The sequence below is a fragment of the Rossellomorea sp. ABR4_004 genome (assembly GCF_056159585.1).
The window spans coordinates 399,712-457,382 of the sequence record NZ_JBSWVM010000001.1 but is presented as its reverse complement, the minus strand read 5'-3'; the positions used below and the strand labels follow the sequence as shown (position 1 = coordinate 457,382).

General features: G+C 40.5%; 61 protein-coding genes and 1 other RNA gene (2 of these 62 only partly in view). 47 read left to right on the top strand and 15 right to left on the bottom strand.

Annotated elements, in window-relative coordinates; all coding sequences use genetic code 11:
* The 6 genes from rnpB to ACXAF2_RS02530 all read left to right on the top strand — a co-directional run.
* Window positions 1-385, top strand: an RNA gene (gene rnpB, locus ACXAF2_RS02555) — RNase P RNA component class B (it extends 1 nt beyond the left edge of the window).
* A 152-nt stretch (window positions 386-537) separates the two neighbouring features.
* The gene (locus ACXAF2_RS02550; RefSeq protein ID WP_475137245.1) at window positions 538-1,677 is read left to right on the top strand and encodes a THUMP domain-containing class I SAM-dependent RNA methyltransferase; all 1,140 of its coding nucleotides are present in this window, start codon (window positions 538-540) and stop codon (window positions 1,675-1,677) included.
* Window positions 1,678-1,773: 96 nt separating this feature from the next.
* Window positions 1,774-1,947, top strand: a complete 174-nt coding sequence (locus tag ACXAF2_RS02545; RefSeq protein WP_475137244.1) for a hypothetical protein — start codon at window positions 1,774-1,776, stop codon at window positions 1,945-1,947.
* Window positions 1,948-2,115: 168 nt separating this feature from the next.
* Complete coding sequence (locus ACXAF2_RS02540) at window positions 2,116-4,041, top strand: ATP-dependent DNA helicase (protein ID WP_475137243.1); 1,926 nt, start codon at window positions 2,116-2,118, stop codon at window positions 4,039-4,041.
* Between the two features lie 170 nt (window positions 4,042-4,211).
* On the top strand, window positions 4,212-5,726 hold the full coding sequence (locus tag ACXAF2_RS02535) for a carboxypeptidase M32 (protein WP_475137242.1): 1,515 nt from the start codon (window positions 4,212-4,214) through the stop codon (window positions 5,724-5,726).
* A gap of 22 nt (window positions 5,727-5,748) precedes the next feature.
* Window positions 5,749-6,222 carry a GyrI-like domain-containing protein gene (locus ACXAF2_RS02530; protein ID WP_475137241.1) on the top strand — a complete coding sequence of 158 codons (474 nt, stop codon included), beginning with the start codon at window positions 5,749-5,751 and terminating at the stop codon, window positions 6,220-6,222.
* A 589-nt stretch (window positions 6,223-6,811) separates the two neighbouring features.
* Here the strand turns inward: ACXAF2_RS02530 and ACXAF2_RS02525 are convergent.
* On the bottom strand, window positions 6,812-8,458 hold the full coding sequence (locus tag ACXAF2_RS02525; protein ID WP_475137240.1) for a b(o/a)3-type cytochrome-c oxidase subunit 1: 1,647 nt from the start codon (window positions 8,456-8,458) through the stop codon (window positions 6,812-6,814).
* Window position 8,459: 1 nt separating this feature from the next.
* Window positions 8,460-8,936, bottom strand: a complete 477-nt coding sequence (locus ACXAF2_RS02520; protein WP_475137239.1) for a cytochrome c oxidase subunit II — start codon at window positions 8,934-8,936, stop codon at window positions 8,460-8,462.
* A 380-nt stretch (window positions 8,937-9,316) separates the two neighbouring features.
* On the opposite strand from ACXAF2_RS02520, the gene ACXAF2_RS02515 reads away from it, so the two are divergent.
* Window positions 9,317-9,451 (top strand): hypothetical protein, encoded by a 135-nt coding sequence (locus tag ACXAF2_RS02515; RefSeq protein WP_262371776.1) that lies wholly within the window; start codon window positions 9,317-9,319, stop codon window positions 9,449-9,451.
* Between the two features lie 67 nt (window positions 9,452-9,518).
* Window positions 9,519-10,289: an SDR family NAD(P)-dependent oxidoreductase gene (locus tag ACXAF2_RS02510; protein ID WP_475137238.1), complete on the top strand. Its 771-nt coding sequence runs from the start codon at window positions 9,519-9,521 to the stop codon at window positions 10,287-10,289.
* A gap of 56 nt (window positions 10,290-10,345) precedes the next feature.
* On the opposite strand, the gene ACXAF2_RS02505 is transcribed toward ACXAF2_RS02510, so the two are convergent.
* Complete coding sequence (locus tag ACXAF2_RS02505; protein ID WP_475137237.1) at window positions 10,346-10,795, bottom strand: chemotaxis protein CheX; 450 nt, start codon at window positions 10,793-10,795, stop codon at window positions 10,346-10,348.
* A gap of 201 nt (window positions 10,796-10,996) precedes the next feature.
* On the opposite strand from ACXAF2_RS02505, the gene ACXAF2_RS02500 reads away from it, so the two are divergent.
* The 5 genes from ACXAF2_RS02500 (at window position 10,997) to ACXAF2_RS02480 (ending at window position 18,742) form a co-directional block, all read left to right on the top strand.
* Window positions 10,997-12,067, top strand: a complete 1,071-nt coding sequence (locus tag ACXAF2_RS02500; protein WP_475137236.1) for a type III polyketide synthase — start codon at window positions 10,997-10,999, stop codon at window positions 12,065-12,067.
* Window positions 12,067-12,633: an isoprenylcysteine carboxyl methyltransferase family protein gene (locus tag ACXAF2_RS02495; protein WP_475137235.1), complete on the top strand. Its 567-nt coding sequence runs from the start codon at window positions 12,067-12,069 to the stop codon at window positions 12,631-12,633. Before ACXAF2_RS02500 ends, ACXAF2_RS02495 begins: the two co-directional genes overlap by 1 nt.
* A gap of 446 nt (window positions 12,634-13,079) precedes the next feature.
* Window positions 13,080-16,697, top strand: coding sequence for a dynamin family protein (locus ACXAF2_RS02490; RefSeq protein WP_475137234.1), 3,618 nt, complete (start codon window positions 13,080-13,082; stop codon window positions 16,695-16,697).
* A gap of 199 nt (window positions 16,698-16,896) precedes the next feature.
* Complete coding sequence (locus ACXAF2_RS02485; RefSeq protein WP_475137233.1) at window positions 16,897-17,727, top strand: sulfurtransferase; 831 nt, start codon at window positions 16,897-16,899, stop codon at window positions 17,725-17,727.
* A 115-nt stretch (window positions 17,728-17,842) separates the two neighbouring features.
* The gene (locus tag ACXAF2_RS02480; protein ID WP_475137232.1) at window positions 17,843-18,742 is read left to right on the top strand and encodes a 5'-3' exonuclease; all 900 of its coding nucleotides are present in this window, start codon (window positions 17,843-17,845) and stop codon (window positions 18,740-18,742) included.
* A gap of 59 nt (window positions 18,743-18,801) precedes the next feature.
* Here ACXAF2_RS02480 and sspL read toward each other — a convergent pair whose 3' ends face one another.
* A complete protein-coding gene (sspL, locus tag ACXAF2_RS02475; protein ID WP_427596752.1) occupies window positions 18,802-18,939 on the bottom strand; it encodes a small, acid-soluble spore protein L in 138 nt (45 codons plus the stop codon).
* A gap of 107 nt (window positions 18,940-19,046) precedes the next feature.
* On the opposite strand from sspL, the gene ACXAF2_RS02470 reads away from it, so the two are divergent.
* Window positions 19,047-19,535, top strand: coding sequence for a divergent PAP2 family protein (locus tag ACXAF2_RS02470; RefSeq protein WP_475137231.1), 489 nt, complete (start codon window positions 19,047-19,049; stop codon window positions 19,533-19,535).
* A 34-nt stretch (window positions 19,536-19,569) separates the two neighbouring features.
* Window positions 19,570-19,836 carry a DUF6123 family protein gene (locus ACXAF2_RS02465; RefSeq protein ID WP_475137230.1) on the top strand — a complete coding sequence of 89 codons (267 nt, stop codon included), beginning with the start codon at window positions 19,570-19,572 and terminating at the stop codon, window positions 19,834-19,836.
* Window positions 19,837-19,939: 103 nt separating this feature from the next.
* On the opposite strand, the gene ACXAF2_RS02460 is transcribed toward ACXAF2_RS02465, so the two are convergent.
* Window positions 19,940-20,326, bottom strand: coding sequence for a reverse transcriptase-like protein (locus ACXAF2_RS02460; protein ID WP_475137229.1), 387 nt, complete (start codon window positions 20,324-20,326; stop codon window positions 19,940-19,942).
* 137 nt (window positions 20,327-20,463) lie between these two features.
* A complete protein-coding gene (locus ACXAF2_RS02455; protein ID WP_475137228.1) occupies window positions 20,464-21,141 on the bottom strand; it encodes a queuosine precursor transporter in 678 nt (225 codons plus the stop codon).
* 100 nt (window positions 21,142-21,241) lie between these two features.
* Between ACXAF2_RS02455 and ACXAF2_RS02450 the strand changes: the two genes are divergently transcribed.
* Window positions 21,242-21,898 (top strand): reverse transcriptase-like protein, encoded by a 657-nt coding sequence (locus ACXAF2_RS02450; protein ID WP_475137227.1) that lies wholly within the window; start codon window positions 21,242-21,244, stop codon window positions 21,896-21,898.
* Window positions 21,899-21,970: 72 nt separating this feature from the next.
* Window positions 21,971-22,147, top strand: coding sequence for a zinc-finger domain-containing protein (locus ACXAF2_RS02445; RefSeq protein WP_475137226.1), 177 nt, complete (start codon window positions 21,971-21,973; stop codon window positions 22,145-22,147).
* A 72-nt stretch (window positions 22,148-22,219) separates the two neighbouring features.
* On the opposite strand, the gene cspD is transcribed toward ACXAF2_RS02445, so the two are convergent.
* Window positions 22,220-22,420 carry a cold-shock protein CspD gene (cspD, locus tag ACXAF2_RS02440; RefSeq protein ID WP_034758543.1) on the bottom strand — a complete coding sequence of 67 codons (201 nt, stop codon included), beginning with the start codon at window positions 22,418-22,420 and terminating at the stop codon, window positions 22,220-22,222.
* 378 nt (window positions 22,421-22,798) lie between these two features.
* Between cspD and ACXAF2_RS02435 the strand changes: the two genes are divergently transcribed.
* The 5 genes from ACXAF2_RS02435 to mntR all read left to right on the top strand — a co-directional run bounded on the left by ACXAF2_RS02435 (window position 22,799) and on the right by mntR (window position 27,175).
* Window positions 22,799-23,734, top strand: a complete 936-nt coding sequence (locus ACXAF2_RS02435) for a metal ABC transporter solute-binding protein, Zn/Mn family (RefSeq protein ID WP_475137225.1) — start codon at window positions 22,799-22,801, stop codon at window positions 23,732-23,734.
* 18 nt (window positions 23,735-23,752) lie between these two features.
* Window positions 23,753-24,499 (top strand): metal ABC transporter ATP-binding protein, encoded by a 747-nt coding sequence (locus ACXAF2_RS02430; RefSeq protein ID WP_475137224.1) that lies wholly within the window; start codon window positions 23,753-23,755, stop codon window positions 24,497-24,499.
* Between the two features lie 15 nt (window positions 24,500-24,514).
* Window positions 24,515-25,813 (top strand): metal ABC transporter permease, encoded by a 1,299-nt coding sequence (locus ACXAF2_RS02425; RefSeq protein ID WP_475137223.1) that lies wholly within the window; start codon window positions 24,515-24,517, stop codon window positions 25,811-25,813.
* A complete protein-coding gene (locus ACXAF2_RS02420) occupies window positions 25,803-26,678 on the top strand; it encodes a metal ABC transporter permease (protein ID WP_475137222.1) in 876 nt (291 codons plus the stop codon). The genes ACXAF2_RS02425 and ACXAF2_RS02420 overlap by 11 nt, the downstream gene beginning before the upstream one ends.
* Before the next feature lie 80 nt (window positions 26,679-26,758).
* Window positions 26,759-27,175, top strand: coding sequence for a transcriptional regulator MntR (gene mntR, locus ACXAF2_RS02415; RefSeq protein ID WP_113970769.1), 417 nt, complete (start codon window positions 26,759-26,761; stop codon window positions 27,173-27,175).
* 112 nt (window positions 27,176-27,287) lie between these two features.
* Here the strand turns inward: mntR and ACXAF2_RS02410 are convergent, their stop codons facing one another.
* Window positions 27,288-27,506, bottom strand: coding sequence for a DUF3892 domain-containing protein (locus tag ACXAF2_RS02410; RefSeq protein ID WP_148969402.1), 219 nt, complete (start codon window positions 27,504-27,506; stop codon window positions 27,288-27,290).
* A gap of 215 nt (window positions 27,507-27,721) precedes the next feature.
* Between ACXAF2_RS02410 and ACXAF2_RS02405 the strand changes: the two genes are divergently transcribed.
* On the top strand, window positions 27,722-28,396 hold the full coding sequence (locus ACXAF2_RS02405) for a class I SAM-dependent methyltransferase (RefSeq protein WP_475137221.1): 675 nt from the start codon (window positions 27,722-27,724) through the stop codon (window positions 28,394-28,396).
* A 41-nt stretch (window positions 28,397-28,437) separates the two neighbouring features.
* Here the strand turns inward: ACXAF2_RS02405 and ACXAF2_RS02400 are convergent, their stop codons facing one another.
* Together ACXAF2_RS02400 and ACXAF2_RS02395 are read right to left on the bottom strand one after the other, a co-directional pair.
* Window positions 28,438-29,418, bottom strand: coding sequence for a metal-dependent hydrolase (locus ACXAF2_RS02400; RefSeq protein WP_475137220.1), 981 nt, complete (start codon window positions 29,416-29,418; stop codon window positions 28,438-28,440).
* Window position 29,419: 1 nt separating this feature from the next.
* The gene (locus ACXAF2_RS02395; protein WP_475137219.1) at window positions 29,420-30,550 is read right to left on the bottom strand and encodes an MGDG synthase family glycosyltransferase; all 1,131 of its coding nucleotides are present in this window, start codon (window positions 30,548-30,550) and stop codon (window positions 29,420-29,422) included.
* Between the two features lie 193 nt (window positions 30,551-30,743).
* Here ACXAF2_RS02395 and ACXAF2_RS02390 point away from each other — a divergent pair, with 193 nt between their 5' ends.
* The 12 genes from ACXAF2_RS02390 (at window position 30,744) to ACXAF2_RS02335 (ending at window position 42,746) form a co-directional block, all read left to right on the top strand.
* Window positions 30,744-32,429, top strand: a complete 1,686-nt coding sequence (locus ACXAF2_RS02390; protein ID WP_475137218.1) for a formate--tetrahydrofolate ligase — start codon at window positions 30,744-30,746, stop codon at window positions 32,427-32,429.
* A 28-nt stretch (window positions 32,430-32,457) separates the two neighbouring features.
* Window positions 32,458-32,955, top strand: a complete 498-nt coding sequence (locus tag ACXAF2_RS02385; RefSeq protein WP_475137217.1) for a hypothetical protein — start codon at window positions 32,458-32,460, stop codon at window positions 32,953-32,955.
* Window positions 32,956-32,999: 44 nt separating this feature from the next.
* Window positions 33,000-33,863 carry a DegV family protein gene (locus tag ACXAF2_RS02380; RefSeq protein ID WP_475137216.1) on the top strand — a complete coding sequence of 288 codons (864 nt, stop codon included), beginning with the start codon at window positions 33,000-33,002 and terminating at the stop codon, window positions 33,861-33,863.
* Window positions 33,864-33,954: 91 nt separating this feature from the next.
* On the top strand, window positions 33,955-34,599 hold the full coding sequence (locus ACXAF2_RS02375; RefSeq protein ID WP_475137215.1) for an HD domain-containing protein: 645 nt from the start codon (window positions 33,955-33,957) through the stop codon (window positions 34,597-34,599).
* A complete protein-coding gene (locus tag ACXAF2_RS02370) occupies window positions 34,596-36,482 on the top strand; it encodes an ABC-F family ATP-binding cassette domain-containing protein (protein ID WP_475137214.1) in 1,887 nt (628 codons plus the stop codon). Before ACXAF2_RS02375 ends, ACXAF2_RS02370 begins: the two co-directional genes overlap by 4 nt.
* Before the next feature lie 78 nt (window positions 36,483-36,560).
* Window positions 36,561-37,688: a conserved virulence factor C family protein gene (locus ACXAF2_RS02365; RefSeq protein WP_475137213.1), complete on the top strand. Its 1,128-nt coding sequence runs from the start codon at window positions 36,561-36,563 to the stop codon at window positions 37,686-37,688.
* Between the two features lie 23 nt (window positions 37,689-37,711).
* Window positions 37,712-38,146 carry a BrxA/BrxB family bacilliredoxin gene (locus tag ACXAF2_RS02360; RefSeq protein ID WP_148969395.1) on the top strand — a complete coding sequence of 145 codons (435 nt, stop codon included), beginning with the start codon at window positions 37,712-37,714 and terminating at the stop codon, window positions 38,144-38,146.
* A gap of 109 nt (window positions 38,147-38,255) precedes the next feature.
* On the top strand, window positions 38,256-39,032 hold the full coding sequence (locus ACXAF2_RS02355) for a class I SAM-dependent methyltransferase (RefSeq protein ID WP_475137212.1): 777 nt from the start codon (window positions 38,256-38,258) through the stop codon (window positions 39,030-39,032).
* A 287-nt stretch (window positions 39,033-39,319) separates the two neighbouring features.
* Window positions 39,320-39,910, top strand: coding sequence for a YpjP family protein (locus ACXAF2_RS02350; protein WP_475137211.1), 591 nt, complete (start codon window positions 39,320-39,322; stop codon window positions 39,908-39,910).
* Between the two features lie 847 nt (window positions 39,911-40,757).
* Window positions 40,758-41,447 (top strand): anthrax toxin lethal factor-related metalloendopeptidase, encoded by a 690-nt coding sequence (locus tag ACXAF2_RS02345; RefSeq protein ID WP_475137210.1) that lies wholly within the window; start codon window positions 40,758-40,760, stop codon window positions 41,445-41,447.
* A gap of 22 nt (window positions 41,448-41,469) precedes the next feature.
* Window positions 41,470-42,264, top strand: coding sequence for a thymidylate synthase (locus tag ACXAF2_RS02340; protein ID WP_475137209.1), 795 nt, complete (start codon window positions 41,470-41,472; stop codon window positions 42,262-42,264).
* Window positions 42,261-42,746, top strand: a complete 486-nt coding sequence (locus ACXAF2_RS02335; protein WP_475137208.1) for a dihydrofolate reductase — start codon at window positions 42,261-42,263, stop codon at window positions 42,744-42,746. The genes ACXAF2_RS02340 and ACXAF2_RS02335 overlap by 4 nt, the downstream gene beginning before the upstream one ends.
* 72 nt (window positions 42,747-42,818) lie before the next feature.
* Here the strand turns inward: ACXAF2_RS02335 and trhA are convergent, their stop codons facing one another.
* Window positions 42,819-43,457 carry a PAQR family membrane homeostasis protein TrhA gene (gene trhA, locus ACXAF2_RS02330; RefSeq protein ID WP_427596780.1) on the bottom strand — a complete coding sequence of 213 codons (639 nt, stop codon included), beginning with the start codon at window positions 43,455-43,457 and terminating at the stop codon, window positions 42,819-42,821.
* Between the two features lie 193 nt (window positions 43,458-43,650).
* Between trhA and ACXAF2_RS02325 the strand changes: the two genes are divergently transcribed.
* The 3 genes from ACXAF2_RS02325 to ACXAF2_RS02315 all read left to right on the top strand — a co-directional run bounded on the left by ACXAF2_RS02325 (window position 43,651) and on the right by ACXAF2_RS02315 (window position 45,718).
* Complete coding sequence (locus ACXAF2_RS02325; protein ID WP_475137207.1) at window positions 43,651-44,304, top strand: SOS response-associated peptidase; 654 nt, start codon at window positions 43,651-43,653, stop codon at window positions 44,302-44,304.
* Between the two features lie 85 nt (window positions 44,305-44,389).
* On the top strand, window positions 44,390-44,662 hold the full coding sequence (locus tag ACXAF2_RS02320) for a DUF2535 family protein (protein WP_262372432.1): 273 nt from the start codon (window positions 44,390-44,392) through the stop codon (window positions 44,660-44,662).
* 213 nt (window positions 44,663-44,875) lie between these two features.
* Complete coding sequence (locus tag ACXAF2_RS02315) at window positions 44,876-45,718, top strand: DegV family protein (protein WP_475137206.1); 843 nt, start codon at window positions 44,876-44,878, stop codon at window positions 45,716-45,718.
* 87 nt (window positions 45,719-45,805) lie between these two features.
* Here ACXAF2_RS02315 and ACXAF2_RS02310 read toward each other — a convergent pair whose 3' ends face one another.
* On the bottom strand, window positions 45,806-46,291 hold the full coding sequence (locus ACXAF2_RS02310; RefSeq protein WP_475137205.1) for a PCYCGC motif-containing (lipo)protein: 486 nt from the start codon (window positions 46,289-46,291) through the stop codon (window positions 45,806-45,808).
* 220 nt (window positions 46,292-46,511) lie between these two features.
* Between ACXAF2_RS02310 and ACXAF2_RS02305 the strand changes: the two genes are divergently transcribed.
* The 3 genes from ACXAF2_RS02305 to ACXAF2_RS02295 all read left to right on the top strand — a co-directional run bounded on the left by ACXAF2_RS02305 (window position 46,512) and on the right by ACXAF2_RS02295 (window position 49,012).
* Complete coding sequence (locus ACXAF2_RS02305) at window positions 46,512-47,489, top strand: nucleoside hydrolase (RefSeq protein WP_475137204.1); 978 nt, start codon at window positions 46,512-46,514, stop codon at window positions 47,487-47,489.
* 108 nt (window positions 47,490-47,597) lie between these two features.
* Complete coding sequence (locus ACXAF2_RS02300) at window positions 47,598-48,428, top strand: SGNH/GDSL hydrolase family protein (protein WP_475137203.1); 831 nt, start codon at window positions 47,598-47,600, stop codon at window positions 48,426-48,428.
* A complete protein-coding gene (locus ACXAF2_RS02295; protein ID WP_475137202.1) occupies window positions 48,425-49,012 on the top strand; it encodes a YpmS family protein in 588 nt (195 codons plus the stop codon). The genes ACXAF2_RS02300 and ACXAF2_RS02295 overlap by 4 nt, the downstream gene beginning before the upstream one ends.
* 77 nt (window positions 49,013-49,089) lie before the next feature.
* On the opposite strand, the gene ACXAF2_RS02290 is transcribed toward ACXAF2_RS02295, so the two are convergent.
* Window positions 49,090-49,830 carry a DUF4397 domain-containing protein gene (locus ACXAF2_RS02290; protein ID WP_475137201.1) on the bottom strand — a complete coding sequence of 247 codons (741 nt, stop codon included), beginning with the start codon at window positions 49,828-49,830 and terminating at the stop codon, window positions 49,090-49,092.
* A gap of 324 nt (window positions 49,831-50,154) precedes the next feature.
* Here ACXAF2_RS02290 and rsgA point away from each other — a divergent pair, with 324 nt between their 5' ends.
* The 4 genes from rsgA (at window position 50,155) to ACXAF2_RS02270 (ending at window position 52,909) form a co-directional block, all read left to right on the top strand.
* Entirely contained in the window at window positions 50,155-51,183 is a 1,029-nt protein-coding gene (gene rsgA, locus ACXAF2_RS02285) for a ribosome small subunit-dependent GTPase A (RefSeq protein ID WP_475137200.1), read from the top strand.
* Between the two features lie 155 nt (window positions 51,184-51,338).
* Entirely contained in the window at window positions 51,339-51,881 is a 543-nt protein-coding gene (gene msrA, locus ACXAF2_RS02280; protein WP_475137199.1) for a peptide-methionine (S)-S-oxide reductase MsrA, read from the top strand.
* Complete coding sequence (gene msrB, locus ACXAF2_RS02275) at window positions 51,878-52,300, top strand: peptide-methionine (R)-S-oxide reductase MsrB (protein WP_475137198.1); 423 nt, start codon at window positions 51,878-51,880, stop codon at window positions 52,298-52,300. Before msrA ends, msrB begins: the two co-directional genes overlap by 4 nt.
* Before the next feature lie 108 nt (window positions 52,301-52,408).
* Window positions 52,409-52,909, top strand: a complete 501-nt coding sequence (locus ACXAF2_RS02270) for a PTS sugar transporter subunit IIA (protein ID WP_475137197.1) — start codon at window positions 52,409-52,411, stop codon at window positions 52,907-52,909.
* Between the two features lie 102 nt (window positions 52,910-53,011).
* On the opposite strand, the gene ACXAF2_RS02265 is transcribed toward ACXAF2_RS02270, so the two are convergent.
* Window positions 53,012-53,593, bottom strand: coding sequence for a DUF502 domain-containing protein (locus ACXAF2_RS02265; RefSeq protein WP_475137196.1), 582 nt, complete (start codon window positions 53,591-53,593; stop codon window positions 53,012-53,014).
* Between the two features lie 164 nt (window positions 53,594-53,757).
* Here ACXAF2_RS02265 and ACXAF2_RS02260 point away from each other — a divergent pair, with 164 nt between their 5' ends.
* A complete protein-coding gene (locus tag ACXAF2_RS02260) occupies window positions 53,758-53,898 on the top strand; it encodes a YjcZ family sporulation protein (protein WP_113970745.1) in 141 nt (46 codons plus the stop codon).
* A gap of 64 nt (window positions 53,899-53,962) precedes the next feature.
* Here the strand turns inward: ACXAF2_RS02260 and ACXAF2_RS02255 are convergent, their stop codons facing one another.
* The gene (locus ACXAF2_RS02255; protein ID WP_475137195.1) at window positions 53,963-55,756 is read right to left on the bottom strand and encodes a methyl-accepting chemotaxis protein; all 1,794 of its coding nucleotides are present in this window, start codon (window positions 55,754-55,756) and stop codon (window positions 53,963-53,965) included.
* An 876-nt stretch (window positions 55,757-56,632) separates the two neighbouring features.
* Here ACXAF2_RS02255 and ACXAF2_RS02250 point away from each other — a divergent pair.
* A protein-coding gene (locus ACXAF2_RS02250; RefSeq protein WP_475137194.1) for an aspartate aminotransferase family protein crosses the window boundary here: on the top strand, window positions 56,633-57,671 show its 5' portion. It continues 269 nt past the right edge of the window; only the first 1,039 of its 1,308 coding nucleotides appear in the window; its start codon is at window positions 56,633-56,635; the stop codon falls past the right edge of the window.

Genomic DNA, 57,671 nt, shown 5'->3' with positions numbered 1-57,671 from the left:
TGTTCGGGTAATCGCTGCAACGTTAAGTTGTAGAGGAAAGTCCATGCTCGCACGGTGCTGAGATGCACGTAGTGATCGTGCCTAGCCAATTCATAAGCTAGGGCAGCTCAAGTTTTGAGTTGACGGCAGGGAAAACACCTAAGTCCTTTGGATATGGTGTGACTACCTTGAAAGTGCCACAGTGACGAAGTCCTGTTAGAAATGGCAGGAGTGGAACGAGGTAAACCCCACGAGCGAGAAACCCAAAATTAGGTAGGGGAACCCTCTCAGAGGAAACGAACGAAGAGAGGGACAAAGGAGCTTCCTTTGTAGATAGATGATTACCACCCGAGTACGAGACGAAAAGTCGTTTGTAGTACAACGGAACAAAACATGGCTTACAGAACACTATTACGGGATAAGAGCAATAAGGACTAAATAATGCAAGTGACTGATACATGCAGGTAATACACTGCTCTTTTGTATCAGTCCTTTTTATATTTAAGGAAACAAGACTATACTATTGGAATAAAGATAATGATTAACGGGGTGACGAATATGAGTACATATACATTAATTGCAACGGCAGCAATGGGGTTGGAAGCGATTGTTGCGAAAGAAGTAAAGGACCTGGGCTATGAATGTCAGGTAGAGAACGGGAAAGTCATCTTCAAAGGGGACGAAACGGCTATCGCAAGAGCCAATATGTGGCTAAGAACAGCTGACAGGATCAAGATTCTCGTCGGAGATTTTAAAGCGTACTCCTTTGATGAACTATTTGAAAATACAAAAAACCTGCCATGGGAAAACTTCCTCCCAGTAGACGCGGAATTTCCTGTTCAGGGGAAATCGGTCAAATCGAAGCTATACAGTGTTCCTGATTGCCAGGCGATCGTAAAAAAAGCAATCGTTGAGCGTTTACGTACAGCATACAGACGTACATCGTGGCTTGACGAAACCGGTCCCTTGTTTAAAATCGAGGTGGCGATCCATAAAGATGTGGCAAGCATCACCCTGGATACGAGTGGACAAGGTCTTCATAAGAGGGGTTATCGAATCGGACAAGGTGAGGCTCCTTTAAAGGAAACACTGGCAGCTGCCCTTATCCAATTAACGACATGGAACCCTGACCGTCCATTTGTAGATCCATTTTGCGGGTCTGGAACCATTCCGATTGAAGCGGCCTTGATCGGGCAAAATATTGCTCCAGGATTCAATCGTGAGTTTTTGTCAGAGAACTGGCCAATGATGCCTGCTGAGGTCTGGGAGAAAACACGTTTGGAAGCAGAGGATCTGGCTAACTACGATCAGCCTCTTGAAATACTGGGTACGGACATCGATCACAGAATGATCGAAGTTTCCAAAGAGAATGCAATGGAAGCAGGGCTTGGAGACTTGGTGAAATTTAAACAAATGCAAGTCAGAGACTTCACTTCAGAACTGGAATATGGCATCATCGTCGGAAACCCTCCTTATGGTGAACGTTTGGGAGAAAGGAAAGAAGTAGAAAGAATGTACCAGGAAATGGGGAGAGCTTTCGAGAAGCTCGATACTTGGTCTGTTTACATGATGACTTCCCATGAAAACTTTGAACAATGCTATGGTAAACAAGCGACGAAAAAACGAAAATTGTTTAACGGATTCATTCGAACAGATTATTATCAATACTTTGGCCCACGTCCGCCTAGAAAAGGATAATCATTTCAGGTTCTCGAAAAAAAGAAAAGAAGTTCAGAATATCCCTTTCACTTCCTGCGTATAATAGTTCTATCATTTTCAGAGGAGTGAAAGAGGATGGACCATTCCTTCATCGATTACCACAAAATCTATCAGGCATTACAAAGCTCTATTTCTTCCATTTCAGGAGAAGAAGGAGCAGCCATTCAAGCAGGCTTGGATGAAGCAGCGAAAAACCTTGATCAGGCTTTTCAATATGAATTGTTAAGAAAAAAGAGAATATACGACTGAGTGCATTCTCGGGAGACTAGGGACATCCATACAAGTGGTAGATCTACCCTTGTATGGAGCGTCTCTTTTCTTTTGTTAAGGCCTTCAATTAAATAAATTACGGTTATCCCTTTTCAATAAGAAAGAATTCTAGTAAATTAGAAATATTGTGTAACGCAGGAGGTCCTCATGAGAAGAAAATTACCATTTGAATTAACCAAGGAGCAATCATTTTATGAAGCATTATCCGACTGGGTCGGTGACGTGTTTTATGATCTATTGCCTGAAAAGGGATTTGATTTACGGGATGAACAGGTATTTATGGCCTTTCAGCTAAATCAAGCCTATAAAAATAAGCAGGTTATGTTTGCAGAGGCAGGTGTAGGTACGGGGAAAACCCTTGTCTACCTATTATATGCGTTATCATTTGCCAGATATACTGGCAAACCGGCTATCATTGCGTGTGCGGATGAAACGCTCATTGAGCAGATTGTGAAAAAAGAAGGGGATATACAGAAGCTTGAGAAAGCACTGGATCTTGATATAGATGTTCGATTGGCGAAGTCCAGAGAACAATATCTATGTATAAAAAAACTTGAAGAAAATACCCCCAAAAACGAGGGGTACCAGGACATATGGGAGGAATTACCGGGTTTTGTACACGATAATTCTTCCATGAGAAGTTTTAGTCATTATGGGGATAGAAAAGAATATGCTCATCTATCTGATGAAGAATGGAATCAAGTTGGCTGGGATTCTCTTCAGGACTGTATGTCTTGTTCTTATCGCCATCGCTGTGGCCTTACCCTTCATCGTGAACATTACCGGGGGGCATCAGACTTGATTATCTGTTCCCATGATTTTTATATGGAACATATTTGGACGAAAGACTCTCGCAAACGGGAAGGGCAACTGCCACTTCTGCCAGAAGCGAGTTCTGTTGTATTTGACGAAGGTCACTTATTGGAATTTGCTTCTCAAAAAGCGATGACTTACCGCATGAGGATGGAGACCCTTGAAGGCTTACTGGAGAAGCTTTCAGCGTCTGATATGAGGGAAGAAACGTTGTATGTCATTGAAGATATCATTCTGGATAATGAAAAGTGGTTCGAACTCCTGGAGAAAGAATCCAAAGGAGAGACTGGTTCTGAGAGACAATACATTTCGCGTTCCGAAGCCATATTACGGCAAGGAAGAGCGCTGACTGAGAAAATTGAAAATCTCTTAAATGAACTTGTCTTTGAATCTGAAATGTATGTCATGGATGATTATTTACTGAAGGTAATGGAAGAGTATCTTGAGCAGATTCAGTTTTCCTTGAAACTATTCATAGATGATGAAAAAGGAATCTATTGGTTGGAAACGTCAGAAGAAGAGCATACCTTTGTAGTGATGCCAAGATTGGTGGAAGAAATATTGAGAGAACAAGTTTTTTCTCAAAATATCCCATTTATTTTCTCTTCTGCCACCCTTTCTTATAGTGGAGACTTCTCTTATGTTTCTCAATCGCTGGGGATTGAAAAATATGAAAGGTTCTCGGTAGAGTCTCCTTATGAATACGAAGACATGATGAAAGCTTTTCTTCCTTCATTGGAAGAAGGCAGGGATTCTAAAAATCAGTATGCCTTTGACATGTTGAAGAAAAATCAAGGGAAGTCGTTGATTCTCTTCTCTACTAAGGAAGAAATGAATGTTTTTAGACAATATCAAAAGCAGCAGGGAAACCAGGGCTGGAATGTGATTTATGAAGGTGACAGGGAGATTAGTGAAACCGTACAGCAGTTCCAGCAGGAAACCTTTACAGTTCTTTGCTCCTATCATTTATGGGAAGGCTTGGACGTGCCTGGAGAGTCACTTTCCCAAGTCGTTATCTACTCCCTCCCATTCCCTCCTAAAGATCCTGTGTTTGATGCGAAACGAAATCATGCTGAAAACTCAGTGGAAGAAGTGGATATTCCCTACATGCTCCTTCGGCTGAGACAGGGAATTGGTCGATTGATTCGGACGAGCGAGGACAAAGGAAGCGTTCATGTTTTGGTTAACGGTCATGAAGCAGCACATAAACAGTTGGTAGAATCCGTATTACCAGTTGGAATTGAAGTGTTGAATTCATAAAGTGTTGAAAGAGCCGCCTGAATTGGGCGGTTTTTTTCTGTATGAAGAGACATCTCCTCTTCGACTACTATGACTTCTCTAATCGTCTCTCTATCAATCTTTCTAACCCAAGTTGCCAGAAAAATATGATAAAATAGATTGAATGTTAAAAAAAGGGGGCTATTTTTAGAATGAAAGAATCAGTAATAGAAATAAGAGATCGTTTCCATGATTATGTAAAAAAAATGTCTGCCTACAACGAAGCACTTGGTTTGATGTTCTGGGATTTACGGACAGGTGCTCCGAAAAATGGCGTTGAACAACGATCTGAAGTCATCGGGATGCTTTCATCTGAGCTTTTTGAAATGTCGACCTCAAATGAAATGGCTGCATACCTGACTAAACTGTCGCCAGAAATGGAAAAATTGGATAACATGACACAAAAGCTGTTAGAAGAGTGTCAAAAAGAGTATGATCGGAATAAAAAAATTCCCGCTTCTGAATATAGGGAATACGTGGTGTTACAATCGAAAGCTGAAGGTGTATGGGAAGAAGCCAAAGAAAAAGCGGATTTCTCTATGTTTCAGCCCTATTTAGAAAAACTGGTTGCATTTACGAAACGCTTTATTGATTATTGGGGCTACGAAGGTAACAAATATAATACGTTACTGGATATGTATGAGCCAGGTGTAACCGTTGAAGTGTTAGACAATGTATTTGGCGACCTTCGAGATCAAATTGTCCCGCTTGTACATAAGATTTCCGAATCGGAACATAAGCCACATACTGATTTCCTCTTTGAACACTTTCCAAAGGATAAGCAAAAGGATTTCAGCTTAAAGATCCTTGAGCAAATGGGGTATGATTTCAACTCAGGGAGATTGGATGAGACGGTCCATCCATTTGCGATTGGTTTAAACCCTGGTGATGTTAGGGTAACAACTAAATATGACGAGAAGGATTGGAGAACAGCCGTGTTCGGGACAATCCATGAAGGTGGACATGCTCTGTATGAGCAGAACATTTCCAAGGATTTGATTGGTACGCCACTATGCACTGGAACGTCTATGGGGATTCATGAATCTCAATCTCTGTTCTATGAAAACTTTGTAGGAAGAGATCATTCTTTCTGGAAGCATAATTATTCATTACTGAAGGATTTCTCTTCAGGACAGTTTGATTCCGTTGAACAGGACGATTTCTATCGGGCAATCAATGAATCGAAGCCATCCTTAATCCGAATCGAAGCGGATGAACTAACGTACGCGTTACATATTATCATCCGGTATGAAATAGAAAAGGGATTATTTAATGATGAGATTGACGTGAAGGATCTACCTGAAATCTGGAATCAGAAATATGAAGAGTACTTGGGTATCCGCCCTTCCCATAACGGTGAAGGTGTCCTTCAAGATGTTCATTGGGCCGGTGGGAGCTTCGGTTACTTTCCGTCTTATGCATTAGGATATATGTACGCTGCACAGTTTAAACGCGCTATGTTAAAAGATCTTCCTCATTACGAAGAGCTGTTGGAAGAGGGGAATCTTGCTCCCATCAGAGAATGGCTGACAACAAACGTCCATCAGTGGGGCAAGATGAAAAAACCGCTGGAAATCATCAGGGAAGTGACCGGAGAAGGGCTTAATGCAAAGTACTTGGCCGACTATTTAACGGAGAAGTATTCAAAGGTATATTCCTTGAATTAACGAATACATTGGAGGCAAAATCATGGAAGTTAACGTTGCATCATTAGAGGATAAATTGCTTGTTGGAATAGGCTGGACAGGTCCGTATGGAAGAGGGGCTGAGATCCCGAGACTATTCACTAAGTTTCTACAGATGATCCCATCCATTCACCATATCAATGGAGATGAAGATGAATGCATATACGCTCCTTTCCATGACAGAGCGACTGATTTTACGTATTATTGTACGGTAGAGGTTGATCGTGTGGAAAAGCTTCCACCAGGGTTAGTGGAACTGTCTCTCCCTGCAGGCGTCTATGCTCACGCTCTTTATGAAGGGCTGTCAACGGAAGTAGAACAAGCATACTTTTCGATCTTTCATTGGATTAAGGAAAATGGGTATGAAAAAGACTACTCCAGACTGAGTGTCGAGAAGTATCTATCTCAGGATAGAGAGATCAACGAAACGGAAGATAAGCGGAAATTAGAGTTGTTTGTTCCAATTAAAGAGAAATAGAAAAGAGGCTGCCCGAGGCAGCCTCTTTTCTATTAGTATACATTTAGTTATTTCGTTCCTGCCCAAGCCGCCTCCGCTTTTCGCGATGTCCAGCTCCAGGTCTTAGAGGCTCGAGGTCATAAGCCAAGTAACCCAAAAAGGCAAAGAGAGCCTTTCCGGGTTACTCGTCTTATGCTTGTCGCCCCAGGGCGAGCCGCCTCCGCTTTTCGCGATGTCCAGCTCCAGGGCTTAGAGGCTCGAGGTCATAAGTCAGCCCCACCAAAAAGGCAAAGAGCGCCTTTCCGGTGGGGCCGCCTTATGCTTGTCGCCTCTGGGCAAAGCCCTTCCGCTTTTCGCGATGTCCAGCTCCAGGGCTTAGAGGCTCGAGGTCATAAGTCAGCCCCACCAAAAAGGCAAAGAGCGCCTTTCCGGTGGGGCCGCCTTATGCTTGTCGCCTCTGGGCAAAGCCCTTCCGCTTTTCGCGATGTCCAGCTCCAGGGCTTAGAGGCTCGAGGTCATAAGCCAAGTAACCCAAAAAGGCAAAGAGCGCCTTTTTGGGTTACTCGTCTTATGCTTGTCGCCCCAGGGCGAGCCGCCTCCGCTTTTCTATTTACCACAAACGATATCCCTTAGATGCAGGAGGAGCATTTTGAATCATGTCTATGAATGGAACGGTATAGGCAACGAGAATGAGAGCTGCTAAGATGGTTAACCAAATCCTCCAGTTTTCAAGAGCCATTGGTGTTTTCTCAGCGGCTTCAGCTTTTTCACCGACCGGGAATTCTTCCTCTCCTTTAGGTGCGAAGAATGCCAGATTGATAAAGATGTATAGAACCAGAATGATACCTATAAAAAGGATCGTCCCCCCGATGGCTTGTGCGATTTGATATGGAATCCATTCAAGGGCTTGCGGTGCGTCCCCATAAGTTGAAAAGGAGGATCTTCTTGGGGCTCCGAGTAAGCCGGCAGCATGCATGGCACCTGACATGATGCCCATTCCTGCAGACCACACAATGGCTTGCACGATCGCCAGCTTATTCATTGCTTTCGTCAAGACGCGTCCTGTTAAATGAGGTACGAGCCAATAGGCAATACCGAAAAACGTTAACACAACAGAGGTAGCCAAGGTTAAGTGAAAGTGACCGGTCACCCAGATGGTGTTATGAACAACCTGGTTCATCTGGTTCGATGCATTGATTAATCCACCTGCTCCTGCAGGGATAAAGGCAACCATGCCGATAAATGGCACTGTAAAGCGTGCATCTCCCCATGGTAACTTTTTAAACCATCCAAACAATCCGGTTGCTCCTTTTGATCTGCCGTACATTTCAAAGGTTGCGAACAGAGAAAATGCAGTCATCAAGGAAGGGATGACAACCATAAAGGTAAGAACAACCTGTAAAAACTTCCAATACGCGTCGATTCCCGGTTCCACTAATTGGTGATGAAAACCAACCGGGATAGAGAATAGGAGGAACAATATAAAGGAAAGTCTGGCTAACGAATCTGAAAATATTTTTCCGCCAATGATTTTTGGAATGATGACATACCATGCCATATAGGCAGGCAGCAGCCAAAAATATACAAGGGGATGACCGAAATACCAGAATAATGTTCTGCTAACAAGTACATCTACCCGATCAACGAGACCAAGAGACCAAGGAAGTAGCTGGAATAAAACGGTTCCAGCCACACCAATGGTGGCGACAATCCATAAGACGGTATTGATGATGGCCATGAATGTTAACAGAGGGCTTGGTTGTCCAGGGTTTTCTTTTCGCCAGCTTACATATTTGATGATCATGCCGGCTCCGCCCAACCAGCTTCCAACAACGACGAAGGTCAACCCTAAGTAGAATATCCAGTGGGCCTGCAAAGGAGCATAGAAAGTGTAAAGTACAGTTGCTTCATTTAATAGAATCATAACAGCGGCCATGATTGTGCCGATAAGCATAACCCAGAAGCCTAACCAGCCAAACAAGCGGGATTTCCCGGAATAGGTGCCGGAAGTTCGCGAAATGGCAGCATGCTGGAATCCTAAGATGAAGAAAGTGGTCAATACTAATCCCAGTAATACACCGTGAACCGTTAACACCTGATAATAGCCGATCCCTGCAGGCAATGTGAACTTTCCTGACCTTACCAGCACTTGTAATAATCCTGCTAATCCTCCTAGAACCAAGGCAATAAATCCTACATAAATATGTGCCATCGCCAATGTAGCATCTCTTTTATCAATCCTTACAAATTGTTTCATTTTAGTCCACCACCTTAATCATAGATTTCATTGTGTGATGACCTACACCACAATATTCATTACAGACAACGAGAAATTCCCCTGACTTATCAAGGGTTGTAGTATATTCACTAACAAACCCTGGTTCAAGCATCATATTAATATTTGTTCCTGCAACTTCAAATCCGTGAACTACATCTTTTGTTGTGGCGATGACCTTAAGAGTAGATCCTTTTGGTATTTCGATTTCCCCGGGCGTGTAAAGAAAGGCAGATGCGACAAACACTAATTCGTAATCCCAAGCCTTTCCCTCTACTTTCTTCAACCCCGGCTCGTTAAAAGGCGAGGTTTTATCCACTTGCTCGGGATTGACGTATGCCTTCGCGCTTGGAGGTTGATGTCCTTGGTGAAAAGCACTGATGCCTAAAATAATTAAAAATAAAATAAGAGCCCCTGTTCCTAACGTTAACCACCATTTTTCATAACGATGCATGTGCATGTATACCACTCCTTCAGTATTAAAAACGATTTAAAAATAGGATGAATACCCCTAGCCATGTAAGCACTAAAAATCCGCCTAAAAACAGGACGGAAGTAAAAGTGCCTTTTAAAGAAGTAGACTCTTCGACCTTAACCTCTGTTTTTTGATGAAATTCCGGTTTCGGCATATATCTCATTCCTTCCATTCATTGGATGATTGATTTTGTTATCACTATCATAAAGGTGTAAACCGCTATGAATCTGTGATAAATGTCACAGGTTACTTGAAATATTGTGAAAAAAATGTGAAGTCATGAAGGGATTGGCCCCTCAACTGGTTCACATCTGTCAAGAATGTGCATAGAGTGTATGAGTGGGCAATTTATGGGAGGCTATTCGATGGAAAAATATTATTGTAAACAATGCTGTCAGATATATTCTGAGAAAACGGTTTGTCCTCAATGTCACATTGATGTCGAGGGGAAAATCAATATTCATGTTCAAAATGGACAAGGAAATAAGAAAAACGGTTAAAGTTTTATCAATAAAAGGACTGTGTTAATATATAGAAGATTCAAATAATGGGTAAGGTGGTGTGAGGATGTATTTACCTTCATTTTCATTAAACGATAAATTGGCAGTGGTCACCGGGGCAGGCCGTGGAATTGGACGAGCTCTCAGTATTGGTTTAGCAGAAGCAGGAGCGGATGTTGTCCTGCTATCTAGAACGCGGAATGATTTAGAAGATGTGGCAAGTGAAATAGATAAGCTGGGTAGAAAATCATATATCATCCCTACAGATATAACATCAAGGGAAGAAATTCGAAAAGCGATTGCTTACATAGAAGATCAAAAACGTTCCATTGATATTCTGATTAATAACGCAGGAATGAATATCCGTTCAACTGCCCTTGAGGTTACGGATCAAGAGTGGCAAACCATCATGGATACAAATTTAAAATCCGCTTTTATGATGAGTCAGGAAACAGGTAAACATATGAAGGAAAAGAAGCAGGGGAAAATCATTAACATAGCGTCTGTTGCTGGTCATGTTGCCTTACGTACGGGGGTTGTGTATGCTTCGACGAAAGCAGCCATGATTCAAATGACGAAGGTTTTAGCCATGGAATGGGGAAAATACAATATCAATGTGAATAGTATCGGGCCTTGGTATTTTAAAACACCATTAACGGCAGAATTATTGCAAAATGAAGAATATGTAAATGATATTTTGGCCGTAACACCTTTAAAAAGAATCGGTGAACTGGAAGAACTTGTGGGACCGGCTGTTTTCCTATCCTCGGATGCTTCGAATTATGTAACCGGTCAAACCATTTATGTAGATGGCGGCATGACGATTCAAGGTTTCTAAACATTAAAAGGCTAACCAACATACTTGAGGTTAGCCTTTTATCTATTTCAGGGCAATTATTCAATCATTAGAATCACTAAGAAATGTCCCACATTCTCAATGACTATGGGCAGCTTTAGGGCTTTTTCGAACCCGTACATTTTTGATTGACCAACAATGACGGTAGGGGGAGTGATGTCCAGGGTATGGCCGGCTTGAGCTAATAGAGTTGCAAGGTTGCCTGCAATCATATTTCCTAATTCACCTGCAAAAGATTCAAGCATTTCTCCTTCTAATGGCATACCGAACATTGAAGCCCCCAGGGAACGAAAGCACTCTTCTTCACCATCTAGAATCATTCGGCCCCTTACATCCCCGGTAATTCCAATGAGTACACCGATTTTATGCTGACTAAAGGGCTCAGTCAATAACGAGGGCTGTAAAACGTCAATGTATAAGGGGATCACCCCTTTAATGGCTTCAATTGAACTATTTAAAATATCTGTTACACTTCTCGTTAAAATCATGTCGTATCCTCCGCTATTTTGTCACTGTAATCATACCATAATACCCGGTACTAAAGATGTGTAATTTAGTATTATTTTCATAATAATGAACTTTTTGGAGGATTTAATCACTCCTTTTGTAAAAGAAGAGGAATCCAATACATGATTTTTGAGTGGATGGAAAAGCTATCCTTACATGGAAGTGTAAGGAGTGATTTGATTATGCCCAAAATTCTCTCAGTCGAAACCGAGATTCCCCCTGTGAAAATTACGCAAAAAGAAGCGGCAGAATTTGCGAAACAGTTGTTTTCCAAAAATTTTAAAGATATCGGACGTCTTCTCTCCGTGTTTGAAAATGGTGAAATAGACAGCCGTTATTTCGTAAAAGATATCGACTGGTTCTCAGAAGAGCATACCTTTCAAGAAAAAAATGATGAATTCATTCATCATGCAGTTGAATTAGGCAGCAAAGTTGTTAAGAAGAGCTTATCCCGACATCAACTTACATTAGAAAATATTGATGCGATTATTACGATATCAACCTCAGGGATAGCGACACCAAGTCTCGAAGCGAGAATCATGAATCATCTGCCATTCTCACCTCATGTAAAACGAATACCAATTTGGGGATTGGGGTGTGCAGGTGGAGCGAGTGGATTGTCACGTGCCTATGAATACTGTTTAGCATTTCCTAAAGCGAATGTCCTCGTCCTTTCCATTGAACTTTGTTCTCTCACCTTTCAGCATGGAGATCGGTCAAAGAGCAATCTGATTGGTACATCGTTATTTGCGGATGGGGTGGCTTGTGCCGTTATATGTGGTGATGATAGTCCAGTGCTTAAAGGCATTTCGCATCCTTTGCCAACCATATTTGCCACTCAGTCGACACTGCTCCGGGATTCCCTTGATGTGATGGGGTGGGAAGTAAAGAATAATGGACTGTATGTGGTGTTTTCAAAGGATATTCCAACACTTGTAAGGAACTGGCTCCGTCCGAATGTGGAGGGATTCATCAACGATAATGGTCTTAGGCTTGAAGACATTAACCATTTTGTAGCTCATCCCGGCGGCAGGAAAGTAATTGAAGCCTATCAGGAAGCTTTAGGGATTGATGAAAGTATGACCTCTGAATCTATGAAGGTATTGAAGGAATATGGGAATATGTCTTCTGTAACCATCTTGTATGTGCTGAAGGAATTTATGAATAAAGGCTGTGAGCGTGGAGATATAGGGTTAGGTACCGCTTTAGGACCTGGATTTAGTTCAGAGCTGCTTTTGATGAGGTGGGAATGATGCTCTATTTCATTCTGTTTTTTTTCGTACTGATGATTCAAAGGTTTGTGGAGCTATTCATTGCCAAGTCAAATGAAAAGTGGATGAAGGATCAGGGAGCTAAAGAATATGGAGAGTCCCATTATAAAATGATGGTTGCCATCCATATAGCGTTTTTTGTTTCTTTATTAATAGAAGGAGGGATCTTTCATAAAGGAGTTAATGCCTATTGGCCGCTCCTGTTGACTGGTTTTATCCTAACCCAGCTGGGAAGAATATGGGTGATTTCTTCCCTCGGGAAGTATTGGAATACGAAGATCATTGTGCTTCCGAACGCTGAAGTGGTCGCGAAAGGTCCTTATAAATATTTGAAACATCCTAATTATTTTATCGTTACATTGGAATTCTTAGTTGTGCCATTGCTCTTTAATGCTTATTGGACACTTTTTATCTTTGCACTATTGAATCAATTCATTCTCTCTATCAGGATTCCATTGGAGGAAAAAGCCCTCCGGATTGAAACCGATTACGAAAGGATTCATCTCCATACAAAAGGCTGGATTCCCCTATTCAAAAAAGAAAAATAATTTTCTTATTGAAAATGATTATCGTTTTTGATAAGATTCTAATTGAAGATGAAAATTATTCTCATTTATATATTAACAAAAGGGTGGGGACTAATATGGTATGGTTTCTGATCGTATTTACTGTAATAGTGTATGGCTTCATGATGAAGTATGTTTTATCAAATGTGATGAAGGATTCAGCAAATAAAAAGAAAATATCTTCATACCAGAAAAACTCAAAAACTTTTGTTCATTCAAACCTGATTGCAACCGACACAACGCGATAGATACATAGCCTTCTTCTCCGGAAGAGGGCTTTTTTGTTTTTTCACTCAATACAACATCTGCATATACTGATACCGTTATCATTATTTCCTTTGCTTGATATGATTTCATAGAGAAATTGAGATAAATACGATAAAATAAAACCGTTACCATTTTTCTGAAAACAGAAAGGAACTAGTATAATGAGTCAGATAAAGCATAAAAGTACACAATTACATAATACATTGCAACAACTTACAGCCTACCACGATCGGTTCCTTCAATCCGGAGACGACGAGCGGGCTGCAAAGGTAGAAAGATTAGCGGAGAAATTACACAACCATGAATTGATTCTAGCCTTTTGCGGCCATTTCTCTGCAGGGAAGTCAACGATGATCAATTACTTAATGGGAGAAGAAATCCTCCCGTCTAGTCCAATCCCTACCAGTGCAAATTTAGTAAAGGTGCACCATGCACCAACGGATTTCGCAAAAATTCATTATCATCATTCCCAAAACCTATACTTTCAGGCACCGTATGAGTTTGCCACCATTAAGGACTTTTGCAAAAACGGTGAGGAAGTATACTCTGTTGAAATAGGTCGTAGCAAAAGTGAGATGCCGGAGGGTGTCTCTATTTTAGATACACCGGGTGTAGACAGTACGGATGATGCCCACAGACTATCAACGGAATCGGCCATCCACCTCGCCGACGCCGTCTTTTATGTGATGGATTATAACCATGTTCAATCTCAGGTGAACTTCGAGTTCACAAAGGAAATGATCCGTCATGGAGTCAAGCTGTATCTCATTGTAAATCAGATTGATAAGCACCAGGAGGAAGAATTGTCATTCAGCGACTTTAAAGAAAGTGTAGAGAATTCCTTTGCATCTTGGGGTGTTGTACCCAATGGGATGTTTTTTACAAGTCTAAAAGCCCCACATCATCCTCATAATGATCTTGAGAAATTAGAATCATTGATTGAAGAGCAGGTGAAGAAGAAAAGTGAACTGATTGAAGCTTCTGCAGAATCGGCCATCTCCCAATTGAGGTCTGAGCATGAAAAGTGGTATGAGGAAGAACTCGGAAAAATCGAGGAAAAAGGAAGAAACATCTTGACACCTGAAGAATGGAATGACAAAGACTCCCTTCTTCTGACTGAGAAAAGCTTGATTGAAACATTAGCCAGAGGAAACGTAAAAGTGATAAAAGAGAATTTTGAGGAAGAAAGAAGGGAAATTCTCAAAAATGCGTATTTAATGCCGTTTGAAACGAGAGAATTAGCGAAGGATTTTCTGGAAAGCACACAATCAGACTTTAAAGTAGGATTTTTATTTTCAAAACAAAAAACAGAAGACGAAAAAGCTGTCAGGATCCGGAAGTTTAAAGAAGATATAAATACACGGATTGAATCTCAATTAGAATGGCATCTGAAGACATTGGGAAAAACCATGGAGAAAGAATACATTCCTTCATCAGACCAACGCTTGAAGTGGGATCAATTATCTCTTGAAGTGAATGAACAATTCCTCATCGATATGATCAAACCTGGTGCAGGAATAACGAGTGATTACGTTCTCCAATACTGTGATGATCTTTCTGAAGAGTTAAAGAGGAAAGCCAGGGCCTATACAAATGATTTGATTGAAGCAGCGTTGAATGAAATTAAAAGCACCTCTTCAGAAGAGAATTCAACTTTAGAGGAAGAACTTAAGGAACTCCAAAAGAAAACAGCATTCATCTATCAATGGAACGCATTGCATGAAGAGAAGGTCACTCAACTTGGAAAGTTAATGAGTGTTAAAGTCGAGCAAAGTCAGGCTGATCTTGTGATCAAACAATGGATAGAGAAATGGAAAGCAACAGCGGAAGATTATATTACTGCTCCTGACATGGAGACTGCGCAGAAAGAGAAAACAATTCGAACGAGGGAAGAGTTTTCGCCGAAGTCACAACAAGACCAACAAGCTTCTATTGAAGAGGTTATCGAACGTTTAGAAACGATGACCCGTGTATTCAGGAAATACAATGGTTTTGGAAAGACGGCAGATTTATTAGAAGGAAAGAAAGAGCGACTGTCCAATCAATCCTTTACCATCGCATTATTCGGTGCGTTTAGTGCGGGGAAATCATCATTTGCCAATGCACTATTAGGGAAGAAAATACTCCCGGTGAGTCCGAATCCGACAACGGCCTCCATCAATCGAATCAATCCCGTATCAGAAGTCGGTGAGCATGAGACCGCTCATGTCCAAATCAAGACGTACGACCAGCTATTTCAAGACATTGTTCATTCTCTATCCTATTTCAATCGCAGTGTTTCAACACTGGATGAAGCTATGGAGGTTGTCCCTGCTTTAACGAGTGAAGGCAGCGGTAAGGAAAATGTACACCTTTCATTCCTGCAGGCTTTTTATAATGGTTATCCGACCTTTAAAGAAAGTCTTGGAATGACAAAAATGGCCAACCTTGAAGAGTATAGAGGATTTGTAGCCAATGAAGCTCAAGCTTGTTTTGTGGAGTCCATCGATCTTTATTACGATTGTGAGATCACTAGGCAGGGAATCACACTCGTCGATACACCAGGAGCAGATTCAATTAACGCACGTCATACGGGAGTAGCATTTGAATATATCAAAAATGCCGATGCGATCCTATTTGTGACCTATTACAACCATGCTTTTGCCAAGGCAGACCGTGAATTCCTCATTCAATTGGGCCGGGTGAAGGACACGTTTGAATTAGATAAAATGTTCTTTGTCGTCAATGCCATCGATCTTGCAAGCGACGAGGAGGAAAAGAATGAAGTGATCGACTATGTGGAGACGCAGCTGATTCAATATGGAATCCGTTTTCCAAGGATCTTTGGGGTATCTTCTCTCCAGGCTCTAAGAGAATCAGATTCTGAGAAGTCAGGAATGGATCTATTTAAGAAGGAATTCAAAACATTTATACAGAATGAATTAGTAAGCATGAGTATTGAGTCCGCTCTCAGTGAGTGGGATAGAGGCCTGAAACGATTTAAACAATATATTCATACAGCTTCAAGTGATAAAGCGTATAAGGAAGTACGCAAACAGGAGCTGAACAGTGCAAAGGTTGAGGTTCGCTCACTTATCGATGCCAAATCCGTACACCCACTTGAAGTCGAAATGCAGCAAGAATCAAAGGAACTTGTCTATTACGTGAAGCAAAGGGTATTTTTCCGGGTATCCGATTTTTATAAGGAAGCCTTCCATTCAGGAATATTTCTGCAATACTCCAACCAATCCCAAGCGATAAAGGAAGGATTGAAGGAATTTCTTGTAAGTGTCGGATTTGATCTGGCGCAGGAAATGAGAGCAACTTCCCTTCGCATTCAGCAGTTCATTCAGAAAGTACTGAGTGAGCAGTGGCTGGTGCTTGAAGAAATGATTCAACAGGTGGAGAAAGAACTCGTATTTTCTCCTCAGGATTACAAAAACGAAAGTACCATTGAATTTGAGAACGCATTTAAACAAACAGAGCTGCGACTATTCAAAGAAGCCTTTTCTTCATTTAAGAATCCTAAGCATTTCTTTGAACAAGGCGGAAAAAAGCTTGTTCAGGAAAAATTGGAAGAATTACTTCAAGTGCCTGCAGATCGCTATTTAGAACAGGAGCAGGTACGGCTGGAAGATTGGGGAGTTTCGTATTTAAACAGAGAGTTTGATACGCTTAAAGAAGAAATGTTGATTCAGGTGATGGAGCAGATCAATTCAAATATAGATGCATTAGAGACCGTTCAGGACCTGAACAAGCTAAAGTGTGATTTGGAGCAACTCGAACAGATTCAAGCTTAAAGAAAAGAAGGAGGAAGGTCGTGGCGAATACTTATCATTGCTGTGCAACTTGTATTCACATTCGAGATGTCAAGACTGATCAGAAGACCTCCTATTTCTGTTCCCGCCTGGGCTATGAAACCAGAACCACTTATCAATTCTCTTGCTGGGAACCTAAGGAGGAAGTACTGGCATTAATGAAGAAGAGGGGGATAATATCATGAAGGCAATTATCGATAAGGATTGGCTAGAAGGTCATATTCATGATGAAAATCTAAGAATCATTGATTGTCGTTTTTCTCTGGGAAACCCGGCAGAGGGTAGGGAGAGGTACAAAGAAAGTCATATTCCGGGAGCCGTATTTTTCGATTTGGAAAAGGATCTATCAGGATATGTGAAAAAGCATGGGGGGCGCCATCCGCTTCCGAATATGAAGAATTTTTTGCGCAAGATTGAGGATGTCGGTATTGATAATGATACAACGGTAGTCATTTATGATGAAAAGGAAGCTGCCTTCGCTGGCCGGTGCTGGTGGCTGTTCCAATACATCGGACATGAGAAGGTATATATCTTAAATGGTGGTTTTGCAGGTTGGAAAAAGGCTCTGGGGAAAACAGAATCGACCGTCCCTGTGTACCCTTCAAAAAGTTATCGTCCAAGCTTTAATGAAACGATTGTGGCTTCTCTGGATGAGGTGAGGAGTATTGCAGATGGGGATCGAGCCACTTCTTTAATCGATTCCCGCAACAGGGAAAGATACTTAGGCAAAGAAGAACCGATTGACCGCATACCGGGTCATATTCCTGGAGCCACCAATCTTCCGTGGACCGAGGGTGTGAAGGATGGATATTTTATTCAAGGAGAACAGCAGAATGACCGCTTCGCTGATCTTAATAAAAATGAGCCAGTGATTGTCTATTGCGGTTCAGGTGTAACAGCGACTCCTAATTTCATTTCTCTTAAGGAAGCAGGCTTCAATCATGTGAAACTTTATGTTGGAAGCTACAGTGATTGGGTGTCCTATGAGAATCACAAGGTGGAGAAGGAATAAAATGCGAATAGCTAATTGGAAATGGTTCATCACTTTTCCAATTAGCTATTTATTCGTATATGTTATACTTTATAAAGTGAACAAAAACGAGAATGAGCGATGAGGAGTGTAAGAATTGAATAATAAAAATGAGCATTTATTACTTATAGATGGTATGGCACTATTATTTCGATCTTTTTTTGCAACAGCCGTAACGGGTCAATTCATGATGAACTCAAAAGGACTTCCCACTAATGGAGTTCAGGGGTTTATGAAGCATTTACTAATGGCGGCGGATCATGTAAAGCCGACACATATCATAGTATGCTGGGATATGGGGAGTCAGACATTTCGTAATGAAGTATTCAATGACTATAAATCGAATCGAAACGCACCACCTGTTGAACTGATTCCTCAATTTGATCTTGCAAAAGAGGTGGCAGAAGGATTCAACCTTTCGAATGTTGGTGTAGTTGGTTACGAAGCAGACGATTGCATTGGGACTCTTGCCAAAATTCATCAAACCGATCGAAAAGTATCCGTTCTGAGCGGTGACCAAGATCTCCTGCAGCTATTGGACGACAATATTGACATTATGCTTCTGAAAAAAGGCTTTGGTAACTATCAAACCTATACGAAAGAGATTTTTGTGGAAGAGAGGGGAATTACTCCTCAGCAGTTTATTGATGTGAAAGCATTAATGGGTGATACAAGTGATGGATATCCCGGGGTAAAAGGGATCGGAGAGAAAACGGCACTAAAGCTGATTCAACAATATAAGGATATCTCAGGTATTCTCGAGAACATGCACGAGTTAACCCCATCTCAACGGAAAAAGATTGAAGCCGACCTTGACATGCTTCATGTGTCAAGAAAGTTAGCCGAGATTCACTGTGGGGTGCCCCTATCTGTTTCGGTAGAGGACGCTCGGTGGAATAACGTAGCTCACGAAACTCTTTCCTTCGTGGACGAATTAGAATTAAAGGTGCTTAGAAGATATTTAGTAGGTTCTAATGTGATGGTTGCCACAAGCTAGCCATTTATAGGGGTGTCAGGGATCCGTTTGGCCCCTGACCTTTTTTTATGTGGAAATGCTTACTTTGTATTCGATTTCTTAGCCGCATTTTCCAATTGGCTCTTCGGCTCCATGGCAAATTCTGCATCCTGTGATATTCCTTGTGGATTCACGCTTTTGGCATTTTTACCTTTGTTTTTGTTATTCCCTTTTGTCATACCGAAACCCCTCCTTTTCTGTCATCATTATTATTTTGGCTATGTTCATAATAAATATCCTATGTGCAGAGAAATTTAGGACAAACTAATGACAGGGAGGTGTAAGGGTGAATAAAGGGATTGTTACAGCACTTATCAGTATAGCTCTCGCACAGGGTCTGAAGATACCACTGCACTTTTTGAAAAAGAAGGAATGGAAGCCTGAGCTGTTCTTCCAAACCGGGGGAATGCCAAGTTCTCATAGTGCAGGGGTTGCTTCGTTAACAACATTTATTGCTTTAAAGAGGGGGGTCAGAACCATTGACTTTGCTCTTTCATTTATCTTTGGTCTAATCGTCATGTACGATGCACAAGGAATTCGTAGACAAACAGGTGAACTGACCCTTAAAGTGAATAGTTTGGATGAGCTCGTTCGCAAAGCTCATGATAAAGAGGCGGTAGAATTCGAAGAGAAAAAGCCTAAACGGCTGAAAGAAATGCTGGGACATCAACCTCAAGAAGTAGTCGGAGGAGCACTACTCGGTTCATTTATGGGCTACATGGCCTTCCTGTTTTCTAAAAAGGATAGGCAAAAGAAAAAAAATTCTGTAAGATAAGAGAAGACAAAGTGGCGATAAGGTGAGGAGAAACGTGAAAAAGACAACAGAAGAATTTCTCATAGATCTTGAAAACAAAGGCTTCAAATTTCAAGAAGACGCAATTGGCTTCATCTATTTTGGTAAAAAATACACAGATGCCCCGGATGAACTGGTCAATAGCGCCATTGAAATCACATTAAAAGCTCAAAAACAATTCGATAGCAGTTTTTATATGTCTATATTAGAAAGACTTCATTCCCAAAACATCCCATCTCGAAAAGAAGCGCTCAGGTGGATGGAGAAACAGGGCTTGGCCTAAGACACTTGACCACCAAAAATGATTGTTTCTTTTTTGGTGGTCTTTCCTATTGTCTACTCATAAAAAAATAGGATAGCCACCAATCGGCCTCCCATTTCACTCTTTAGTTCAGATGAATGGCTTTTCGTGCCAGCTCATCTGCAGCTCTATTTTCCTTACTGGGTATCCACTTTACGAAGAAAAGATCGATTTGCTTGGTCAAGTCCAATATATCATCGAGCAACTGTTTATATTGAATATTCTTTACAAACTCTTTCTCAATCGCATGAACGACAGCTTGAGAATCACTTTTCAGCCAAACGGTATCAGCACGTTTTTCTAAACAGATCTCCAGAGCTTTCCTGCAGGCCATAAATTCAGCCTCATGATTATCCATGCTCCCTAAAGGAATGGAGTGTTTTTCCACTTTTCCGTTGTCTTTAATAAATATACCGGCTCCACTTGGCCCGGGGTTACCAGCACTTGCTCCATCAATATTCACTTCGATCATATGTGTTCACCTCAACGTACATCTTTAGAATAAGTTTATAGTAGCATATAAAATAGAGGCAGGGAGAACGAAACCATATTTCATCCCTCCAATAATAGAGCCTGGGGAAAACCAGTTCCCCAGGCCCCATTCAACTATCACATTTCTTTAGGGAATCGTTTTGCCACATAACCAAATGGGGTATCAATAATGGATATGACCCATTTGAGGAGATAAGTAGTAATGAATATTTCAAACCAGACTTCCATCGGATATTCTCCCAGGAAAGCAATGCTTGTGAAGACAAGAGTATCCAAAAGCTGACTTACCATGGTACTTCCGTTATTGCGAATCCAAAACTGTGAATCTGAAGGGAATTTCCTCTTTAAATACGTGAAGATATACACGTCTGTTAATTGACTCACGAGGTAAGCGACTAAGCTTCCAAGAGCAATTCTAGGAATGATCCCAAAGATTGTTGCCAGCGATTCTTGGGCGAAATCTTCAGGATGTGGTTGAAATACTAACACGAGCTGCATAATAATAGTCATAACGATTAAAGTGAAGAACCCCAGCCACACCGCTTTCTGGGCTTCTTTTTTTCCATATTTTTCGTTAAGGATGTCTGTTACTAAAAAAGCGGTTCCGTACATGGCATTCCCTAAAGTAGCGGTCAACCCGAAAATTTCAATCGTTTTAACGACCTGTAAGTTAGCAAGTATCGTGGATATCCCTATCCATACAAACAGTCCAGTTCGTCCAAACAGTCGATACATAATCAGAAGTAAAGAGAATGTAATGAGTACGAAGACTAATCCAAACCATATATTAAACATATAAAGTCCTCCTAATGAACGTGTAAATGAAACAATAGTCCTCATTATACAAATAAAAGTATAAATGAACAATCATATGAAGAAAAAGGAGCGAATGATTATGGAAATGAAACTAAAATTTAAATATGCAAGTAAAACACCGTCGAGTATATGGTTTGAATCCAACTACTTCCCAAGAAAAGAAACAATGATTCATATCGATGATCTGATGAAAACCGGAAGAGTCCATGATCTTGAAGTCATAGATGAAATGGGGAATTCGTGGTCAAGGAAGGAATTTATCAAACTGAATCAGGAATTAGACAAGGAACCAGAAAACATCGTTGTGTATTTCGACGGAGGGTTTGATAAGGAATCGCTCATTGCCGGTGCAGGTGTTGTCATCTATTACGATAAAGGTGGAGAATCATTTAGAATCAGAAAAAATGAGCTTCTCGAGGAAATTGAAAATAATAATGAAGCAGAATACGCAGCCTTACACATTGCCCTCGGGTTGCTTGTTGAAATCGGCGTGAAGAATGTTCCTTGTACGATTAATGGAGATTCCCAGGTGGTAATAAAACAGTTGGAAGGGGAATGGCCTTGTTATGAAGAGAGCTTGAGTCGGTGGCTCGATCGTATTGAAGCCCTCATCAAAAAGCTTCGATTAAAAATCAATTGGATCGTGCTGAATAGAAAAGATAATAAAGAAGCGGATAAGCTGGCCAATCAAGCTTTACAAGGGACAAAAGTCCACAGTAACAAACGAATAGAATAATTTCGTTCCCTATTATATACTCTATAAATAACGATACCCAGGAAGTCCTTGAACAAGCTTAGGAGTGATCACATGAATCGAAAAGAAGTGGTGGATAAAGTGGATGAGCTCATAGACACCTACTGTAACGACTGCTTACTCAAAGCTCACTTTCGCAAAGAGTATGGTAAAACCTATGCTCACCGCTTTTGTATAGAAAAATGCACCATCGGAGAACAAATTCGAAATTTCGGACAAAAATTGCATTGAATAATAAAGGGCAGCAATTCTTAGGTGAACCTAAGAATTGCTGCCCTTTGGTATGCTATATAGTTCGAACAATTATAATTTAACTACGTTTGCTGCTTGAGGTCCACGATTTCCTTCAACTACGTCGAAAGAAACTTCTTGACCTTCTTCTAATGATTTGAACCCTTCACCTTGAATCGCTGAGAAGTGAACGAATACATCGTCTCCACCTTCAACTTCGATGAATCCAAATCCTTTTTCATTGTTGAACCATTTTACTTTACCATTTTGCATCTTCGAATCCTCCTAAATCGTTCAAGCACGTTCGTGCCTCTGAAAAATATTTTTCACGAAATGATTGACTCTCATACATTGGAATAAGCATAAAAATCGTACACTTCAATGATGTCTTTACTATACAATATGACGATTTTCGAGTCAACATTCCTTCTTTTTTGCTGAAATGTTTAAACAATTTGGTTCATATGTATTGACAAGTATTGAGTAAGGAAATAAAATTTGCACTAAGGAAACTTTTATTGCACTAAGGAAACTTTTGTAGTCTTATAAAAAAGAAATTACTTGTGTAAAAAAAAGTGAACAAATATAAGTTTGATGAATAAGGTAGATGTAGTAGAAATCAAAAAAATTGGGTTGGAGAGGAGATCAAACATGAAAATAAGATTAATGGCTCTTATCGGGATGATCATTATTTTAGCGGCAGGACTTATCCTATCAGGCTGCGGAGCAACTACCACTGGTACTAAAAACGATAAAATAGTCGTTACGACAACAATAGGGCAAATAGGGGATGCGGTTAAGAATATTGGCGGAGAGCATGTAGAGGTTCAAAGTTTAATGGGCCCTGGTGTGGATCCTCATCTTTACAAAGCTAAACAGTCGGATATTGGTAAACTTCAGGAAGCAGATATTATTTTCTATAGCGGTCTCCATTTAGAAGGGAAAATGCTTGAGATCTTCGAAAAAATGAACAAAGAAAAACCGACTTATGCGATCGCTGATAGTATACCTAAAGATAAACTGCGTAAAGATCAGGCAGATAATACGGCAACTGACCCACATGTGTGGTTCGATATTGATTTATGGAAAATTGCATTGGAGCAAGTGCGGGACGGATTGATCGAGAAAGACCCTGAAAACAAAGAAGACTATATTCAAAATACTGAAAAGTACTTTGCGGAATTAGATGAACTGAAAGCATATGCTACGGAAGAAATGTCAAAGATTCCAGAAGAACAAAGAGTTCTTGTAACAGCTCACGATGCATTCAATTACTTCGGAGCAAAATACGATCTTCAAGTTATGGGATTACAAGGTCTGAGTACAGATGCTGAATATGGATTAGCAGACGTGCAGTCTCTTGTAAATACATTGGTAGACAGAAACATCAAAGCTGTGTTTGTAGAATCAAGTATCTCTGAAAAATCGATCAACGCCGTTATAGCAGGTGCGCAGGATAAAGGCCATGAAGTTGAAAAAGGCGGGGAATTATTCTCAGATGCCATGGGGAAAGAAGGAACAGAAGAAGGAACGTACATTGGTATGTATAAGCATAACGTTGATACGATTGTAGAGGGACTAAAGTAAGTCTTAGGAGGCAATACCATGAATTCAGTTGATATTAAGGGGTTAACCGTTGCTTATCATAGAAAACCGGTTTTGATGGACGTAGAGTTTTCTGTTCCAAAGGGTAAGTTAATTGGAATTGTCGGTCCTAATGGTGCAGGGAAATCGACATTAATTAAAGCCATTCTGGGGTTGGTTCCCCGCTCGTCCGGTGATATCAAAATCTTTGAAAAAGCCTATTCCCCTAAAAGCAAAGTAGTTGGGTACGTCCCCCAGCGTGGATCTGTAGATTGGGATTTCCCTACAAATGCATTGGATGTCGTATTAATGGGGAGATATGGTCATTTAGGATGGTTTAAGAGACCATCAAAAAAAGATGTTCAATTTGCAATGGAGTGTCTCGATAAGGTAGGAATGACTCAATTTGCATCAAGACAAATCAGTCAGCTATCAGGAGGGCAGCAGCAAAGGGTTTTTCTTGCGAGGGCACTGGCTCAGGAAGCGGAAGTGTATTTCATGGATGAACCATTTGTTGGTGTGGACGCTGCAACGGAAAAAGCAATCATTTCGTTATTGAATGAATTAAAGGAACAAGGAAAGACTGTACTTGTTGTTCATCATGATTTACAAACTGTTACAGAGTATTTCGATTGGACGCTGTTACTGAATAGAAAAACGATAGCCTACGGTCCAACAAAAGATGTGTTTAGTGTAGAGAATTTACAACTGACCTATGGAGGGAAACTATCTTTCCTGGAAAAGGATAAAATGCTGATTCATCCATAGAAAGAGGTGAGTATGATGAATCATTTATGGCAATCGATTTTAACGGACGGAAATACACAATGGGTATTATTGAGTACCTTGTTACTGGGTATTGCCAGCGGAGTTTTAGGCAGTTTTGCTTTACTAAGGAAACAAAGCTTAATAGGCGATGCGGTCGCCCATGCAGCATTGCCGGGAATCTGTTTTGCATTTATGTTCATGGGGGAGAAAAATTTCTTTGTACTATTGATTGGTGCTGCCGCCACGGGTCTACTTGCTGCTTACACGATACAACTCATTACGAACACAACGAGAATCAAGGAAGACACGGCTATTTGCTTAGTATTGTCTGTATTCTTTGGATTAGGCATCGTCCTTTTAACAAAAGTTGCTCAAATGCCTACGGGTAACCAAAGCGGCTTGGATGATTTCATCTTTGGGCAGGCAGCTTCCCTTGTGGGGAGAGATGTTCAGCTTATGGGCTTGACGGCAGCGGCTTTAATTATTATTACGTCCCTTTTATTCAAAGAATTTAAGGTGAGTACCTTTGATCCTCAATTCGCAAGGGGAATCGGGCTTCCTGTAGGATTCTTGAATTTCCTTTTTGTTTCCTTATTAGTTATTACGGTTGTCATCGGAATTCAAGCAGTAGGTGTCATCCTGATGGCGGCTATGCTGATCACTCCTGCCATATCAGCAAGATACTGGACGGATTCATTGCGGACAATGGTCTTTATATCTGGAATGGTCGGTGGCTTATCAGGGGCAGTCGGAACGCTGATCAGTACCCTTGGTAAAGGGTTATCGACCGGCCCATTCATTGTCTTGACGGCTACAATTATTTTCATCATATCCATGCTGTTCTCTCCGAAGCGCGGATTAATCTCAGTTATATTGAAAAGATTGAAAAATGATGATCGACTGGCTGTGCGCTTTATAATGAAAAAGATGTATGAATCCGGTAAGCAAACGATAGGTGTAGATCATTTATTTCAACAAAGCAATATTTCTAACTTAAGATTTAATCGGGTATTGAAGCATTTAATGAAAAAAGGTTACCTGAATCAAGAGGATGGAATATTGACGATTACAAAATCAGGGCTAATGAAAGCGGAGCAATTCAGCTTTGTTGATGAAATCATGGAACTGAAAGAAATGTACCCGAGTGAGTTGGGATCACTTGATATCCAGTGGATTGAAAAGGAAGAAAAAGAGGCGTTATCAAAAGAGCAACTCACAAAGCTGCAAATGAAAATGTCCGATATTTATATGCAATATCCTTTCTTAAACGTAAAGATGTCCAGCAGAAGAGGGGGGCAAGGATATGAGTTATGAATTATGGATTCTTCTGACTGGTAGTTTAGTAGGTTTATCCTGTGGAATCGTAGGATGCTTCTTAATCCTGAGAAAGATGTCGATGTTAGCAGATGCAATCAGCCATACCGTGCTCCTCGGATTGGTTATGGCCTTCATTGTCAGCCAAAGTATGAATGGATTTTATATGTTGATCGGTGCAGCAGTGGCTGGATTGTTGACTACCTTTATGGTTCAGTTATTGAATTCCAGCGGGATCCAGGAAGATGCTGCAATAGGTGTAGTGTTTACGTCCCTGTTTGCTGTAGGGGTCATCCTCATTTCATTATTTGCTAAGAATGTTCATTTGGATGTGGAGCATGCCTTAATGGGTGAAATTGCATTCGTCCCTTGGAACACCTTGTCATTGCCAATACTTGGGGACATTCCTAAATCAGTTGTGATGCTGGGATCTGTGTTGCTATTGGATATTCTCATCATTTTCCTTCTGTTCAAAGAGTTTAAACTAACTTCTTTTGATCCAAGTATGGCAGCGGCTATCGGTATCCCGGTACTTGCGGTTCATTATATATTAATGGGTCTGGTATCCGTTACGACCGTATCCGCATTTGATAGTGTAGGTGCGATTCTCGTGGTAGCGATGCTCATTGCCCCTGGAGCTACAGCATATTTACTTACTGACCGTTATAAAGTGATGCTTCTTCTAAGCGGGGGCATTGGAGTCTTTGATAGCATCATCGGATATTACGGGGCAAAGATGTTCGATGTGTCCATTTCAGGTGCAATGGCAGTGGCCGCGGGACTTGTTTTCTTCATCGTATGGATGTTATCACCGAAACACGGGTTGGTATCCAGGATCCTGAATCAACGGTTGACAGAGGAGTAATTTAAAGAGCTTGGGTTGTATTCATTCTGTAGTTATAGTAAACTTTTAATGATATTTATGGAAAATTTGGAGGGTACAGAATGCCTACACCAAGTATGGAAGATTATATAGAACAGATTTATATGTTAATTGAGAACAAAGGTTATGCCAGAGTATCAGATATAGCAGAAGCTTTATCTGTTCACCCCTCCTCGGTTACCAAAATGGTGCAGAAGTTAGATAAGGATGATTATCTCATTTACGAGAAATATCGCGGGCTTGTTCTGACTCCAAAAGGAAACAAAGTAGGAAAGCGTTTAGTATATAGACATGAACTATTAGAACAATTCCTTCGTGTAATTGGAGTGAAAGAAGAGCATATTTATGAAGACGTGGAAGGAATCGAACACCACTTAAGCTGGGATTCCATTGATCGTATTGGAGATCTTGTCCAATTCTTCGATGAAGAGAAGGACCGGGTAGAAGAACTTCGAACCATTCAAAATCGTAGTGAATAAAAATCATGACAACTGGAACAAAGAAAAAAGGACTTCATGCAACAGAGCATGAATGTCCTTTTTGTTGTTTTAAGTATTGTTTCTAAGTGCACAAATCAGGAAAAGGTCCCGTTCAAAAAATTGAAGGATAGTCATTGAAGCTTCCATCATCAACGGACATACTTGATAATTCTGTTTCTCCCCATTCATTCTCATTTAAAGTCACTCCTTGTAGTAATCCCTCTGAAGCTTCTAAAACAGCTTTTCGATAGGAGATTATACGGCCAGAAGAAGTTTGGAAGCTGATTATGTCTCCATGATAGTTCCGTTGAACTTTAGAAATCTCTTCCATACAACATCACCTTTCTTATTCTGATTTTAAGACTAGTATGGACAAAGAGGATGGAAAACATAATCGTTTACTAATGCGTCAATTAAGTTTACATAATAATATTATTGATTATTCTAAGTTCTCCAAGTCTTCACTCTTGGAAAGAAGGATTTTCGCTTATCGAATGAGAATATAGAACTAACGAGAAAAAAAGAAAATATTATTGAGGTGTACATATGAAAAATTCAGAATGGCATACAAGTGCGAAAACCCGCTGGGAAGACAATGCGGATTATTGGCACGAAAGAAGTGTTGAAATGTGGACGAGTGGAAGTAGGAAAGCGATCATTCCATTTTTCACTAAACATATTGATACTGGAAATCGTGTAGCTGATTTAGGATGTGGTGACGGATATGGTTCATACTTGTTATATAAGAAGGGGTATGAGGTCACAGGGATGGATTTTTCTGGGAAGATGGTTGAAATAGCGAAGAAGCAAGAAAAGGACCAACTATCATTTCTACAGGGTGATTTGCGATCCCTTCCATTTCAAGATGGACAATTTCATGCCGTCATGGCGATAAATTCAGTCGAATGGACTGAAAATCCCTTACATACTCTAAACGAAATCGAGCGGGTTGTAACTCCGAATGGGTACATATGTATTGGTTTACTAGGTCCCACTGCTCACCCAAGAGATAATGCCTTTCCACGTCTTCATGGAAAGGAAGCGATATGTAATACGATGATGCCATGGGAGTTAGAGAAACTGGCTGGTGAAAAAGGGTGGAAGAAGATCGATGAAGACTGGGTATATAAAAAAGGTGTGAAGTCGTCCTTAGCAGAGAATCTCACAAATGAATTAAAACAGGCTTTAACCTTTATGACATTGTTTATGTTCCGAAAATAATAAAACATGATCGATCCCATTTCAGGGGTCGATCATGTTTTTTATTTACTTACTTCATTGACAAGTTCTTTTTTGATGCGCTTATACTGAGTCGGATGATGGAACCACCCTACATAGCTTTTCTCCAGCGATTTGTGATGTGAGAAAACCCAGATCGCTTTAAATGGGAATCTCCTGCCTTTTCGAAAACGTAAATCAATCCATCTTACTTCAAGAGCTTCTTTTCTTTCAATCACTCTTGGATAAACAAAAATTGTACTGGTTATGAAGTTGGAGATATCCTTGTTTTGCTTTGAAAATTCTATCCACGAATGTGAAGTTTCTTTCTGGAGAACAGAGTCCACCACGAATTTCCCCCATGTGTACCTCCCAAGAATATAATCCTCTTCACCTTCTATGATCACCTGCCATGAATAAAGGTCCATATTAGGAAGGATCTTCATTCCCTTGGACTTTAGAAAGTGAGCAGTCAACTGATGATAAATATAAGAGCGGATTGCAAACCTTACTAATAAATAAATGAAGAGTAAGAGATATAGGGCGAGAAATGTTTTCCCGGGATGAAAGCCTGTGAGTGAAAGAATGATACCAGAAATGTGTAATAAGAAAATGAAATAGTCAAATAAAGGAATACAATCAAAGCTGAACCATTTTTCGGTAAAAGGGCGAAATACCTGAGTGCCGTGAAAATTGAGCAAATCTGTAAGGACGTGTACAATGACAGCTCCTAAATTCCATAAGAAAAGGTGTTGAAGGAATTCTGTTTCCGGATAGATTAAGGCAATTCCTGCTGTAATCAGAAAGGCCCAAAGAGGCAGCATAATAAGAGAATGGGAAAAACCTCTATGAAGTTTATAATATTCACTTTTCCCTTTTAACTTAAAAGCATAATCAAAGTCAGGTGCATTGGAAGCCAGAATACAGGAGACGTAGACAGGCAATGGAAATTCCTGAAGAATAGGATCCAAGGAAGCTAATGAAGCGATGCCGACACCAAATAGGATGTGTGTGGATGTTTCCAAGTCACATTCTCCCTTCAACAAGTATGTTTTTCTTGTGGTCGTGTCGAAGAATATCCTCTACGATTGTGGTACAGGCATTCTTGTTAAATAACGAGGATACATTTTTTGATAAAGAATCTATCGTATTTTTATTATAGAGGCATCGATAAATGCTATCCAGAAAGTCTGTTTGATTCGAATAGGTGAGTGCTGCAGTCTGTTTTAATAAATAATTGGCATTCTCATTCTCCTGGCCGGGTGCAGGCTTAAAAATGATGATGGGCAATTTAAAACAAGCGGCTTCTGTTAAGGATAAGGCACCCGACTTAGTGACCAGACAGTCGGTAAGGGAAAACAGTTTTTCCACTTTGGGTATATATCCGAAAATGTGGATGTTTTCGTTTGAGTTTTTTTCCAGTTGTTTATAAAGTTGATGGTTCCTCCCACACACAACGGCTACCTGAAGATTTTTATCTTTGGATAGAGAGCTTAAAAGGGGTTCGATATTTGGAAGCAAACCCAGACCGCCCCCCATAATGGTGATGGTTTTCCGTTGTGGTGAAAGTCCAAATTCTTTATAGTTTTTTTCGACAGTATGATGAAAGCTGGACCGGATGGGTAAACCGCTAACGAAGATTTTCCCTGTCTCTACTCCGTAAGAGATGAGAGTCCTCTTTACGTGATCTGTTGCTACATAGTATTTCTCGATCATCGGATGAATCCACAACGGATGGGCACAGTAGTCTGTAATGATGGTATATGTAGGTATAGTTAAGCTTGAGCGAAGTCGCAAGTATGGTGCTGCATGAAGCGGGAATGTCGTGACAATGCATGATGGTGAGTAAGTTTCAACCAGTTTCATAAGGCGCTTTTTTCCTAAATGCTGATAAAAGTAACTCAAACCTTTTGAGGAGAGTTTATCTGTTCCATAGTAGAATGCTTTATAGAAAGGTGTACCGAATTTGGAAAATCCTTTTTTTAATAAATTTTGGGCCAGGGAGTGCATGGCAGGGTAGGCTTCTCCATATAGATCACAGATGTGCACTCGTTCAAATCCCTTTCTCTTAAATGTATGAGCCAGAGTTTCAGCAGTTTGAATATGTCCTTCTCCAAAACGTGCGGTCAAAATGAGAATCGACTTTTCTTTCAGCAATCTTATTCCCCCCTATAAAAGGCAATAATGGTGGAGATATAAAACATAGTGTAAAATTAAGTTACACTTTAATTTAAGATTACAAATGGATTGTAAATGAAGTTTAAGAGTAAACATGAATTTTTGTAAAATTTATATTTATGGCTCAGACCCTATTTCAAATTACATAACTAGAAGGTGAATTCAGGTGACAATGACAAAGAAGATAGTGAAGTCAGATATTGATATTGCTCAACAAGCGACTATGAAACCGATACTGGATATTGCAGGGCAAATCGGCCTAACAGAAGATGATATTGAGCTTTATGGTAAATACAAAGGGAAATTATCCTATGAAGCGATACATAAACTCAAGGACCATGCCAATGGGAAATTAATCCTTGTAACCTCGATTAACCCGACTCCTGCAGGCGAGGGGAAATCAACGGTTACGGTTGGACTCGGTGATGCGTTAAATCAGTTAGATAAAAACACCATCATTGCCATGAGGGAACCATCACTTGGTCCAACGATGGGAATAAAAGGCGGAGCAACAGGAGGAGGGTATTCACAAGTCCTGCCCATGGAGGATATCAACCTTCATTTCACAGGTGATATCCACGCTATTTCGACTGCGAATAACGCTTTAGCCGCATTGGTAGATAATCATATCCATCAGGGAAATGAATTGAATATTGATCAAAGAAGGGTCGTATGGAAACGGGCTCTGGACATGAATGACCGTGCCCTCAGACAAATCATCGTTGGTTTAGGTGGACCGGTACAAGGTGTTCCCCGTGAAGACGGATTTGATATTACAGTGGCTTCTGAGATTATGGCTGTTCTCTGTTTATCTGAAAACCTTGAGGAATTAAGAAGAAGGCTTGGAAGAATGGTTGTCGCATACAACTTTTCAAAACAACCCGTGACCGTCGAAGATTTAGGAGTTGAAGGTGCGCTGACCTTATTGTTAAAGGATGCCTTAAAACCTAATCTCGTTCAAACGATCGAACATTCTCCTGCCCTTATTCATGGAGGGCCATTCGCAAACATTGCCCATGGGTGTAATAGTGTCATGGCGACCAAAACGGCTCTTAAACTGGCTGATTATGTTGTAACGGAATCTGGGTTCGGTGCTGATTTAGGAGCCGAGAAGTTTCTGAATATCAAATCTCGAGCTGCAGACATAGCACCGGATGCCATCGTGCTTGTTGCCACCATCCGTGCTCTGAAGATGCATGGAGGTCAAGGGAAAGGTGATCTTCAAACTGAAAATCTTCAGGCACTGCAAAAAGGATTATCTAATCTGAAGAAGCATATGGAAACGTTAGATCATTTCAACGTACCTTATGTGATTGCGGTTAATCGATTTGTGACGGATAGTGATGACGAAATCCAGACCCTTATTAATTGGTGTGAAAACCTGGGAGTACAAGTTTCACTAACCGATGTATGGGCAAAAGGTGGAAAGGGTGGAAGAGACTTAGCTGAAAAGGTATTGCATGAGATAGAAGGGAACACGAAAGAATTCTCTCGTCTATATGAACTTTCTGATTCACTCCAATCTAAAATCGAAACGATTGCGAAAAAGGTTTACGGAGCGAAAGAAGTAGATTATACGGTGAAAGCACGAAAGCAGCTCCAGCAGTTTGAAGATCAAGGGTGGGGGATACTGCCCGTTTGTATGGCTAAGACTCAATATTCCTTATCCGATGATCCATCTAAACTTGGGCGGCCTGAAGATTTTACGATCACAATCAGAGAGCTTAAGCCGAAAATTGGAGCGGGATTTATTGTTGCATTAACAGGAGAAGTAATGACCATGCCTGGCCTGCCAAAAAAACCCGCTGCATTCGGAATGAATGTAGATGATGAAGGCAGGGCTATAGGGTTATTTTAACCATCGAGGTTTGAAAGGAGAGGAGAACATGTTTGATCCAACAGCATTTGATAACTTAAAGGTAGTCTTTGAGGGAGCTGTTTATGATCTTGATTTGACAGGTGAAATCCAAATTCTTGACCGGAAGGATTTATTTGACTTTGCCCACTATGAACGTTGCTATCAAATTCACTATTCTTTACCTTACAAAAAATCCATTTCGATAAAGTTTCATTTGAAAGCTGATATGGGTCATCTTCTGGCAGAGAGAAAGATGATGACAGAAATGAATACGGCAGGAGCTGACATCCTCATTGTCTATGAGGGCGATGAGAAGTTGCGCCATTGCCGGTCGTTTCTTGAAGAAATATGGAGCAAGGATAAGAATTGGGAATGGAAAGAGATTACATCTTCTCTACAACCGACTGCCTACAAGGGGGTTCTGACTTTTAATAGAGTCATTACAGAAGAAATGGTGGATGATGTTCTTCAAATGATCTCATTTTCGGTTGATACATTACAACAGCTTGACCGAATAGACTTCTAGTACTAGAAAGAGTTTATCATTATATAGAAAAAGGGGATTTTACAATGAGAATAGCCTGGGTAACAGATAGCACAGCATTTGTTCCAATTCATTCAAATAGTAAAGAAAATCACATCTATATCGTTCCAATGATTATCCTTTTTGGTGAGCGGGAGTATCAAGACGGCGTAGACTTATCTCCGGAAGAATTGTTCTTGAAATTAAAAGAAGAAAAGGTAGAAGTGAAAACCTCACAACCTTCAATCGGGACGTTTAAAGAGTTGTTTGAAGAATTATCCAAGGACTATGATTATATCTTTTCGATCCATGTTTCTTCCCATTTCAGCGGCACATATTCATCTGCCCATCAAGCTGCAGAACTGTTAAAGGATACACTACCGAACATAATCTGTATAGATTCCAAAGTCATTTCCAATCCATTGACAGAATTGATCCTGTACGGTCAAAGACTGCTGCATGAAGGGAAAGACCCACTGCAGATAAAAGCAGCAATTGAAAAAAGAATCACTTCTTGTGAAACCTATGTAATGGTGGGCAGCTTAGAGCAACTACATAAAAGTGGACGAATGAGTGGGCTTTCTTTCTTCCTGGGGAGTGTTCTCAATGTAAAGCCTATGCTTGCCATAGAGAATGGAAAACTTGAAGTGAAGGACAAGGTAAGAAGTATTAAAAAAGGATTGACGAGCATGAGTGATCGCTTAAATCAAGCTCTATCTGTGAAAAACATTAAGAAAGTATCCGTATTACACGGGTTAAACCGGGAAGATGCATTAGAATGGATAGAACAATTGAAAAAAACGTACCCGGAGTTAGAATTCGGGGCGTATCCTTTGGGAGCTGTCATCGGAGTACATGCAGGCGCTAATACGATTGGAATAAGCTGGTTTGGAGATAACGAAGAGAATTAGTAGAGAAAGGAGGGATGTGAAGAATCATACATCCACTCCTTTTTATTCTGATTAGAGGATATTATTTGGTACAATAGAGGAGAAGGTGACCATGGAACGGAAAGAGCTGGACGGTATGATCGACTATTTGAAACGTGAGTACCTTGGTGAGTCAACAGGACATGATTGGTATCATTTGGATCGGGTACGAAAGCTGGCTAGGATCATTGCCAGGGAAGAAAAAGTACACCATACATTTATCATTGAGTTGGCTGCATTGCTGCATGATGTTCCGGATGATAAGTTTGTAGAAGAAGAAGAGGGGAAGAAAAGGCTGGATCACATCCTTTCCACTCTGTCTCTTACGGAAACTGAAACGAAATTACTGGAATCGATTATTTATTCCATATCATATAAAGGTGGACACGAAGCAGTATTAACTACTTTAGAAGCGAAAATCGTTCGGGATGCCGATCGCCTAGATGCCATTGGTGCCATAGGGATTGCAAGAACGTTTGCATATGGAGGAAAGAAAGGTCGACCACTTTATAACCCTGAATTTCAAGTCAGGACGGAGATGACCATAGAGGAGTATAGAAATGGGGATAGCTCAAGCATCCATCATTTTCATGAAAAGTTATTGAAGTTGAAAGACTTAATGTGTACGGAAACGGGAAGGAAGCTGGCAGAGGAGCGTCATGCTTTCATGCTGCGGTTTTTAGAGCAATTTAATAAAGAATGGACTGGTCAAGAATGAGAATGTTAACAGCTGAGAATCTTTCTAAAACGTATGGAGAGAAAACTCTATTTAAAGATATATCGTTTTCGATTACCGAGAAAGAAAGAGTAGGACTGATCGGGGTGAATGGAACGGGGAAATCAAGTCTGTTGAAACTCATTGCCGGGATGGAAGAATATGATACCGGAGAGCTTTCTAAGCCGGGCGATTATCATATTGCCTACCTTCAACAAGAGCCTGCTTTTGATGGGGATTTAACCGTGATACAACAAGTGTTTCGTGGTGAAGCAAAAATCATTCAGGCTATGCGCAATTATGAAATGGCCCTTATGGAAATGGAGAACAACTCAGAAAATCCTCGAATACAAGAAGATTTATTTGAAGCTCAAAAGCAAATGGATATCCTTCACGCCTGGGATGCAAGTGCAAATGCGAAATCCATCTTAACAAAATTGGGAATTCACGATTTTTCAAAGAAAATGAGGGAGTTGTCAGGTGGTCAAAAAAAGAGAGTGGCGCTGGCAGGCGTCCTGATTGAAACACCTGACTTATTAATCCTGGACGAACCGACCAACCATTTAGACTATCAGTCCATCAAATGGCTCGAAGATTATTTAGGGAAGTATAACGGGTCTGTGTTGCTCGTGACCCATGACCGATACTTCCTCGATAAGGTAACGAACAGAATCTTCGAATTGGATGGAGGAAACCTTTACTCCTACAAAGGAAATTATGCTTCATTTATCGAGGCGAAGGCTTCCAGGGAAGAAGTGGAGCGCCAATTATCCGAAAAACAGCAAAACCTTTATCGAAGAGAGCTTGCCTGGATGAGAAGGGGAGCAAAAGCCAGAACCACTAAACAAAAGGCTCGAATTCAACGATTTGAAAATTTAGAGGATACGATGTCTTCAGGTCCCTCAGGCGGCCAGGTTGACATGGCAATCGGAGGAAACCGTCTGGGTAAACAAGTGTTTGAGTTCAAGGATGCTTCAAAAATGTTTGATGACAAGCGAATTTTAGATGAGTTTTCTTTCCTTATTAAACCTAAAGACCGAATCGGAATCGTAGGTAAAAATGGGAGCGGAAAATCAACATTTCTTAACCTTCTTACTGGAACCGATGAGCTTACAAGTGGTGAATTACTCAAAGGCCAAACCGTAAAGGTCGCATACTATACTCAAGGTCATGAAGAACTTGATGAGAATATGCGTATGATCGAATATATAAGGGAAGCAGGAGAATATATAACGACGGATAAAGGCGAGCAAATCTCAGTTACTTCCATGTTGGAAAGATTCCTATTTCCAATGAGTACGCATGGTACATTGATCCGAAAGCTTTCCGGAGGAGAAAAACGAAGACTCTTTTTGCTTAAGCTATTGATGTCAAAACCGAATGTCCTTTTGCTTGATGAGCCGACGAATGATTTAGATACAGAAACCCTCACCGTTCTGGAGGATTATATAAATGAATTTTCAGGTGTCGTCATAACCGTTTCCCATGACCGCTACTTTCTAGATAAAACAGCTGAGCAATTACTGGTCTTTAATGGAGATGGACAAATCGACTTTTACTTTGGGGAATATACTGAGTACTTGGAAAAGAACGAAGCGAAAAGTAAGAAGCAGGATCCGGGTAAGAAGCAAGAATCTGCTCCCGTGAAGGAAGAAAAGGAAAAAGAGAAAAAGAGGCTTTCTTACATGGAAAAGAGGGAATGGGACGAAATTGAAGAAAAGATGGCCGACATCGAGCAGAGGATAGAAGAAGCAGATGCTGAGCTGCAAAAGGTAGGCAGTGATTTTGAAAAAGCACAACAGTTAATGAACGAAAGTGAAAATCTCAACGAGCAATTGGAAGGGCTCATTGAAAGATGGACATATCTTTCCGAATTTGCAGAATAAGTCTCTCCGTTTAAGGCATCATGGATACTGTGTTAGAATGGATGGTATAAGAACTGTTTATAGAAAGGGGTAACAAGCTTGAGGATAGTATCGATTGAACCTACTCCAAGTCCTAATACAATGAAGGTTCTTCTTGATCAGGAAATGAAAGCCGGGAAGAGCAATAATTATAAAAAAGATGAAGCGGAAGGGGCTCCTCCCGTCATTAAAGATATCCTTGCCATAAACGGCATTAAAGGGGTCTATCATGTTGCCGACTTCTTAGCCGTTGAGCGAAATGCGAAATTCGATTGGCAGGAGCTATTGCCACAGGTTAGAAAAGCTTTCGGTGAAGATACTTTGGACCAGGAAAATGAATCTCCCATGGAAGAACATTTTGGTGAAGTGAATGTTAGCGTGCAGATGTTCAAGGGAATTCCGATGCAAGTTAAGGTGACAGACGGAGAACAAGAGAAGCGATTTTCACTTCCCGCCCCATTTCTGGAGGCGATCGGTCAGGCACAAAAAGATGGGGATAATGTCGTCCTTCTCAGAAAGTGGAAAGATTACGGTATCAGGTACGGAGACTTAGATGAGATTGGTAACAACGTGACGGAAGAACTAGTTGCAGCCTATCCTTCTGAAAGGCTGGCAGCACTTGTAGAAGAAGCACAGGAAACAACCGATTCCAAAGGACCTCTCATTTACAAGAAAAAGCAAAAGGTAAGTGTCGCGGACTTTGAAGCCCCGGACTGGCAAACAAGGTATCAAAAGCTTGATGCGATGGAGGATCCGACTTTAGATGACCTGCCTCTGCTGGAGAAAGCCCTGGAGGACGAGAAAGTATCCATTCGCCGATTGGCTATTGTCTATTTGGGGATGATTGAAGATGAAAAAGTTCTTCCTATGTTGTATAAGGGTTTACGTGATAAGTCAGTCACAGTAAGGAGAACGGCTGGAGATTGCCTTTCGGACTTAGGTTTTGCAAAAGCCACTCCGGAAATGATTCAAGCCTTAAAGGATAAGAGTAAACTTGTGAGATGGCGTGCTGCCATGTTCCTTTATGAAGTAGGGGATGAATCTGCATTGCCTGGATTACGGGAAGCGGAAAATGACCCTGAATTCGAAGTGAAGCTTCAAGTGAATATGGCTATCGAACGAATAGAGGGCGGCGAAGAAGCGAAAGGATCTGTTTGGAAACAGATGACCGAAGCACGTAACCAATAATAGTGGGAAAGGGTTGATTATAAATGTCAATGGCTTACGAAGAGTATATGAGGCAGTTAGTTAAACCGATGAGACAAGAACTTACACAAGCAGGTTTCAAAGAATTGGGTACAGAAGAAGAAGTAGAGAATTATATGGATAATGCAGATGGAACAACCCTGGTCGTTATTAACTCAGTATGCGGGTGTGCAGCGGGACTTGCAAGACCCGCTGCAACGCAATCAGTCATGAATAATGAAAAAACACCGGATCACCTCGTTACTGTCTTTGCCGGGCAAGACAAAGAGGCAACCGCCAAAATGAGAGAGTACTTCGAAGGGTACGAACCTTCTTCCCCGTCAATGGCTTTACTTAAAGGAAAAAAAGTCGTTCATTTCATCCCAAGGGAAGAAATTGAAGATCATGACATTTCGTCTATCATTTCCAATTTATCCACAGCTTTTAACGAAAATTGTTAAAGACCAAAAAAACGGGTGACTCTGTCATCCGTTTCTTTTTATGGTAGGATAAATAAACATTAAAAAATTCGTACAAGCAAAATGGTACTATTAAAGGAGAATGTTTATCGTGTTTGTCACAACATGTGGGAGAGCGAACCAGGAAGTCATAGAAAAAGCATATAAAACAGCAGAGGTACTCGATATTCCCTATATCCCCAGAAAAAAGAGATCGATTTTACACCATATAAATCTGCACGAACAAGACTGTTTAGTGATCGGAAAAGAGAGATTAGAACTTCATACTAGAGAAGACAATGGCGAGCCATTCTTTTTCCACCCTAATTCCGCTTCCTTCCGAATCAAAAGAATCATTCGCGGAGAGACCGATCCTCTCGTAGAGGCCGCCGAACTTAAAGAGGGCATGAGTTTTCTGGACTGTACTCTAGGTCTTGCATCAGATAGTATCATCGCCAGCCATATCGTCGGCGAAAAGGGCAAAGTAGTCGGAATCGAAGCGAATAAGTATATCTCCCATATCCTTCATCACGGACTTAAGGACTGGGTATCTCCACTTCACGATCTGAATAGCGCCATGAATCGAATCGGTGTCATCAATGGACATTTTCAGGAAGAATTAAAGGGTATTCCGGATGATGCATTTGATGTCGTTTACCTTGATCCCATGTTTGAAGAGGCCTTAACAGATTCTCATGGAATCAACCCGATCCGCCATTGGGCAAGCTATACAGGCTTAACAAAAGAAGGAATAGAAGAAGCAAAAAGGGTGGCCAAAAAGCGGGTAGTATTAAAAGAACACTATCAGTCCTCATTATTCGAAGAACTGGGATTTGACGTAATCAAAAGGCCATCAGCCAAATTTCACTTTGGCATCCTGCGTGTGTAAAAGCCCTCATAAATTAAACAATAAAATAGACAGGCATCTTTTGCCTGTCTAATCATCTAAGTATTAATCAGTAAATCCTAGTACAATGAAATAACCTAATAGAAGTAAGTATCCGATATTGATCATAAGTCCTGTATCCATCTAGTTATCCTCCTTACAAAGTATCCTCTTTAATATACTACCACATAAATATTTTTATATCCTACAAAAAAATGAAACCTTTTTCACTTTTTAACCGTAAGAAATAGTATAATAATAGACGTAATACATAGGAAAGGACGTTATCTATGTCAATCTGGCTCAAAAAGTCGTTTTTTATCCTGCTATCCATTCTAACATTTGGACTTGTTTCCCCTTCACAAGCCTTCCTAAATGAACAAAATCATACCATGGCAAAAGGCAATGGAAAGCCTTCGTCGGTTGAATCTGTTCCAGAAGAAGTACTGGAAGAGGAGTCTTCCATTTCTCATGAGGATTTTATAGTGAATATGATGGTCCAAGCAGAGAAAAACGCTTATGAAAAGTTTGGGACTAAGATCAAGCCTGTCATTGAAGACGAATTCAAGTCTTTAATCCTTCCAAAGATCGAAAAGGCGATAGCTGATACAGCTGTTCAATTTCCAGAAGAAGACTTAACGTCACTTACTATTTCAGAAGTGCCCCAATATGCAAAAACAGAAAAGATTTTTCATATTTATGACCAACGCTCTGGTGAAGATGTCATACGATTTCATGTAAGAAAAGACCATCCGCCTAAAGATGGCTATTACTTCAACTTTCACTATCATACAGTGCATGATCAATTTCAAGCACATCATGATTTAGGAAGTATCTATTGGGATAAAAACACTCCGCCACAATGGATGAGTGTCTCCTGATTCCAACGTCCATATAAGAATAAAGGCAAGTGCGTGAGTTATGCGTGCTTGCTTTTTTGTGTCACTTTGCATGGCAGGTTCGTCTTATGCTTGTCGCCTCTGCCCAAGCCGCCTCCGCTTTAGTTATCATCCAGCTCCGGCGGCTAGAGGCTCGAGGTCATAAGACAAACCTGCCAAAAAGGCAAAGAGCGCCTTTCCGCCAGGTTCGCCTTATGCTTGTCGCCTCTGTACAAGCCGCCTCCGCTTTAGTTATCATCCAGCTCCGGCGGCTAGAGGCTCGAGGTCATAAGTCAAACCAGCCAAAAAGGCAAAGAGCGCCTTTCCGCCAGGTTCGCCTTATGCTTGTCGCCTCTGTACAAGCCGCCTCCGCTTTAGTGCCATCCAGCTCCGGCGGCTAGCCCCTCGAGGTCATAAGCTAAATCGGCCAAGAAGGCAAAGAACGCCTTCCCGGCCAATTCATCTTATGCTTGTCGGGGCTGTCCGAGCCGCCTCCGCTTTAGTTATCATCCAGCTCCGGCGGCTAGAGGCTCGAGGTCATAAGACAAACCTGCCAAAAAGGCAAAGAGCGCCTTTCCGCCAGGTTCGCCTTATGCTTGTCGCCTCTGTACGAGCCGCCTCCGCTTTAGTGCCATCCAGCTCCGGCGGCTAGCCCCTCGAGGTCATAAGCTAAATCGGCCAAGAAGGCAAAGAACGCCTTCCCGGCCAATTCATCTTATGCTTGTCGGGGCTGATCGAGCCGCCTCCGCTTTAGTTATTGGAAACAATCTCTCCTAATAACAACTCTATCATTATGTTAAAATAGTAAGAACATCATGATACTTTCCTTAGAAGAAAGGAGGGACAATAATTGAAGCGTATATTCATCATCCTTGCTATTTCGGTTACTCTGGTCATTCTGTGGACCAACTCAAAAGCCAACTACAGTGGAACCCTCTTAAAGCATTCTCCTCTTAAAACACAATTACAACTTCAATCCAGTAAACAGTTAGAAAATATGGTCCTGTTGCCACATGCGGCTTATGATAAAACAGCTGCTATGGAAATGATTGAAAGATTAGATCATATTCCGACCTCACTCTTAGAGTCTACGAATTCACAGGAAATCAAAATAAGGCTGTTTGAAAAAAAATTAACCGATTTTTCTACCACAAGTCACTTGAAAGGAGTAACCCCAAGAGGGTACACTAATAAAAGTATTACATGGGATGACGTTCCCGGGATCGGTGGATCGAAGCTTGTATTAGTGAAAATCGGTCATAGTGAGAAAGGGAAGGGGCATAATTCGACTAATCTGGAATTACATGAACTCGCTCACAGTATTGATCGTTACGTCTTAACGGACCTTAATTACGAGCTGGAATTTTTGCCTATTTGGAGGAGGGAAGCTCCACGGGTATTCCCGGATGAACCCTATTTCCTTCAATACAAGGAAGAATATTTTGCAGAAACATTTGCTATGTATTATTTAAACTCTGAAACTAGAAATCTGCTAAAAAAGAAGGCACCAGCAACATATCAATTCTTTAAAGAACTATAAACTTATAAAAGGTGTGGTCGTTGTGAAGCAATATCTAGACTTGTGTAAACATGTCCTTGAAAATGGCACCAAGAAAGAAGATCGAACAGGTACAGGCACGATAAGCACATTTGGTTATCAAATGCGTTTTGATCTAAAAGAAGGATTCCCTCTACTTACAACGAAAAAACTGCATGTGAAATCCATTATCCATGAACTCCTTTGGTTTCTAAAAGGAGATACGAACGTTGAATATCTTCAAGAAAACGGTGTCCGGATTTGGAATGAATGGGCCGATGAAAATGGAGAGTTAGGTCCCGTTTACGGCCACCAATGGAGATCATGGTCTGGAGCAAACGGAGAAACGATTGACCAAATTACGAACCTCATTGATACGATTAAAAATAATCCCGATTCCAGAAGAATGATTGTAAGTGCCTGGAATGTTGCGGATGTAGATCATATGGCTTTGCCTCCTTGCCACTGCTTATTCCAGTTCTATGTAGCCGATGGCAAATTATCCTGTCAGCTGTACCAACGTTCCGCTGATGTATTCCTCGGAGTTCCATTTAATATAGCTTCATACGCTTTATTAACGATGATGGTAGCCCAGGTATGTGATCTGGAAGCTGGAGAATTTGTTCATACTTTTGGAGATGTCCATATCTATCAGAATCACCTTGATCAAGTGAACTTACAACTTTCCAGAGAACCTAGATCATTACCAACATTATCTATCAATCCAGAAGTGAAAGATATTTTCGGATTTAAGTTTGAAGATTTCAACCTTGAAGAATATGATCCACATCCACATATTAAAGGAGTCGTGAGCGTATGATCTCATTTATTTGGGCAATGGATCAGAATCGACTGATTGGAAAAGACAATGGATTGCCATGGAGGCTTCCTGAAGACCTGAAATTCTTCAAGAAAACGACGGATGGACATGGAATCGTCATGGGAAGAAAAACGTTTGATTCCATCGGCAAGCCGTTACCAAACCGGGAGAATGTCATTCTCACAAGAAATACAGGCTTTCAACCGGAAGGCTGTCTTGTCCTGCATTCTGTAGAGGATATCCTGGAATGGGCGGAAGGAAGAGACTCAGAAACCTTTATTATGGGCGGAAGAGAAGTGTACAAGCAGTTCATCCCTCATGTAGATAAGTTGTATGTAACAGAGATTCATCATGAATTTAAAGGCGACACGACCATGCCTTCCATCCCATGGGAGGATTTCACTTGCATCTCCTCTATTAAAGGATTGAAGGATGAGAAAAATCCTTACGACTATGAATTTAAGGTATATGTACGTAAATAGATGAGAAGATAACAAAAGGGTACTGACGGGATATTCCGTCAGTACCCTTTTATCGAAAAACCATAACCATACTTAAACGTAGAACAAAATACAGAAATACATAAAGCTGCTTCCTGCCAGGACGAAAAGATGCCAGATTGCATGGTTGTAAGGCAGTTTGTTCCACACATAGAAAATAGCTCCTATGGAATACATGATACCACCTGCCAGCAGCAGTCCGAACCCGGCACCAGTAAGACTTGCGTACAACGGTTTAATGGCAATGATAACGAGCCATCCCATCACCAGGTAAAAGAGAGTGGAAACGACCTGGAAACGTTGAACAAAATAACATTTAAATACAATCCCTACAATGGCGAGTCCCCAGACAATCCCAAACAATGTCCAGCCGAGTGCGCCTCTCACACTGACTAGCATAAACGGTGTATACGTACCCGCGATCAGGATATATATCGCCGAATGATCTAAAATGGCAAATAGATTTTTTACCTTTGAAGGCTTAAAGCTGTGTAACAGGGTTGAAAATAAGTATAGAAGTATCATTGAAGCACCGAAGATAGAGAAGCTGACAACGTGCCATGCAGTGCCTTCGTGAACGGCGAAAATGATTAACATGACTAAAGCGGGGATGCTCAAAATTAATCCGATTCCGTGGGTAATGGCGTTCGCAACTTCTTCTTTCCAATTGGAAAAATCGAAATCATATGTCAAAGAAGTTTCATCCTTTCTATTATCCCCTCATTGAACGCTCAATGAGTCAATAGTGTATATATTTATGATAATCCTCTTATCGTCATTGTGCAATCATTAACATAGTAAAGGGTTAAAGTGCGCCTTTTGGATTAGAAATTCTTCTCATAATGATGTATATTCCTAAATAAAGAAAACGAATGAGGTGAAAATTGTGTGCGGTAGATTTTCCTTAACAACCCCTCTAGAAGAATTAGTAAGGCAATACTTAATTGATGAATTCCTTGAAGAGTGGCAGCCAAGATATAATATTGCTCCAACTCAAAAAGTATTGTCCCTTATTTCACATAAGGGCAAGCGCAGAGCAGGAGAGATAACGTGGGGGCTCGTGCCTCATTGGGCCGATCGGAAGAAGTGGAAACCGTTGATCAATGCCCGCAGTGAAACCTTATTGGAGAAACCGAGCTTCAATTCCCTTGTCCATTCGAAAAGAATGGTGATTTTTGCCGATGGATTTTATGAATGGAAGAAGGAGAAAGATCAAAAGGTGCCTGTAAGATTTCAATTAAAAAAAGAAGATCCATTTGTGTTTGCTGGATTGTGGGATCGCAATGGAGAGTTCACAACCTCGACGATCCTAACGACAGGGGCAAATGACTTTGTACAACCAGTACATGAACGAATGCCTGTTATTCTCACGAGTCAGGAAGCGATTGAGAAATGGTTAAATACAGACGATTACTCTTTTGAAGAAGCTTCTTCGGTTTTAACGCCGCTTCAAAAAGACGAAATGAAAGGGTACCAGGTATCCGATATCGTCAATTCATCCAAACACGATTCCCCCGAATGTATTGTGCCTGTTTCATAACCGATTTTGAGAAAAAATATTAGTATTTTTGCACGATTAGACATTTTATGCGTCATTAAATGGGGTATAATAAGAGTATAAACGGGTGAAAAAGAGGATTGATACTTTGCTGACAAAAACCATTGAGTTCAAATCAAAGGATGGACGGAAGGTCAAAATCTTAGAAGTTCCTGTCATGAAGGAAGATAGCCCGCTCTATCTAAGGGTAAATCTCAGGCTTCATCAATTCATTTCAAAGGTTGTCAATCAGAATGGGCCTAAGACCATGTACAGCTTTAGAGAACATTTAAAGAGAACGACGAAATGGTCAGAGTATGAAGAAATATATCAATCAGAAGAGTTAAAGAATAATGCATAATTTTCTTGGGATCTGGTCTTTTAGCGTATTGTTACGTGGGACCAGTCCTTTTTATATGAATATCACTACATATATGTAACAATTACGGACAATACATGTTCAAAAAATATATATCAATTTAGACAACCGGTTGCGGAAATCCTTCGTATCTATTTAATTCCTTGGCATTTAACGATATAATACTAATGATATGGGAGATAGGATGTGGCAAAATTGACCAAAATTAAGATTGTAACAGACTCAACAGTAGATTTATCAGATGACGTCGTAAAGGAACTGGATATTCATGTAGTTCCTCTATCCATTTCAATCGATGGAGAGACATACTTAGATAGAGTTGATCTTTCACCACTTAGCTTTCTGGAAAAAATGAAAGCTTCTAAGGAATTACCAAAAAGTTCCCAGCCACCGGCAGGAACATTTGTAGAACTTTATGATGAATTAGGAAAAGATGGTTCGAAAGTTTTATCCATACATATGACAGGTGGAATGAGTGGTACTGTGCGCTCAGCTGAGTCTGCTGCAGAAATGTCTTCAACAGATGTGGCGGTTGTAGATTCCCGCTTTATTTCTAAAGGACTGGCCTTTCAGGTAATTGAAGCTGCCAAGCTTGCTAAAGAAGGAAAGCCATTGGAAGAAATTCTAAAAGCAGTTGAAACGATCCGTCAAAATACAAACTTGTTCGTTGTGGTAGATACACTTGAGAACCTTGCAAAAGGCGGTAGAATCGGAAAGGGACGTGCAATGATCGGTTCCTTGCTCAATATTAAACCAATCGCTTCATTAGAAGGAGGCGAATACACTCCAGTTGCAAAGGTTCGAAGTCATTCACAGGTGGTAAAATACTTAACAACGCAATTTTTAGACGATGTAAAAGGGAAGACAATTCGTGGTGTAGGGCTGGTTCATGCAGATGGTCTGGAGCTGGCTCAAAATCTTAAGGCTAAAATTATCGAAAAAACAGGTTACGACCAAATCGATATAGTTCCGACGACACCCATCATCAGTACCCACACAGGAATTGGTGCAATAGGATTTATGTATTACACTGATTGATCTATAACGTAAGACGAAAGGGAACCTTTTTCCTTTCGTTTTTTCTTTTTAAAAAAAGACAGCAGAATCAACTGCTGTCTTTACTCATTATGAAGGCATAGGCGTTGGCGTAGGCTTAGCGTAACCTTCATTATATTGTTCATCGATAAAGGTTCTAATTTGCTTGATGGATTCACCATTTTTGTACTTCACAATGGATTCTGCCGCAATTTCCAAACACACCTGACATCTGGTGCCGTGATCATCCCAGACCACTTTGTCCCCTTTTATTTCGTAAACAAAGCAATTCAGATTACTTTCGTGCCCGGCAGAATCACCGCACCCGCAATAACAAGGGATATATTGTAACAGCTCAGGGTTTTTAGCAGCTGAAGAATAGATAAGCTTCATATTGTCGTCCTTATCATCTAGAAAAGAGGGAAGTGTATCAACGGAAGAAGTTTCCTCCCTAAGATCCCCATTGGCGGCTGTATGATCATGATGAGCTTCCTCCTCCTGATTGCTTGAACAACCGGCAAGAATACCTAATAAACCAATAACAATAGTGAAATATAATAAGAGATTTTTCTTCATAAGTTCCCCTTTCCTATGCGATTATATATGTATTGTACCACTTTTAAAAAAGCAGGTTTGTCCCTTTTATTGATGATTTTATGAATCTTACTGCGTCCTCATAACCAATGCAATCATATCATAGAAGTATAATAGGTAAGAAGTTTGGTCTCATCTCTCCAGTAGATGAAAAATAATCTTTCTTATTAAATTGAAATCAAAAGAAAGGAAGTGGCCGGACTTGTCTGATAAGAAAAAAGTATTGGTGATTTCAGACTTTGGGATCGATGATATTGTCGCAGTATTATATGCTTACTACAGTGATACGATTGAAATTGTAGGAATTGTTTCTGATTATGGAAATGTCTCTAAAGCGAGTGCATTGAAAAACGTCAAATATCTTCAAAGTATTACCGGAATCACCGATATACCTGTTATCGGAGGGGCGGTCTCTGCTTTAACCGGCATACAACCGCAATTTTTTCCTGATATACATGGTATAGATGGCCTGGGACCGATATCACTTGATGGTATAGAACTCGACAACTCAGAAATAAGCGAAAATTTTTATGAAATCAATTCACTAATTGATAAGTATGCAGGTGAGTTATATATATATTCTGCAGGTCGTTTGACTTCCTTGGCAACTGCCTTTGTGTTATACCCGGAAACAATGAAAAAGGTAAAAGAATTTTATGTGATGGGAGGTGCATTTCATGTACCGGGGAATGTGACCCCGACGGCAGAAGCGAATTTCTATGGAGATCCATATGCTGCCAATATCTTGATACAACTCGCCCCCAAACAAATTCATCTCATCCCCTTAGATGTAACCATGTATGCTCTTTTAACACCTGCAATGATTGATCATCTCCATGAATTTTATTTGAAATCAAATGACAAAGTCGGGCAGATCATCAAACCGATGGTGGATTATTATTATGAGTTCTATAAGAAGACGTACCCGGATATTTCGGGAAGTCCCCTGCACGATTTATTGGCCATGTGGGCACTTGCGGACGGAGATAAAATGATGTTTGAAGAAGTTCCTATCCGGGTTGCCACCAATACAGGCTGGACTTTTGGTCAGAGCATAGGAGATTTTAGGCAGTCAAAGGAAAAAGAAAAATGGCAGGTCCATAAGATCGCAAAGCAGTTCAACTATAGGCAGTTTATCACAGAGGTATTCGAGACGCTGAAATCTGGTCCCAGCCGGTAGATTGACAAAGTCACATAAATTTACATGTTCTTAATGATTTGTTTACAAAGGTTTCATGACGAAACAAGCGTGATATAATTATACTAAAGTGCAAGCGAGGTGACGCATATGAAAAAACGACCGATTATCATGCTCGCTTTTGTTTTTTTCCTGTCAGGGTGTTCGTTAGAAGATGCTGCTGAGCATATTACAAGGGAAGTATCCATGTGGGATAAAGATAATCCGAACGATACCTTCATACCGAAGAACTTAAAAGTTGTTTCAGTGGGTGATTCATTAACTCAAGGTGTGGGTGACAGTACGAAAAAGGGTGGATATGTACCATACTTAGAGAAACATCTGGAATCATTGGATGGAGTAAAAGACGCCCAATTTCATAACTATGGGGTAAGAGGGAACCGTACCGACCAATTATTAAAAAGATTGAAGAAAGAAGATGTGAAAACTTCGATCGAACAATCAGATTTAGTCATGATCACGATTGGCGGAAACGATGTTATGAAAATTTTTCGTGAAAATCTTTCACACTTGAAGTTAGAAGTGTTTCAAGAAGAGAAACGACAATACCAATTACGATTACAAGAAATCATTGAAACGATCAGGAACTATAACCCAAATGCAGGAATCGTTCTTGTAGGGTTATATAACCCATTCAATACATGGTTTTCTGATATTGAAGAAGTCAACCAGGTGATTCATGATTGGAATGATGCCAGCCGGGAGATTCTTTCAGATTATGATAAAACCTTATTCGTTAAGATAGAGGACTTGTTTATTGATGCAGGTGATACGTTATTATTTGAAGACTACTTTCACCCAAATGATGAAGGGTACAAAATGATAGCAGATCGCATGTTTATAAACCTGACAAACGGGGAAACATTAGCTACATTAACAGATAGAAAGAAACCTGTTGAGGAAGAGGAGCAGCCGTCATGAAGAACAAATGGAAGGTAGGGTTTTTTGTTCTTTTAGGAGTTGTATTAATAGGGTTAGCCATCATTGTTTCAATGATTTTTATGCCGATTAAAGATGATGCACTGCCTAAAAACAACAAAAACACCAATCAAGAAGTAGGATTTAACGTAGAAACAAACAAAAAGGACTTAAATCTTATTATTGAACATTATATTGAAGAAGAAGGAATGAAGGGACCTGTTGATTATGAGGTTCAGTTAAAAGATGACGTGGAATTAATGGGTTCTGTTCCGGTTTTTACATCCAACTTAGACTTTAAGTTGGAATTTGAACCTAAAGCACTGGAAAATGGAGACATCCTCCTGAAACAGAAATCCATATCAGTAGGACAATTGAATCTGCCGGTTTCATACGTATTGAAGGTAATGAGAGATTCTTATAACTTTCCGGAATGGGTGAAGATACAACCTACCGATGAATTAATCTACGTTTCATTACAGGACATGAAATTGAAGAGTGATATTAAAGTAAGAGCGAACGAATTTAATTTAAAGGAAGATAATATTTCATTCCGGTTATTAGTACCGGTAGATCGTGCTCAATAGGAAAAGGTGGCGTCCCGATGGAAGCCACCTTTTTCGTATGCGGGCGTAAGTAGGCACAAACCGGGACACGGGCATGATTATCCTTTTAATAGAATGGCTTCTAATTCAGGGGTTCCGTTGGCTAACCCGACAGCTACGATGGTGTAAGCTTGATTAGGGCTTAATTTAACATTCGGAACACTCAGCACGGTATTTTTGCTTCCTGCCACTCTGGCTTCCAGATTGACCGTCATAGGGGTTAATCCAAGGTAGTCTGTAGCTTGTTTGAAGGATATATTCGGAAATACGACGTCTCCACCCTTTACTGCGATATCCACTGCAGGGGCGTCAGGGGAAAGATGTATGAATTTAACCTTTGTTTCTCCGCTGGGAACCGTAGGATCATCAAGGAACGGAAGAAGTTGCAGTTTATTTAGAGTCCCTACAGCGGCGAGAGTATAAATTTTTCCTGGATCAATTTTTACTTTTTTACTGATAACAGTCGTTACACTTGTACCTGCAGGGTAGACATCGATATGATATTTACCGGCTGGCAAGGTTAAATAATCACTGACATCCTTAAAGGCCACATCCCGTAGAACTCGGTTTCCATTCACATAAACGTCCACATTCGGTGCATCGGGTACAGCATGTAAAACGCGGACATAAGAAGGCTGTGTGGATGTAGTCATGTCAGCGCGCTGAGCTTGCAAAGCAAGCCTCATGTATTTTAAATGCTTTTGATAATAATGAATATGCATGGATGGGTCTGTGTATTTATAATAACCGGATAATAAGTCATACATCGCTGCTTTATTCAAATAATCATGTTGGCTCATCCGTATCTCTCCCTTTGTTTATTAACACAATAGATTATGCGGAAGAGGAAAAATGGTGAAAGTACCTATTTTTTGAATAAATCAGAAATATTTCTTGCGTTAGAGAAGAAAATAATGGATAATAAAATTACTAATTGAGAAAGTGGGTGATGACATATGAACTTATTATTGATTTGTTATACAAGTAAACTAAATATGCTTCGTAATGGTTCAGCACGTCAACTCACTTTTAACGGGATAAATTGATTATTTTCTTTCAAACTTGAAAATCCGTTGGCGTGTTGAATCACGCAACGGATTTTTTAATTTTTGGGAGGAACCAAATTGAATAGCAGAGAAAATGTTTTTGAAATGATGAAACACCTTGAAGAAGAAGGATACATGTTAGGAAGGGTTGTGACCGAGCAAAAGGGTGCCTTCATGGTCATGACCAAAACAGAAGATCGATTAAGTAAAATCTCAGGGAAGCTCAGGTTCCAAACGGTAAAGCGGGAAGACCTTCCTGCAGTAGGCGATTGGATTCTCTTAAGCGAGGAAGGCGCAATCATAGACAAGGTGTTGCCCCGAACGAGTAAGTTTTCAAGAAAGAAGGCAGGCGAAGAAGCAGAAGAGCAAATCATTGCTACGAATATAGATACCGTATTCATTCTTTCTTCTTTAAATGATGACTTAAACAGTAAACGGATGGAGCGGTATGTACTTCTGTGCTGGGAAAGTGGGGCAAATCCCGTTATCGTACTTACAAAATCGGATACATGTGAAGATGTTGAGGAGAAAAAGAGAGAAGTAGAAAACGCATTGCTCGGGGTTAAAGTAATTACGATAAGCACGATAAATCATGAGGGAATTGAGGAGCTGCATCCCTATCTGGAAATGGGTAAAACGGTAGCGCTTGTCGGTTCTTCTGGTGTGGGAAAATCGACCCTCACAAATCTCCTTGTAGGAAATGACGTTCAGAAGACCAAACAAATCAGGGAATCAGATGATAAAGGGCGTCATACCACAACACACAGAGAGTTATTTTTATTGGATAGTGGTGCATCCATCATTGATACGCCAGGTATGAGGGAGATTCAACTATGGCAGGGACAAGAAGGGCTATCCACTCAATATCACGATATTGAAAAGTTGGCACTTCAATGCAGATTCACCGATTGTCGTCATGAGGATGAACCTGGTTGTAAGGTTAGAGCTGAGATACAAGAGGGGTCTTTGTCAGAGGAACGATTCGGGCATTATTTGAAATTGCAAAGAGAAATTGCCTATATGGAGAGAAAAGGGAATAAGCGACTGGAGTCGGTAGAACGAAAAAAATGGAAGAATATCGGTAAGCAGAGGAAACTTAAATATTAGATGTAAAAAGGACCCTGGATGACTCCAGGGTCTATTTTTCATTGTGAACTGTAAACCAAATCAACAAGCTTAATATTTTCCCTTTTAACGTGAATGCGTTAAAATCTCTTACAAAGGGAATAGTGAAAGAGAATGAAATGGAAAGGATGATGAGCATGACGGAAGCTTCGCATTATGAAAAAGCTACATTTGCCGGAGGTTGCTTTTGGTGCATGGTGAAACCATTTGATGAACAGCCGGGGATTGGCAGTGTGATTTCAGGTTACACGGGAGGAACCGTTCCGAATCCAACTTATAAAGAAGTATGCTCAGAAACGACTGGTCATTATGAGGCCGTTCAAATTGAATACGATCCATCAGTGTTTCCTTACGAGGAATTATTGGAAGTATATTGGCAGCAAATTGATCCAACCGATCCGGGCGGACAATTCTTTGACCGTGGACATTCGTATAATACGGTCATTTTCTACCATAATGAACAGCAAAAAAAGCTGGCGGAAGAATCTAAGAAGAATCTTGGGCAGTCAGGCAAGTTTAAAAAGCCGATTGCTACTCAAATTCTGCCTGCGAAGGAATTTTATCCTGCAGAGGAGTATCATCAGGGTTATTACAAAAAGAACCCTGGTCATTATAATCGATATAGCCGAGGATCTGGAAGAATAGCATTTATTGAAAATCATTGGGGGGAAGATAAATGAGTAAGGAAGATTTAAAGAAAACGTTAACTCCTGAACAATATGATGTCACACAAAAGAACGGCACTGAACCTCCATTTAGTAATGAGTATTGGAATACGTTTGAGGAGGGAATCTATGTAGATATCGTATCAGGAAAACCTCTCTTTAGCTCTAAAGATAAATATGATGCCGGATGTGGTTGGCCAAGTTTTACAAAGCCGATCGACGAAGAGGAAGTCACTGAAAAAGAAGACCGCAGTCATTTTATGGTCAGAACAGAAGTGAGGAGTAAAGAAGCAGATTCTCACCTGGGTCACGTGTTTAATGATGGGCCGGGACCAACCAAGCTTCGATATTGTATAAATTCAGCCGCTCTTCGATTTATTCCGGCAGAGAAGCTTGACGAAGAAGGATATGGGAAATACAAAAAATTATTTTAATATAACGAAGTGTTGTGAAACTCTTCACATATGTGCTAGAATAGATTTCTGATGTTTACATTGCGCTACATATGTGTATATAAAATATATATAGGAAGGTGAATGATTATGTTAAAAAAGCTTTTCGGTAAAAAAGAAGAGGCACCTAAAACCGTCCATGCAGTTGCGCCTTTAACGGGAACATTAAAATCACTTGAAGAGGTTCCAGATCCAGTATTTTCTCAAAAGATGATGGGAGATGGGATTGCGATTGATCCTACTGTAGGTAAGGTCGTTTCACCTGTAGACGGCGAAATCATGCAGCTTTTCCCAACAAAGCACGCAGTTGGGATCAAAGCGAAAAACGGTGCTGAAATTCTTATCCACATCGGTCTTGAAACAGTCTCAATGAACGGTGAAGGCTTTGAAGCACATGTTTCAGAAGGGTCCAAAGTGAATATCGGAGATCCATTAATTACGTATGACTTAGAGCTTGTGAAAGAAAAAGCAAAAAGTACCATCACACCAATCATCTTAACAAACGGTGATGACATGGCTGAACTAGTGAAAAAAGAGTTGACGTCTGTTACAGCAGGACAAGATGAAGTATTGGCAATTTCAACTAAATAATATAGTAGGTATGGACCGGCTTGATTGCCGGTCTTTTTTTATAAGGTGTCCATCAGGACCGGAGCCAATCTCCGCCCCGTTATTGTCTAATCAGCTTATCAACTATTTTTCCTTCTTCGTCGTCATTCCCCCAGACAATATAAACTTCATCGCTTCTTCAGATTTTATATCCAGTATCTCAATATCTTTTTTGGGAATCAAAAAGGTGACTCCTGCTACTTGAAACGTTTGAGGTACGTATACTGCTACGTGATCTTGCAGGTCATTATGCAAATCTGCAAGGTTCTCTGTCGTAATAAAGCCCAGGCATTTCATTGTTGTACCAGGCATTTTGACGAGTGCCACTTTGGAAAAGGACTTCTTTTCTCTTAAGAAAGAGTGAATGGTATCTTTGATGACCGAGTAAATCGTTTTCACTAAGGGGATTTTTTGTAAAAGGATATCAACTATACGAATGATCGTACCTGTAAAAAACTTTGTGGAAAGCCAACCGAGTACGGTTAATAGAACGATGGTTGCGAGTAGTCCAATACCGGGAATATAATTTTCATCAAGATATGGCTTTAAAACATTTACTAATAATCCATCCAGGAATAGAAACATTTTATAAACTACATAAGTGACCAATCCAATCGGAACAATTGTTAGAACACCGTTAATAAACGATTTTAAAAACCATTTCATACTGTCATTTCTCCTGTCTTCTCTTAAAATCTATTCCTATTATATAGAAAGGCTACTGTACAGAAAAGGAGTAGCCTTAAATAAATTAGGCAAATACACAAACCATTTCTAGGTGAATGACATACAGTGTAATGTAAATAAATAATTTTTGAGGAGTGATAGGTATGAACTATGGTTATGGTTGTGATCCATGCTATCAAGGTGGATATGCTTATCCAGTTGCCGGTGTAAATAATTTTGCGTTGATTGTTGTGTTATTCATCCTGTTAATTATTATTGGAGCCGTTTGCTACTGCGGGAAGTGATTCCAGGTTTTATCGTTAGATGAGAAATGAAAAAGAGCCGTCACACGACGGCTCTTTTTTAATATTAGATTTTAAAACTTGAAACAAGTTCTTTCAATTTTTCCGCTTGTTGTGAAAGCTCTGAAGCGCTTGCCGTTACTTGTTCCATTGCAGCTGACCCTTCCTCGGAGGCAGCAGCAGTGGTTTCTGTGTTAGAAGCAGTAGCTTCCGCAATTTCATTGACCAGGGCAAATGAAGCTGCTACATCATGACTGAGACTTAGGGTTTCCTGAATATGGCCAACCATCTCATCCACTACAATTGTTGTTTTTGTGGTTTGATTTATTATATCTTCAAGGGAGGCGTTTGTTTCATTTGTGATTTCGACCCCTGCGATAACCTCTTTTACTCCATCCGAGTTTTGCTTAATAATGACGTTCACTTCTTCTTGAATACTGTGCACGATTTCTGTAACACCTTTTGCCGCTTGTCGGGATTGTTCAGCCAGTTTCCTGACTTCATCTGCCACAACGGCAAAGCCTCTTCCATGCTCTCCGGCACGTGCCGCTTCAATGGCAGCATTCAAAGCAAGAAGATTGGTTTGCTCTGCAATATCAGTAATGGTACCGATAATCGTCGTGATTTGTGATGAACGCTGTCCTAACGCTTCGACGGTTTCACTTGTATTGGACATGGTTTCTTCAATGTTCAACATTTTAGATGAAGAGGCTTGAACGGTTTTGCCGCCTCGTTCAGCAACTACCTTCATATCACGTGCAGTTTCCCGTACTTGTTCTGCTTGATTGAACAAAAAACGGGCGGCTTCTTCCAAACTGTTCATTTTTTCTAATGAGGTAGACATTCGACTTGTTGTTTGATCGCTTCCAGCTGCAATTTCTGTGGATGTTTCTGCAATGGATGTAATCGTCCTTGATGTTTCTTCGGCTGAAGCAAGAAGTTGCTGACTGCTGGCTGATACGTTTTCGGCCATTTCCGAAACCTGCCTCACCAGGATGGCGATTCCGGAGATAAGCTGATTTGTATCAGATGCCAGGTCAGCTAGCTCATCCTTGGATTTCACATGAATTCGTTTTGTTAAATCTCCGCCTGCGTTTGCTATCTCTAAAATAGAACGACTGATTTTCCTGGTGTTCGTCTTAATTGTATGAGATAAAATGATGCCGAAGAAGATAGCCAATAAAACCGCAAATGCCGATAAGCCAATGGTAACGACTTTGGACAGTAATACCTGTTGATTTAGAGAATCAATACGATTATTCAGATCTTTTTGTTGGTCGACTACAATCATATCTACATATGAGCGGATTCCGTCCAGATACTTCTTACCCGTACCAGATTCAACGAGTGTTGCTGCTTGCTCAAGCCCTTTATCCTTCCTTGTCTCGATTACACGATCAACGAATTGAATCCAAAAACTATATTGAGCTTCTATCTTATCTAATTTATCAAGCTGCTCCTGATCGTCCTGTAATAGAGTATTCAAGTCTGCAATGTGACTTTCTACCTGACCTTTACCATTTTGATAGGGTGCCAAAAATCCCGTTGCCCCTGTAATGACAAAGCCTTGTTCTCCAATTTCAATCTCATTTAATACCTTTGACAAATCCTTCACCTTTGTATCAACCTGCATATCATATGTAATCAACGTGTCGATCTCTTTTTCAAGCTTCATCATATTGAAGTAAGAAGTAGAGGCAAGGACTAGAAGGACAATGGTCAATAAACCGAATGACAGAACCACTTTTCCACGGATTGTCCGGAAATATGAGAAGGCTCCAAAGGTCTTTCTTTGTTTTTCCTTCTTATTTTTCTTCGTTTTTGGTGCTTTTTTTAAATGTTTTTCTCTTGTCTTTTTCACCATTTCCCCCTCCTGAAGATAAGCAAAAAGTAGCATCATAGGATGAACTTACCATTATTTTATACATATCGACCTAATTTATCTAGTCACTTTGTAAACTTTTTGTCGAATTTTTAAGAATCTTAGTACATTTCACTCAATAAACTCTTATTGAAAGGCTCTTTTCGCAAAGATTGCTGTTTTCTAGCATAGAATCTGCCAGGTCTCTGTCAACCAGGTTTATGCTGGATGGTGAGGGGAACTGCTCCGCTTTCCGCGGACGTTCGGCCGAGCCTCCTCAGCTTCGCCGAACGGGGTCTCGGCACGACCGTACTTCCGCAGGAGTCTGCGCAGTTCCCCTCACCATCTTTAACAGTATTTTCATGACAGAGCTTCAAGGTGTGCAAGAAAAAAATGTAAATAGAAAAAATAATTCTTCCTTAAAAGGAAATTCAATCTTTACTTACCTTTAATAAGATTGTTTGCTAAAAAGCTTGTTTAAATTGTTTTCAACTTAGGATTCATGCTCAGAAAGTTGATTGGAGCGGAAGGATGCTCGACTCCTGCGGGAATAGCTGGACAGGTGAGACCCCGGAGGCGCAGCCGAGGAGGCTCACCGCCAGCCCCGCGGAAAGCGAGCATCCTGGAGCGGAAATTAACTATTACTTTCTCCTCTACAATAGCAACAAACTTTACGAGAAGAGCCTAATGAAAAAAATTGTGATTTTTGATGAGGCTTTGAGCTTTAATAAAAATTTATTTGTATTATTCTTTTTTCTTAAAGAAAAGAAAGATTCTGTTTTTCATACATATGAATAATGGTAGGGAAATCTTTTTATGCAACCAGATGAGCGAATCGAGAGAGAGTACGAATCTGATTCTTTCAGGAGGGGGATTATGCCTCATTCGCATTTAATAAAGCCTTTGATTGGTGAACATTATCCGACGATTGATTATGGAAAAGGTGTGTATTTGTACGATACTGATGGCCGGGAGTATATAGATGCTTGTTCTGGAGCAGTTACGGCAAATGTAGGACATGGTATGGAAGAAATTCTTCAATCAATTGTGAATCAAGGAAATAAAGTGGCCTTTGTGTATCGCTCTCAATTCAGTAATCAGCCTGCAGAGGATTTAGCATCCTTTCTTCACGATAAGACAGGCTATCCATGGAGCTTCTTCGTGAATAGTGGTTCTGAGGCGGTCGAGACGGCCATCAAAATTGCCATCCAGCATTGGCAGGAACAAGGAAAACCGATGAAAAGAAAGATTTTATCCCGATGGCTGAGTTACCATGGAATCACTTTCGGTGCATTATCCGCATCTGGACATCCTTCCAGAAGAGAACGTTTCGATTCCTTTTTAGGTGACTGGCCGACCGTCGAGCCGCCTTATTGTGCTCACTGTCCTTTTGGAAAAACGCATCCATCATGTGATCTTGCCTGTGCTTCTCAATTGGAAACGATGATCAGCAGAATAGGAGCCGATAATATTGCTGCCTTTATGGCAGAACCGATCATCGGTGCGGCAGGTGGGGCGATTACTCCTCCAAAAGGTTATTATAAACGGATAAAGTCAATCTGTGAGAAACATGATATTTTGTTTATTTCAGATGAAGTGATGACAGGCTGTGGTCGGACTGGAACCTTTTTAGCTTTAGAGCAGTGGCAAGTAAAAGCCGATATTGTAGCGATAGGAAAAGGATTAAGTGCAGGATATGCCCCTATTGCTGCCACGCTCATTTCCGATACCATTATGGAGCCGATTTTGAATGGATCAAGAGTCATTATGAGCGGTCATACATTTAGTGGAAATCCAATGTCTGCAACAGCAGCACTTGCTGTTCTAAAGCTGATTGATTCAGAAAAGGTGATTGAAGGTGTCGATCATAAAGGAACATACTTGAAAAATCTAATAGAAAAATTAAAAACTGAAT

Bases quoted from the DNA above. Each gene is read 5' to 3' on its own strand.
- ACXAF2_RS02550 (WP_475137245.1), top strand. From the start codon at position 538: ATGAGTACATATACATTAATTGCAACGGCAGCAATGGGGTTGGAAGCG.
- ACXAF2_RS02545 (WP_475137244.1), top strand. From the start codon at position 1,774: ATGGACCATTCCTTCATCGATTACCACAAAATCTATCAGGCATTACAA.
- ACXAF2_RS02540 (WP_475137243.1), top strand. From the start codon at position 2,116: ATGAGAAGAAAATTACCATTTGAATTAACCAAGGAGCAATCATTTTAT.
- ACXAF2_RS02535 (WP_475137242.1), top strand. From the start codon at position 4,212: ATGAAAGAATCAGTAATAGAAATAAGAGATCGTTTCCATGATTATGTA.
- ACXAF2_RS02530 (WP_475137241.1), top strand. From the start codon at position 5,749: ATGGAAGTTAACGTTGCATCATTAGAGGATAAATTGCTTGTTGGAATA.
- ACXAF2_RS02525 (WP_475137240.1), bottom strand. From the start codon at position 8,458: ATGAAACAATTTGTAAGGATTGATAAAAGAGATGCTACATTGGCGATG.
- ACXAF2_RS02520 (WP_475137239.1), bottom strand. From the start codon at position 8,936: ATGCACATGCATCGTTATGAAAAATGGTGGTTAACGTTAGGAACAGGG.
- ACXAF2_RS02515 (WP_262371776.1), top strand. From the start codon at position 9,317: ATGGAAAAATATTATTGTAAACAATGCTGTCAGATATATTCTGAGAAA.
- ACXAF2_RS02510 (WP_475137238.1), top strand. From the start codon at position 9,519: ATGTATTTACCTTCATTTTCATTAAACGATAAATTGGCAGTGGTCACC.
- ACXAF2_RS02505 (WP_475137237.1), bottom strand. From the start codon at position 10,795: ATGATTTTAACGAGAAGTGTAACAGATATTTTAAATAGTTCAATTGAA.
- ACXAF2_RS02500 (WP_475137236.1), top strand. From the start codon at position 10,997: ATGCCCAAAATTCTCTCAGTCGAAACCGAGATTCCCCCTGTGAAAATT.
- ACXAF2_RS02495 (WP_475137235.1), top strand. From the start codon at position 12,067: ATGCTCTATTTCATTCTGTTTTTTTTCGTACTGATGATTCAAAGGTTT.
- ACXAF2_RS02490 (WP_475137234.1), top strand. From the start codon at position 13,080: ATGAGTCAGATAAAGCATAAAAGTACACAATTACATAATACATTGCAA.
- ACXAF2_RS02485 (WP_475137233.1), top strand. From the start codon at position 16,897: ATGAAGGCAATTATCGATAAGGATTGGCTAGAAGGTCATATTCATGAT.
- sspL (WP_427596752.1), bottom strand. From the start codon at position 18,939: ATGACAAAAGGGAATAACAAAAACAAAGGTAAAAATGCCAAAAGCGTG.
- ACXAF2_RS02460 (WP_475137229.1), bottom strand. From the start codon at position 20,326: ATGATCGAAGTGAATATTGATGGAGCAAGTGCTGGTAACCCCGGGCCA.
- ACXAF2_RS02455 (WP_475137228.1), bottom strand. From the start codon at position 21,141: ATGTTTAATATATGGTTTGGATTAGTCTTCGTACTCATTACATTCTCT.
- ACXAF2_RS02450 (WP_475137227.1), top strand. From the start codon at position 21,242: ATGGAAATGAAACTAAAATTTAAATATGCAAGTAAAACACCGTCGAGT.
- ACXAF2_RS02445 (WP_475137226.1), top strand. From the start codon at position 21,971: ATGAATCGAAAAGAAGTGGTGGATAAAGTGGATGAGCTCATAGACACC.
- cspD (WP_034758543.1), bottom strand. From the start codon at position 22,420: ATGCAAAATGGTAAAGTAAAATGGTTCAACAATGAAAAAGGATTTGGA.
- ACXAF2_RS02435 (WP_475137225.1), top strand. From the start codon at position 22,799: ATGAAAATAAGATTAATGGCTCTTATCGGGATGATCATTATTTTAGCG.
- ACXAF2_RS02430 (WP_475137224.1), top strand. From the start codon at position 23,753: ATGAATTCAGTTGATATTAAGGGGTTAACCGTTGCTTATCATAGAAAA.
- ACXAF2_RS02425 (WP_475137223.1), top strand. From the start codon at position 24,515: ATGAATCATTTATGGCAATCGATTTTAACGGACGGAAATACACAATGG.
- ACXAF2_RS02420 (WP_475137222.1), top strand. From the start codon at position 25,803: ATGAGTTATGAATTATGGATTCTTCTGACTGGTAGTTTAGTAGGTTTA.
- mntR (WP_113970769.1), top strand. From the start codon at position 26,759: ATGCCTACACCAAGTATGGAAGATTATATAGAACAGATTTATATGTTA.
- ACXAF2_RS02410 (WP_148969402.1), bottom strand. From the start codon at position 27,506: ATGGAAGAGATTTCTAAAGTTCAACGGAACTATCATGGAGACATAATC.
- ACXAF2_RS02405 (WP_475137221.1), top strand. From the start codon at position 27,722: ATGAAAAATTCAGAATGGCATACAAGTGCGAAAACCCGCTGGGAAGAC.
- ACXAF2_RS02390 (WP_475137218.1), top strand. From the start codon at position 30,744: ATGACAAAGAAGATAGTGAAGTCAGATATTGATATTGCTCAACAAGCG.
- ACXAF2_RS02385 (WP_475137217.1), top strand. From the start codon at position 32,458: ATGTTTGATCCAACAGCATTTGATAACTTAAAGGTAGTCTTTGAGGGA.
- ACXAF2_RS02380 (WP_475137216.1), top strand. From the start codon at position 33,000: ATGAGAATAGCCTGGGTAACAGATAGCACAGCATTTGTTCCAATTCAT.
- ACXAF2_RS02375 (WP_475137215.1), top strand. From the start codon at position 33,955: ATGGAACGGAAAGAGCTGGACGGTATGATCGACTATTTGAAACGTGAG.
- ACXAF2_RS02370 (WP_475137214.1), top strand. From the start codon at position 34,596: ATGAGAATGTTAACAGCTGAGAATCTTTCTAAAACGTATGGAGAGAAA.
- ACXAF2_RS02360 (WP_148969395.1), top strand. From the start codon at position 37,712: ATGTCAATGGCTTACGAAGAGTATATGAGGCAGTTAGTTAAACCGATG.
- ACXAF2_RS02350 (WP_475137211.1), top strand. From the start codon at position 39,320: ATGTCAATCTGGCTCAAAAAGTCGTTTTTTATCCTGCTATCCATTCTA.
- ACXAF2_RS02335 (WP_475137208.1), top strand. From the start codon at position 42,261: ATGATCTCATTTATTTGGGCAATGGATCAGAATCGACTGATTGGAAAA.
- ACXAF2_RS02310 (WP_475137205.1), bottom strand. From the start codon at position 46,291: ATGAAGAAAAATCTCTTATTATATTTCACTATTGTTATTGGTTTATTA.
- ACXAF2_RS02300 (WP_475137203.1), top strand. From the start codon at position 47,598: ATGAAAAAACGACCGATTATCATGCTCGCTTTTGTTTTTTTCCTGTCA.
- ACXAF2_RS02295 (WP_475137202.1), top strand. From the start codon at position 48,425: ATGAAGAACAAATGGAAGGTAGGGTTTTTTGTTCTTTTAGGAGTTGTA.
- ACXAF2_RS02290 (WP_475137201.1), bottom strand. From the start codon at position 49,830: ATGAGCCAACATGATTATTTGAATAAAGCAGCGATGTATGACTTATTA.
- msrA (WP_475137199.1), top strand. From the start codon at position 51,339: ATGACGGAAGCTTCGCATTATGAAAAAGCTACATTTGCCGGAGGTTGC.
- msrB (WP_475137198.1), top strand. From the start codon at position 51,878: ATGAGTAAGGAAGATTTAAAGAAAACGTTAACTCCTGAACAATATGAT.
- ACXAF2_RS02270 (WP_475137197.1), top strand. From the start codon at position 52,409: ATGTTAAAAAAGCTTTTCGGTAAAAAAGAAGAGGCACCTAAAACCGTC.
- ACXAF2_RS02265 (WP_475137196.1), bottom strand. From the start codon at position 53,593: ATGAAATGGTTTTTAAAATCGTTTATTAACGGTGTTCTAACAATTGTT.
- ACXAF2_RS02260 (WP_113970745.1), top strand. From the start codon at position 53,758: ATGAACTATGGTTATGGTTGTGATCCATGCTATCAAGGTGGATATGCT.